Source organism: Sphingomonas sp. BK036 (assembly GCF_004216825.1).
In the GTDB taxonomy this organism is placed as follows: Bacteria; Pseudomonadota; Alphaproteobacteria; order Sphingomonadales; family Sphingomonadaceae; genus Sphingomonas.
Window position 1 is genome coordinate 511,886 of the sequence record NZ_SGXR01000006.1, and the last position, 57,340, is coordinate 569,225.

Genomic DNA, 57,340 nt, shown 5'->3' on the forward strand with positions numbered 1-57,340 from the left:
GTGATCGCCAATGACGACGATACCTACTCGGTGCGCGCGATGCAGGACGATGCGCTGATGCAGCCCGAAAGCCGCGAGCATTATCGCGCGCTCGTGGCGCAGGGCTGGACGGATGCGCTGCGCACGCAGTTTCCGAAGGGCGGCGTGTGGACGTTCTGGGACTACCAGGCAGGCGCGTGGCAGCGCGATGCAGGCTTCCGCATCGACCATCTGCTGCTCAGCCCGCAGGCTGCCGACCGGATGATCGATGCCGGCGTCGACAAGGCGTATCGCGGCCGCGAAAAGGCCAGCGATCATGCGCCGACCTGGGTCCGCTTGCGGTGAGGCGGGCGCTGATTGGCGTCGTGCTCGCCAGCCTGGGTTTCGCCGGTGCGGCCGCGGCGCAGGAGCGAGACTATTGCCCCGACCGGCCTGGCATCGATACGCCGGCCTGCACGATCGCACCGGGTCGGATCTCGGTCGAGACCTCGCTGGCCGACTGGACGCGTGACGACCAGCCCGGATCGCTCGAGGACAACATCCTGTTCGGCGACACGCTCGTCCGCGTCGGCGTCAGCGATACAATCGAAGCGCGGATCGGCTTCACGCCGTTCGGCCATGATCGGATGCGCGATTCGACCGGGGTCGAGTCGGTCGACGGGATCGGCGACGTTTCGCTGGGCATCAAGGCGAACCTCCTTCACCCCGACGGATCGGACCTGTCGGTATCGGTCCTGCCGTTCGTAACGCTGCCGGTTGGGCGGTCCTCGATCGGTGCGGGTGATTGGGGGGCGGGGTTTCTCGTCCCCGTAACCTACGAACTGTCGGATGCGGTGTCGCTCGACCTGACGCCCGAGATCGATGCGGCGGTCGACGAGGACGGCAATGGCCGGCATCTCGCCTATAGCGCGACCGCCGGCCTCTCGGTGAAGGTTTCCAAGGCGTTCACGCTGACCGGCGAGCTGCAGGCGCTGCGTGACGATGACCCCGATCAGCATGCGACGCAGGGCGTGGCGGCGCTGTCGCTGGCATGGATGGCGAACGACGATCTGCAGTTCGACATACTGGGTGCGGCCGGGCTGACCGCCGATACGCCCGATGCCCGGCTCTATGCCGGTATATCGCGGCGGTTCTAGATGCTCGTCGGCCTGCTCCTGCTGCAAGCGGTAGCAGGGCCGCCGCTCCCGCCCGAACTGCGCAGGCGCAGGCCGCGTGCGACGATGCCGTGCCCGGTCCAGGCCGATCCCGATGGCGATATCGTCGTCTGCGCGCGGCCGACCGACCAGCGGCTCGCGACGCTTGCCGAGCCGGTTCAGCCTCCGCGTTCCGATCCGCTGTCGTTCCGCCTGCCAGGCGGGGGCAGGGGGAACGTCCACGCGATCCGTACCGAGTTGCCCGGTGCGGTCGGACAGGGGGTAGCGGTGACGCTCAGGATTCCGTTCGGCAGGGGCAAGAAGGAGCGAAAATAACGCGACGCGGAAGTCCCACCGCCCCGGCGAAGGCCGGGGTCCAGCTGGGGGACGCGGGTAACGACCGACAGCCCCAAGTTACTTCCGCCGTCCCAACTGGACCCCGGCCTTCGCCGGGGGGGGGCGACCAATCCCGACGCATCCGATGTCACGCGTCGGCAGGCTCGATACTTTCGTTCTACAGCGTCCGTTCGTAGACCTGATAGACCTTGTTCACCCGGCTCTCGATCGTCTCGGCGATCGATCGCATCCCCTGGTTGTCGTCGAGGATCCAGCCGATCTCCGCGCGCTCGGCACCGTAATGCTCGACCGAGGCGCGGCGGATATATTCGATCATCATGAAGGCGAGCTGGCTTGCCATCCGCGAGGCCTGCAAGTCCTTGACCACGCCCATAAGCGGCACGCGCACCGTCCGCACCTTGGGTTTGCGGAGCCACCACAACAGCTTGGCCCAGCCGAACGGGAACAGGCTGCCCTTCAACGGCATGATCGCCTCGTTCAGATTGGGGAGCGTGATCATGAACGCGCAGGGCCGGCCGTCGACCTCGGCGATGCGGATCAGGTCGTTGAAGACGATCGGCTTCAGCTTGACGCCGACATCCTTGATCTCGGGCGGGGTGAGCGGCACGAAGCCCCAATTGTCCTTCCACGCATCGTTGAGGATCGACAGGATGATCGCCGCCTCCTCCTCGAACTTGGTCTTGTCGACGTTGCGGATGACGATGCGTGGGTTCTTCTCGCCCGACTTGATGATGCGCTGGACGATCGGCGGGAACTGCTTCGTGACGTCGACCTCATAGGTCATCAGCTGCTTGATCGGGCGATACTGCGCCCATTCGATCCAGCCGCGGTATTCGCGCTTGGCGTGCCCCATCATGATCGTCGGCGGATGATCATAGCCGTCGATCAACAGCCCCGGCTCTTCCCAGATCGACATGCTGATCGGGCCGATCGCACGCGTCATGCCCTGATCGCGCAGCCAGCCCTCCGCGCGCGCGAGCAGCGCCTGGAAGATGTCCTGGCGTTCGGCCTCCATCAGTCCCCATTGGCCGACGCCGGGGCCAAATCCCTGCTCGGCGGGCATCGTCAGCGCGAGCGTATCGATATGCGCGGAGATGCGACCGACCACGCGGCCATCCTCCTCGGCGAGGAACTGCTGCACCTTGGCATGGCTGAACCAGCCATTCTTCTCGGGCGTGATCAACCCGAGCGCCTCCGACTTCAGCGGCGGCACCCAATTGGGATCGTCGGCATACAGGCGGAACGGCAGATCGATGAAGATCTTGCGATCCTTCAGCGTCTCGACCGGTCGAATGTTGATGTTAGCCATGTGTCGTTCCCGATTACGCAGTCGAGCGTGTCTAGCCAGCACGGCGGATAAAGGCGAGAGTGACATGGGTCATCGTAAAATCCTGTCAGGGTGATCGTGTTTCCTTGGAGCGGTGGCAGCGGCACGGCCTGTAAATGCCACGCTGTGGCCACTATCTTCGGGCAATGGATATGCCCATGGACACCTCGCTCAGCCTCGCTCGCGGCACGGCCGCTCCCGTTCCAGCCACACCCGTCGCGGGTGCCGGGGTGGTGCGTATCGCCGACGACAAGGCGATGCTGCGCGCGGCCGCGGATCTGACCCGCGATCTCGTGAAGCCGCGGCCGTCGGTCTATTGGGGCGACCTGATCGCGTCGGTCGCACTCGGCTATGGCGCGCTCGTCGTGGCGGCGACGAGCGGTTCGACCGCGGTCGTGGTGGTCGCCGCGATCGTGTCGGTGCTCGGGCTGTACCGCGGGTTGAGCTTCATCCACGAAGTCAGCCACATGAAGCATGCATCGGTGCCGAACTTCCGGTTGGGCTGGAACATCCTCGTCGGCGTGCCGATGATGACGCCGTCGTTCATGTATGAGGGCGTCCACAACCTGCACCACGCCAAGACCCGCTATGGCACGGTCGAGGATCCCGAATATCTGCCGCTCGCGCTGATGAAGCCGTGGACATTGCCGCTGTTCATCGTCGTGTCCGCGCTGGCACCGATTGCGCTGCTGATCCGGTTTGCGATCCTGTCGCCGCTGTCGCTGCTGTCGCCCAAGCTGCGGACGATGGTGGTCGAGCGCTATTCGGCGCTGGCGATCAATCCGCAATTCCGTCGTCGTGCGCCGGAGGGCGAGGCAAAGGCCTATTGGAACCGCCTCGAAGTGGCCGCGAGCCTGTGGGCGATCACGCTGATCGGGATCACCGTGGCGGGCGTACTGCCGCTGCGTGCGTTCCTGACGATCCTTGGCGTGGCATCGGCGTTTGCGGTGCTCAATCAGGTTCGCACGCTGGTTGCGCATCTGTGGGAGAATGACGGCGAGCCGATGACGGTGACCGCCCAGTATCTCGACACGGTCAACGTGCCGCCGCCGGCGCTGCTGCCGGCGCTGTGGGCTCCGGTGGGCCTGCGCTATCATGCGCTGCATCACCTATTGCCGGGGCTGCCCTATCACGCGCTGGGCGAGGCGCATCGCCGGATCTCGGCGGAGTTGGATGCGATGTCGCCCTATCACAAGGCGAACTATCCCGGGTTGCCGGGGCTGGTCAGCAAGATCGCGCGCAGCACGATGGTCCGCCGCTAAAACTGGCCTCCCGCTGCGGCGGGAGGGCAACAGCCGGATTATTCCTCGGAGCGGATCAGCACCGCTTCGCCGATCAGGAAGAACAGCAGGAACGGCGCCCACGCGGCGAGGAACGGCGGGTAGGCGCCGAGATTGCCCATCGCCAGCGCGAAATTGTCCGCGACGAAGAACGCGAAGCCCAGCGCCATGCCGATCACCGCGCGGACGAACAGCTTGCCCGAGCGCGCGATACCGAAGGCCGCGACCGCGCCGAGCAATGGCATCAGCACCGACGACAGCGGCCCCGACAACTTGTGCCACAGTGAACCCTCGAGCGCCTTGGTGGGCCGGCCTGCGTCGGACAGGTCGGCGATCGCGGCCTTCAGTGCGCCGAACGATAGCCCGTCCGCATCGACGCTCGCCAGCGTGAACTGATCGGGGCGAACATCCTTGCCGATCACCACGGAGCCTAGCTTGGTATCGGCGCCGCGCGCGACGTCGAACCGGGTCGCAGGGCCGACCAGCCAGCCGCCGGCAGGGGCGCGCTTGCCATGATCGGCGCGCAGGATCGCGACGAGATTGCCGCCGGTGCGATCGTACAGCGTGATCCCGCCAAGCCGCGTCGCGTCACCGCGGCCGCGGATCTGCGCCACCTCGATCAGGTCGTCGCCGTCGCGCACCCATACATTGGCGCGGTCGCCGCGATCGATCGGCAGCTTGCCGTAATTCACCTTCTGCCACTGGTTGAGCGTCGCGGTCGCGCGCGCCACCACCCGGTCGTTGAAGACGAAGCTGATCACCGCGACGCCGAGGCTGGCGACCAGCAGCGGCGCGAGCACCTGGTGCGCGGACAGGCCCGAGCCCTTTAGCGCGACGATCTCGCTGTTCTGGTTCATCGTGATCAGCGTCAGGATCGTGCCCAGCAGCACCGAGAAGGGCAGGAAGCGCGACACGATCTGGGGTACGCGCAGCGACACGTACTGCCACACCTGCGCATCGCCATTGCCGGGAAAGGCGAGGATGTCGCCCGACTCGCTCAACAGGTCGAGCGCCTGGAGGACGAGCACGAGCGCCGCCAGCACGGCGAACGTCCGCAACAGGAACATCCGGCCCATGTAGATCGCGACCGTGCGCGACGGGAAGAAGCTGACGGTTTTCATGCGGCCTTGCTCTTGCGGAAGCCCGGAATGCGTTTCGTGATGGCCTTGAACGTCTTCGAGAAGACGCGTTCGAGCGCACCGATCGGCTGGCCGCCGGGGACATAGGCGATCGTGTAGTACATCCACAGGATCAACCCGGCGAAGATCGTGAACGGCACCCACAATGCGACGATCGGATCGATCCGGCCGAGTTCGCCGACATCGGCGGCGTACTGGTTCACCTTGTGATAGGTGACGATCATCACGATCGACAGGAACACGCCGAGCGCGGACGAGGATCGCTTGGGCGGTACGCCGAGCGCGAGCGCGAGCAGCGGCAGCAGGAACATTGTCGCAACTTCCGCGAGGCGGAAATGGAATTCGGAGCGGCTGCCGTCGCGCTGCTCCAGCGTCGCGCCGCGCTGGCCCTGCTTGGCGAGTTCGGGCAGCGTATATTCGAGATTGCGCCCGCCGCGGACCCGGAAGCTCTCGAACTTGGGCAGGTTGATCGGCAGATCGTGGCTGGTGAAGGTCAGCACGCGCGGCGTCTTGAACTCGGGCCGGTTGTGGACGAGCGTGCCGTTGGCGAGCCGGAAGATGATGACGTTGGGATCGTCGGTCGCCAGGAACTTGCCCTTCTCCGCGGTCACCCCCAGCCAGTCGCCATTCTGGCTCTGCGCATGGACGAAGATGCCCGACAGCTCGCGGCCCTTGTCCTTGCTCTCCTCGATCCGCAGCGTCATCTTGCTGCCGAGATTGGTGAACTCGCCGACCTTGATCGACGCGCCGAGCGCGCCCGTGCGCAGCTCGAACCGCAGCCCCTCGTAATAATAGCGTGCGATCGGCTGGACATAGCCGACGATCGCGAGGTTCAGCAGCGCCAGCGCGATCGTGTACATATAGGGCACGCGCAGCAGCCGGTTGTAGCTCATGCCGACGCCGCGCAGCACGTCGAGCTCGGACGAGGTCGACAGCCGGCGGAACGCGAGCAGGATGCCGAGCATCAGCCCGATCGGAATGCCGAGCCCCAGATATTCGGGCAGCAGGTTGGCGAGCATCCGCCAGACGACGCTGATCGGGCCGCCCTGCGTCGCGACGAAATTGAACAGCCCGAGCATGCGATCGAGCACGAACAGCATGACGGCGATCAGCAGCGTCGAAAACAGCGGCACCGCGATCAGCCGGGCCATGTAGCGGTCGATGGATTTCATGCGCGGATAGGGCTCGGTATGCTGGGTCGAAGGGGTATAGGGGGGCGTAGCCGAGGCGTCATCCCCAATCGCACCGCAATGGGTTGTACGTCGCCAAGCCCTTATTCCGCCGCGATCCGCTCGCGCGGCGCGGGGGAGGGGGCGCGTTCCGCCGCCAACGCCGCGAAGACCGCGCGTTCGAGCCCGTTGAGCGTGAAGGGTTTGCGCAACACGTCGTGCCCGCCGAACTGCGCGACGTTCACCTCGCCCGCAAAGCCGGTGACGAACAGGACGGCGATATGTGGATAAAGCGGGCTGAGCGCTGCGATCATCTCGGGGCCCGTCTGGCGCGGCATCAGCACGTCGGAGATGATGAGCCCGATCGACGGGTTGGCCGCGAGCAGGGCGGGCGCGGCGAGCGGATCGTCGCACGCGATGGCCCGGTGGCCGATCTCCTCCAGCGCGCCGATCGTCGCGGTCAGCACGCGCGGATCGTCCTCCACGACCAGGATGTCGAGCATTGCCGCCGCCGGTACGACCGGTGCGACGTTAGTCGACACCGGCAGTACGGACGCGGGCAACGCCACGGCTACGGCGTCGGCCGTGCGGGGGAGGTAGAGCGTGACCGCGGTGCCTTCGCCGGGTGCCGAGGCGATGGTTACCTCTCCCTCCAGCTGCTGCACCAGCGCGAAGATCTGGCTGAGCCCGAGACCCGTGCCCTTGCCGACGTCCTTGGTGGTAAAGAATGGCTCGAACACGCGCTCGGCAATGTCGGGCGTCATCCCGCAGCCATCGTCGACGACGCTGATCGTGACATATGCGCCCGCCGCGCACTGGCCGACCTGCCCCGCCGCCAGCGTCGCGGAGCCGGTGGCGATCGTCAGCGTGCCGCGGCCGTTCATCGCATCGCGCGCGTTGACCGCCAGGTTGAGCACCGCGTTCTCGAGCTGGACGCGGTCGGCGCGCACGGATCCGCCCCCCGTTTCCGACCGCGCGATCAGCGTGATGGCATCGCCAAGCGTGCGGTCGAGCAGGTCGGACATGCCCGCGACCAGTGCAGCGGCGTCGATCGATTCCGGCTTCAGCGAATCCTCGCGGCTGAAAGCGAGCAGGCGGCGGGTCAGCGCGGCCGCGCGGTTCGCGCCTTCGGTGGCGTTGTCGATGTGCCGGCGTGCGTCGGCCTGATCGGCACCGATGCTGCGCCGGGCAAGTTCCAGCCCGCCCAGCACGACCGCCAGCATGTTGTTGAAGTCGTGCGCGATGCCGCCGGTCAGCTGGCCGACCGCCTCCATTTTCTGGATCTGGCGCAGCTTGGCCTCCTGCGCGCGGAGTTCGGCAGTTGCGGCGGCGACCGCGGCGGTCAGCTCGGCGGCGCGCTCGCGTTCAAGCTCGGCGTCGGCCAGCGCGGTCGCGCGCTCGCCGACCGCGCGGATCGTGAACCAGCCGAGCAGGATCGCGCCGAGCACCAGCAGCACGCCGAACACCGCCAGCACGCGCGCAACCCGGCTCGACCGATCGACCGAGCCCAGCGCGCTCGCGGTCCGCTCGTCGAGCAGCGCGCGTTCGCGGGCGATCAGCGTGTCGAGCGTGGCGTTGATCTCAATGAGCGTCGGCGCCTTGCGCGCCTGGTAATAGCGCGCCAGCGCCTGGCCGTTCTTCCCGTAGCTCGTGTTCAGCGCGGTCAGCGACAGTTCGCGCCCGCGCGCATCATAGGCGGCGCGCAGCCGGTCGATCCGTTTCTGCTGCTCGGGGTTGTCGCCGGTGATCCGGTCGAGACGGTCGATCTGCGATCCGGCAAGCACCCATTCGTCGAAATAGAGCTGGCCGAGTTGCTTGTCGCCGCTGATCACGTAGCGGCCGAGCGACGCCTCCGACCGCGCGATCGTCCCCGACAGCGTCCGCGCGAGGATCATCACGTCATAGCTGTGCGCCTGCAGGTCGAGCGCCTGGTCGCGCTGGCGGTTGGCGCTGCCGAGCGTCACGATCATCGCAACGAGCACCGCCGCGCCAAGCAGTCCCATCACGACGAGCATGATAGTCCGCCAGGTCGCTCCGCCCCCCAGGGCTGCGGTCTGGGCCTCGCTGCGCATCACCGTCCCATCCTAGCGAGTCGTTGCCCCTGCGCAATGATGTCAATTTCCGGAGAGAGGGGATTGAGTCTTCCGAGCGAGCATCGGCTCAAAGCCGCCGTCATCCTGACGAAAGTCAGGACCCAGAGCCAAGCACCGCGGCGTTCGTGACCCTGGGTCCTGACTTTCGTCAGGATGACGAGGTTCGCGTACGAGACTCACCTCCCGATCGTCAGCTGGCCTTAGTCGATCACCCCGACGGCACGGCCCGCGGCCTCGAACATGCCGAGGATCGTCGCGACCTGCGCGTCGGTGTGCTCGGCGCAGAGCGAGCAGCGGAGCAGAAACGTGCCCGCGGGGGTGGCGGGCGGGCGCGCCATGTTCACGTACAGCCCGCCCTCGAGCAGCGACTGCCAGATCGCGATCGCCTGTTCCTGGTCGGTCAGGATGATCGCGATAATTGCCGAGTCGGACGTCTCGGTGCCGAGCTTGAAGCCCATCGCTTTCAGACCCGCATGCATCGCCCGCGCGTTCTTCCAGAGCTGCGCGCGCTTGTCATGCGCGGTCATCAGCTTGCGGATCGAGGTGGCGGCGGTGGCGACGACCGAGGGGGGGAGCGAGGCGGTGAAGATGTAGGGACGGCAGGCGAAGCGGACCATCTCGAACTTCGGATGGTTCGACACGACGAAGCCGCCGACCGTGCCGACCGACTTCGAAAACGTCCCGACGACGAAATCGACCTCGTCGGTCAGCCCCATTTCCTCGTACACGCCGCGGCCATTGGGGCCGAAGAAGCCCATCGAATGCGCCTCGTCGACCAACACCATGCAGCCATGCTTCTTGGCGACCGCGACCATCTCCTTCAGCGGCGCGATGTCGCCGAGCATCGAATAGACGCCCTCGAGCACCACCAGCTTGCCGGCTTCCTTGGGCAGGCGGCCGAGGCGCTTGTCGAGATCGGCGACGTCGTTGTGGCGGAAGCGGACGATCTCGGCATTGCCCTGCTTGCAGCCGTCGTAGATCGAGGCGTGGCTGTCGGCGTCGAGGATGACGTATTCGCCCTTGCCGGCGAGCGTCGAGATGATCCCGAGATTGGCCATGTAGCCGGTCGAGAACACGATCGCGCCGGTCACGTCGTAGAACTCGCGCAGGGCTTGCTCGACGTCGACATGGTCGTGGAACGTGCCGTTGAGCATCCGGCTGCCATTGGTGCCCGACCCGAACGCGTCGAGCGCGTCCTTGCCGGCCTGGATGACGTCGGGGTCGAACGTCATGCCCATGTAATTGTAGGTGCCGAGCAGGATCGTGTCCTTGCCGCGGATCACCGCCTCAGTCGGCGACTTTACCTCGTCCATGACGATCGTGAACGGGTTACGCACGCCGGACCGCACGAGCGCCTCGCGTTCGGCGATGAGGCCGTCGAACTTCGACATCAAGTCGCGTTCGGGGGCGACCTCGGCGACGTCGAGGGGGAGGGCGTGGGCGGTGGTGGCGGCTTCGGTCATGTTCGGTTCCAGATCAGGACGGTATCGCCCCCTGCCGTTCGCCCTGAGCGAAGTCGAAGGGCTTGTGTCTCAGGTGCTTCGACTTCGCTCAGCACGAACGGGTGGGGGGTATGGACTTGCTCAGGCGGCCTTCAGTTTCGCGACCGCGTCGACCAGCTGGCCGACCGTCTCGATCTCGGCCTGCATGTTCATCGTGATGATGATGTCGAATTCGTCCTCGATCGCGGCGACGAAATCCATGACGGTCAGGCTGTCCCACTCGAGGTCGCCCTGAAAGGTGGTCGCGTCGGTCAGGGCGACGCCCTTCTTGTTGAAGGGCTCGATCTGCGCGGTGACGGTGTCGTAGATCTGCTGGCGGTCGCTCATGATAATCCCTTCGGTGTCGCCACCATTCCTGACAGGAAATTGCGGCGGCTTTTCGGCGCTATAGCAGCCCTGCGGCGCGATACCATGCGGCGGTTTGCGCCAGCGCCTGTGGGGTCGGGACCGCGGGCGTCCAGAGCGCGGGCGGGGGTGGCGCGTGCGAGACCCAGTCGGGGTGGCAGAAATAGCTCACCCGGTCGCGCGTGAGCCGCGCCTTCTTGCCGCGGACGAGGCGATCCGCGGCGGATGCCAGCAGCATAAGAGCGCGCGGGGTCGGCATCACGCGGACGGGCTTGCCGACCGCGGTGCCGATCGCGCGCGCGAAATCGCGATTGTCCCAGCCGGTCGCGACGCCGTCATCGGGCTCCATGATCGACGGCGCGGCGGGGATCTCGGCGAGCGCGAGCAACAGCGTCGTCAGGTCCTCGACATAGAGCAGCGAGATGCGCGTGCCCACCGGCGGCACGGGAACGAAGCCCGACCTGGCGGCCTTGAACACGTCGAGCAGGTCATGGTCGCGCGGACCGAAGATCGCGGGCGGGCGGACGATTGTCCAGTCGAGCCCTGATGCTTCGACGCGCGTCTCCGCCTCGGCCTTCGACCAGCCATAGTTGGACAGCGCCGGCTCACGCGCGGCGAGCGACGAGACATGGACGAAGCGGCGGATGCCGGCGAGCCGGGTCGCCTTCAGGATCGCTTCGGTGCCCGCGATATTGCCCGCGGCGAAGGCGGCGCGGTTGGCCGCGTTGACCACGCCCGCGACGTGGATGACGACGTCCGCGCCCTCGACCAGCTTGCCCAGGCTCATCGGGCGATCGAGCGCGCCTTCGATCCAGGTGACGCCGGTCCGCTTGGCCTGCGGCTTGCGCGCGAGCGCGCGGATCGTGTGCCCGGTCTCGAGCGCATGGTCGATCAGGTGGCTGCCGACGAACCCCGTGCCGCCGGTGATGGCCAGAATCATGCGCGCGTTCCCGGGGTGGACAGGGCGCGGCCGATCACAGCAGCGCCAGATGGTTGCGGTGGACCAGCGCGGATCGTGGCGCATAGCCGAGGATCGCGGCATGATCGTCGCTGTGCCGGCCGAGAAGGCGCGCGGTGTCGGCAGCGTCGTATTCCGCCAGCCCGCGCGCGATCGTGCCCGCGGGCCCCTCGATCGTCACGAGATCGCCGCGAGTGAAACCGCCGTCGATCCGGATCGCGCCAGCTGCGAGCAGGCTGCGGCCCTGGCCGAGCGCGGCCGCGGCGCCCGCATCGACATGGATCGCACCTTTCGCGGTCAGTCCGCCCGCGAGCCAGGCTTTCCGCGCGGACGCGGTGCGTTCGGCGGTGAAGAGCGTGTGGCGGGCAGAGGTGGACAATGGATGGTCGATACGCCCGGACGCGATCGCGAGCGGAATGCCCGCACCGGTCGCGATCCGCGCGGCGGCGATCTTCGAGGCCATGCCGCCCGATCCCATTCCCGACCCCGATCCGTCGTCCGCCATGCCCGCGACCGCGTCGATCCGGGGGACGCTGGCGATATGCGTCGCGGACGGGTCGGTGTGCGGGTTGGCGGTGTAGAGCCCGTCGACGTCGGAGAGCAGGATCACGCCCTGCGCACCCGCCGCCTGCGCGACTCGCGCGGCGAGGCGGTCATTGTCGCCGAAGCGGATTTCCTCGGTCGCGACGCTGTCATTCTCGTTGATGACGGGGACGACCTTGAGCGACAGCAGGCGGTTCAGCGTCGCGGCGGCGTTGAGATAGCGGCGGCGGTCCTCGAGGTCGTCGAGCGTGACGAGCATCTGCGCGGCGTTGAGCCCCTGCGCGGCGAGCAATTCGGCCCAGACCTGGCTGAGCGCGATCTGGCCGGTCGCGGCGGCGGCCTGCGCGTCCTCGAGACTCGCGCGGCCACCCTTGGCGAGGCCGAGTCGGCGCGCGCCGAGCGCGATTGCGCCGGAGGACACGATCGCGATCTGCTGGCCCTCAGCGGTGCGCGCGGCGATGTCGGCGACGAGGCCCGTCAGCCAGTCGCGTCGGACGCTACCGTCGGGATCGACGAGCAGCGCCGAGCCGATCTTCACGATCAGCCGCGCGCAAGACGACGGTGGAAACATCACTGCTCCCTCTCCCCTGCGGGGAGAGGGTCGGGGTGAGGGGTAGCCAAGCAGTGCAACGCCTGGAACAGCCCCTCACCCAACCCTCTCCCCGAGGGGGAGAGGGCTAAGCGTTGGCCTACAGCGGCGACCATGCGACCGGGACTTCGCCCTCTTCGAGTTCCTTCGCCGCACCCGGTGCCGGGCCGATCGCGCCGATCAGCTTGTCGAGCACCGCTTCGATCCCGGCACCGCTCGCGCCCGAGATCGCCATGACCTCGGCGCCGCTGGCCTCCGCCAGCTCCGCCGACAACGCCGCGATCAGTTCGGCGTCAAGCATGTCGATCTTGTTGAGCGCGACGATGACGTTCTTGTCGGTCAGCCCCTCGCCGTAATTCTCCAGCTCGTCGCGCACGATCCGGTACGATTCGGCGACGTCGGCGTCGTTCGCATCGACGAGATGCAACAGCACGCGGCACCGCTCGATATGCCCGAGGAAGCGGTCGCCGATGCCGGCACCCTCGGCCGCACCCTGGATCAGCCCGGGAATATCCGCGACGACGAACTCGCGCTGCTTGTGGCGGACCACGCCGAGCTGCGGCCGTGTGGTCGTGAAGGCATATTCGCCGACCTTGGCCTGCGCGTTCGTCACCTGGTTGATGAAGGTCGACTTGCCCGCGTTGGGCAGCCCGACGAGACCCGCATCCGCGAGCAGCTTCAGCCGCAGCCAGACCCACGCCTCGCCATAGGGCCAGCCGGTGCCGTGCTGGCGCGGGGTGCGGTTGGTCGAGGTCTTGTAGCTGGCGTTACCGCGGCCGCCGTCGCCGCCGCGGAACAGCACCTCGCGCTGGCCGACTTGCGTGAAGTCGATCAGCACCTCTTCCTTGTCCTCCGACAGCACCTGCGTGCCGAGCGGGACGCGAATCACGAGGTCCTCGCCGCCCGCGCCGGTGCGGTTCGAGCCCGAGCCGCCCGAGCCGCGTGGCGCGCGAAAATGCTGCGTGTAGCGGAAGTCGATCAGCGTGTTCAGGCCGGCGATGCATTCGAACACGATGTCGCCGCCCTTGCCGCCATTGCCGCCATCGGGGCCGCCATATTCGATATATTTCTCGCGGCGGAAGCTGACGGCACCGGGGCCGCCCTCACCCGAACGGACGTAGATCTTGGCTTGGTCTAGAAAATGCATCGCCGCCCCATAGCGAAATTGGCGAAAATCGCCAGTGTCTGCGATTCGGGTTCCGATTCGGCAACGCTCAGGCCGATGGGCTGGCGGCGGCGTCCTTGCTCGCGAGCAGCGCGTCGAGCGCGAGTTCGCGCGCCCTGGTCGCAGGCAGGCCTAGCGCGCGGGCCATCGGCGCGCCCATCAAGGCGTCGCCGAGCGCCATCAGCACCAGCGTGAGCGTCTGGTCCTGGATCGGCTGGTCGCCGGGCATGTCGCCCTCCGCGAGTTCGTCGACCAGATCGTGGATCGCGGTGAGAATCGGGTCGAGCGCGTCGGTATTGCCCGACAGGATCATCCAGCTCGCCAGCGCGCCCGCGCCGCCCTTGCCGAACGCGTCGAACGTCATCTCGACGACTTCGCGCGGGTCGAGCTCGCCCGCGCGCACCCGCAGCACCGCGGCGCCGATCGTGCCGACGATGTCTGCCGCCATCCGCGTGATCAGCGCGGTCTGCAGCGCCTCCGCAGAGCCGAAATGGTGGAGCAGATTGGCATGCGTCCGCCCGATCCGGCCCGCCACAGCCTTCAAGGTGACGGCGCTGGGCCCGCTTTCGACGAGCAGCGCGCGCGCAGCCTCGACGGCGGCGTCACGTGATTCGGTGGGGGAGAGGCGCTTGCGCGGTGGTGACGTCACGGGACGGGAGCCTATTTACATCGCTGTAAGTAAAGAATGTTGATCCCTGTTTGGAGGTTTCCGTGGGGAAAGCAACCATGCCTGCCAATTCGGGATCCCCGCTTTTGCGGGCCAACGGGAGGTGGGGAAAGTCGCCCCCTCACCAGATGCACCACCCCGGCGGAGGCCGGGGCCCAGTTGGCGGGCGGTGCCGACGGAGGTCATTGCTCCGTTACTGCACCTTCCCAACTGGGCCCTGGCCTTCGCCGGGGTGGTGTCGCACTCTTAGGGAAAAGGCGCGCGGTTCACGCCGCCATCGGCATCGGCGCGCATCGATCGTCATCGAGATCAAGTTCGAACATGACCGCGGGCGCCTCACCCCCGCGCCCGCGCGAGGTCCGGGGCTCGATCCGACCCGTGGGTCGGAACCCGAGCTTCGCCAGCACGCGCCCCGAGGCCGGGTTGTCGACGAAGTGGAACGCATCCAGCCGGCGCAAGCCCAGCGCGTGGCGGGCCATCGCCACCACCGCCTCGCCAGCCTCGGTCGCATAGCCGCGACCCCAGGCGTCAGGCGCCAGCCAATAGCCGAGTTCATGGCCCGCCTCCGCCGCCCGGATCGCGATCCCGCCGACGAGTCGCGGCGTGCCGGCGTCCATCGTCTCGATCAGGAAATGGGGGTCGTGCGCGCCGCGCGGCTGCGCCAGAAACGCCTCGGCATCGTCCAGCGTATAGGGCCAGGGCGCACGCGCCAGCTTGGCGATGACCGACTCGTGGCCGATCGCCCGCGCCAATGCGGGCGCATCTTCCGGCCAGCCTGGCCGCAACGTCAGTCTCTTGGTGCGCGCGAACACGGCTCTCTCCTTCACGCATCGCGCCTGACGCCCTGCCATGTCCGAATGACAGGGCAGCGACAGACGAGGGGGAGGGAGCAATAAAAAAGGGAGCCGGGGTGACCCGTCTCCCTTGTTCAGGTTCGCTTTCGCGACCCGGGTCACCCTGGTGGGCAACCCGGATGGTTACCCTATGTTATTCGGCTGCTGCTGCCATGTCGGCAACGTCGTTCGCTGCCAGCTCGACCGAGCAGAACTTGCGACCAAGTTTGCCCTGGCTGAACACGACGCGGCCGTCGACCAGCGCGAACAGCGTGTGATCCGTGCCGATGCCGACATTGGTGCCCGGGTAGAACTTCGTCCCGCGCTGACGCACGAGGATGTTGCCGGCGACGCACGCCTGGCCACCGAACTTCTTTACGCCGAGACGACGACCGGCCGAATCGCGACCGTTGCGCGAAGAGCCGCCTGCTTTCTTATGTGCCATCTGAAGCTACTCCTTATGCCTGAGCGGCCGGGGCGGTTTCGCCCTCGTTGCTCTTTGCAGTGTGGCCGCCGACCGACACGATCTTCAGGATCGTGTGCTGCTGGCGATGGCCGTTCTTGCGACGATAGTTGTGACGACGACGCTTCTTGAAGACGATGACCTTGTCCGCCTTCGCCTGCGCGATGATCTCTGCGGCGACGGTGAAACCCTCGACCGAGCGCAGCTCCGAGCCTTCGCCCGCCAGCAGCACATCGCCCAGCGTCACCGACGCCCCTGCATCGCCCTCGATCTTTTCGACGACGATCTTATCTCCGGCGGCGACGCGATACTGCTTGCCGCCCGTGCGCACGACTGCGAACATGGCCCTTGTCACTTTCCAAATACATGTGCCCCACGAACGCAAGGTCCGCCGGGAGAAGCCGGGCAGCTAAGCGAGGGGGGGGGCGTTGTCAACCGTGAAGGGGCGGCGACGGGGTGTTTAAGGGTGCAGGTCGTCCGCCTGCCGTCGCATCGTCAGCATCCCGGTGCGGAATTATTTCCCCGCACGGACGGCGGACCAGGCCCGACTCGCGCGTCGGATCTGGAACCGGCTTTTGCCAGCGGTCCGATTCGCCTCAGTGCCGGTGAACCTGCCGCAGCGCGTACCGGCCGTCCGCATAGTCGCTGAACAGGCCCGAGATCGCCGGATGGTCGACCGGCTCGTCGCTATCGTCGGGCACCAGGTTCTGCTGGCTGACATAGGCGACGTAGCTCGACTCCATGTTTTCGGCGAGGAGATGGTAGAAGGGCTGGTCCTTCGACGGCCGGATATCCTCGGGGATCGCCGCATACCATTCGTCGCTGTTCGCAAACACCGGATCGACGTCGAAGATAACCCCGCGGAAATCGAACAGCCGGTGGCGCACCACGTCGCCGATCGAGAAATTCGCGTGCGAGATCGGCGGCGCGACCACCTCGACGGGGACGAGCGGGCTGGTGATGTCGTGGGCGATACTGTCGTGTCGGGGCATATCCGCCAATTTAGGGTCTGTTTTGCGCCGCACAAGGAAAACGCGCCGAGCGGTGTGCGTGGGGCCAAAATCCGCTTGCGTCCCCAGGATCACTTCATTAGAGGCCGCGCTTCGACCGATCGGAGGCGCTGTTCGCAGAGCTTCGGATGACCTGCGGAGAGGTGGCAGAGTGGTCGAACGTACCGCACTCGAAATGCGGCGTACCCGCGAGGGTACCGTGGGTTCGAATCCCACCCTCTCCGCCAACTTCCCGTAGCAACCGGTCTCATCCCGTCCCGCAAGGGGGCGGATCTGCTCTCGTTTCGCGCCGACCGGACGATGCGCCCGGGCCCCAGAGAAGAGCTATGCGTAACCGATGCCCGAAGGCGTCATGCCAGTGTCAGCGGGGCATGGGCCGCGCATCTGGTGGCGGGCTGCCGATCTGCGCGGGGATCGCATCCCAATGTTCTGCAAGCTTGCCGCCCGCGATGCGGAACATGTTGAAGAGGAATACCGGGCGGATGCGGCCCGATGCGTCGGGAACGTCACGGCTGGTGACCAGGATGACGCGATCACCGTCGGCCATCAGCGCAACGCGCTTGGCGGGCTGGTTCATGCCGGGAGGCTGCGGGCCGGCGGGGACGGCTTCGGCATTACGGATAAACGCCTCGCGCGCAGTGCCCGGTGCCGACTCGCCCTCGCGATGCTGGATGTAAACGGGGCTGAGATAGCGTTCGGCGATGTGTCGAGCCTGTTGGGCCATGGTCCCGGCCGCGTTGGCGGCGTCGAGCGCGCGGTAGAAGTCCACGACGAGGTTCTCGTTGACGATCTCGGCGGGGGTATTCGTCGCGGCGGTTGCAGGCGCGCTGAGTGCCACGCCCGCCAGAAGTGGCAGCCACGCCAACCGGATGCCGGCACGTTTCTTGGCAACCACCATTCCATCATCTCCTTTTGCGAATGACGCGCGCGTCCGCCGCCGTTTCGTGGCGGTCTAGAATTTCGTGCTGAGAACGAGGCCGTATGTGCGCGGATCGGACAATTCGCGGGTTGCCGCGATCAGGCCCTGTCCGGTCGCGTTCACGCCCGCCAGGTTGACCCCGGCATTGATGTTGTACCGATTATTGCTGACGTTCCGGATATAGGCCGACAGCGACAGCCGGTTATCGCTCGATCGCCATGTGGCGGTAACGTCCTCGACGAATTGCGATCCCGTGCGCGCGGCGGTCAGCGCGCCGTCCACCAGATTCTGCCTGAGTGGGGCCGAGTAAAAGGCGCTGAGGAACCGAACGTCGCCATGCAGCGTGATGCTCGACCCATCCGACAAGTCGAAGTCGTGATCGTAATTGACTTGAGTCCGGAAGGGGATGACGTTCGGAATGTCTTTCCGCGAGAAATAATAGTCGAAGGTCCTGGTGCTGCCGGGAACCGCTTGTTCGCGCCTGTCGACGAAATACGCCTTGGTGTAGCTCGAGTTTATTCCGATGCGATCGCGCGGCGTCGGCTGGAAGGAGATCTCCAGTTCGCCGCCATAAGCGCGGGCGGGGGCGGAGATGGCGGTGAAGGCGGTCAGCCCGATGATCTCGCTGATGTTGATGTTGCCGACCTGATAGCCGCCATAGACATAGTAGAAGGCGGATCCGTTGACCTGAAGCCGGTTGCCGAAAAATCGGTTCTTCGATCCCACCTCATACGACGTCAGCGTCTCGGTCTTGAACTCGACCGCGGTCGGGGCGCCCGTCCTGCCGGTCGTCACGCTGAGATCGCCCGGTGAGAAGCCGGACGACGTGAGCGCGTAGAGCAGGTTGCGCGGGCTCAGGTCATGCTCGAGCCGCACCTTGTACGTGACGTTGCGATACGTCCGTTTCCCCTCCTGACCCGACAGTGTCTGGGTCTGCAGGATCTCCGGATAGCCATAGGTCGTCGAACCGAGCGGGCCGCCGCAGCACAGGTTGAGATTGGCGGTATAGGTCTGGTCGACCGCGACCTTGGTGTAATCGTAGCGCAGCCCGGCATTCAGCCGCGTGGTGTCGGCCAGGGCGTATGTGGCCTCTCCGAACACGCCGGCCGCGGTCGTTTTCTTGGCGACGTCGGAATTGTACAACAGCGCGCCGGAATAGCCGTCGGTCGCCTTCACGATGCTCCGCAGGTCGTTCTGATAATATAGCGCGCCGATCTGCCATTTCAGCTTGCCGCCCTGCTGCGACGCGAGCCGAAGCTCGTGCGTCATGAACTCGTCCTTGGGCGTGGAAATGTCCTGATCGACGGCCAGGCCGATGGCCGGCACGCGGCCGTAATTCAACGCGGTCGACGTCCATGTGCGGAATGCCGGGATATACACCAGATTGGCGCCGCCAAGGTCGAGATTGAATTCCGCCCAATATTGGCGGAACTTGTTGGTGCCCGGCCCGACATCGCCATAAACCTTGTTGTAGGTCCCGTCGGCCTGCAAATTCATCGAATTGCCGGAGCTGTAGATCTTGTTGTTCTGGCCGGCGACGCCGAGCAGGACCGAAAAGGTGCTGGTCGGCGCGATCAGCATTTTTGCGCGGAAATCGGTGCTCCGCATCGCGCCGCCGCGATAGCCGAGCTCGCCCTTGTCGACGTCATGCGTGTCATATCCGTCGCGGCTGTAGTAATTGCCCGAAACGCGCAGCGCGATGACGTCGGACACGAGGGGGACGTTCACCGCGCCATAATAATGCTCGAGATCATAGTTGCCGGCCTCTGCGGCGATGTTGCCCTCGACGATGCCGAGCGCCGGGTCGCGCGTCTTGATCACGACGACACCGGTGGTCGCGCTGCGGCCGTACAGCGTGCCTTGCGGACCGCGCAGGATCTCGACGCGGTCGATATCGTACGAACTGCCGACGCCATTGTAGATGCCGTCGACATAGATCGCGGCGGACGTCGCGATCGATGTCGCGGATCCACCGACGCCAGAATTGGAGGGAATGCCGCGAATGGTGAGCCCGGCGGCGGGCGAGTCATTGCCCGACGACGATCCCGCCATGCCGGTCGGCGTCGCCGCGGCGCCGCCGCTGACACCGGGCACATCCTCCAGTATGGCACTGAGCGCAAACTTGCCCGCGGCCAGAAGATCCGATCCCGAGCGTACGCTGACCGAGGCGGCAGCGCGTTGCAGCGTCTCGGACTGGCGCTGCGCGGTGACGACGATGTCGGGCAGCTCGCTCGACGATTGCGTGTCCGGCGTAGTTGCCGCAGTCGTCTGGGCCGCGACCGGCGTGGTCTGTGCGCTGGCCGCTCCGGTCCCGCCGAAGAGTGCGGCCTGACTCGCCGCCATCAGCAGCAAAACCTTCCTGTTCATAGCATCCACCCTCTGTTTTTGTTTTTAATCGGCCGTTTCGACGACGAGCCCGGCATCGGTTACGCCGCTCGGATCGCCGACCTGTTCTTCGCAATTATATTCCTTGAAGACCGGTAGATTGGGATGCCACGCGAACCGCCTGACGATGTTCCAGGGGTTGGTGTAATATTGCGGGTCTTCGATGGTCGTTATGATCTCGAGGAAGGGCTTACCGTCGCCAAGGTTCACCTTGCGGATGCGCTGGACCAGGCGACCATTGGGCGAGAGCGGCGTTCCGTCGACATCGAGCCAAAGCGCTTTTTTGAAACCGGTGCTTTCCACGACAAGCGTGTCGCCTTCCCAATGACCGATCGAGCGCCCCATGAAGTCGGTGCCGTCGGGAAGCGGCGAAGTCTTCGGGTCGAGGGATATGTTCCATCGACCATGATATTCCTCGAAGATGAACGCGACCCAGGTCTTGCCCTGCACGATCTGGAAGGGGAAATTGAGATCGCGCTGCCATTGCGGGCCTGGCGGCAGGCATTTGGCGGATGCGTTGATGAACGGCTTTCCGGCCTCGGCGGATCGGACTCGGCGGGCGATGACAGTGGCGCCGGCCATCGTCACAGGCGGCTCCGCCCCGTACATGTCCTTCTGGATGCGCACTTCGAGCGGTTGATCGTGATACCAGACGCCCTGGAAGTCGCGGGGATCCGCGGGCGATGCGGGGTCGTCGGCCGTCACCGGCGGCTGCGGGAAAAGCCCGGCCTTCATCGGCGGCGGCAGCGCGGCCAGGATCTTCTGCGCCTCCGTCAGCGGCGGGAGCGGCGGCGGAGCCAACCCCGCCCCGGGACCGCGGCCCGGGGGTGAAGGGGCGGGGGCGTTGCCTAACGGAGGTCCACCGGGCGGCGGCGCTGCCATCTGAGCAACGGCGACACTTGCGCTGAGGCCGAGGATGCCGGCCGTCAGCGCCATCATGCGGGCGCGGGATGAATGCTTGCGGTAAGCGGTCATGCTGGATGCTCCGAGTTCGTTCGCGCTGCTCATTTCCCACGCATGGCGCGCGCAGCGGTGTCGCGACGGTCGAGGCAGACATGCTCCGGGAAGAACGGCGTGGCGGGCTGCCGCGTATAGGTGACCACGCCGCCCCAGGGTTTTGCGTAATAGACCGGGTCGTCGATCGTGATCCGGTCTTCCAGCGTGTCGGCGCCGACCAGTCGGATACGCTCGGTGACCTTCATGTCGCTGCTGTGCGGCATGATATCGTCGATCAGCGTGCGATCGCTTACGTCGACCGTTTGGGCGACCAGCGTGCCGCCCTCCCACCGCCCGGTGGTCTGGCCGGTCATCTGCGGCGCGAGCAATGGTTCGGTCGGCCGCCCGCGCATGTCGATCTGACGCAGGGCGCGGTTCCATTCGAAGTCGAACGTGACGACGCCCAGCCGCTGCCAGATCCTGAACCGCATCGGCATCAGCATCAGCCGCGGAACGCCCGGGCTCGAACAGCGCGACATTGTGATGTCGTAATCGTCGTACTTGCGTTGCGATCTGAGGCGCTTGTTTTCCGCAAGAGCCTTGCGTCCTTCGGCGGTCAGCACGACCGGTGTCGATGGTCTGAGGCTGTTGGATGGTTCCGCTATCTTCCAGACGCCCTCAAAATCGGGGTCCGTCGTCGCCTGACCCTGCGCCGGTGTGCAGATAGTCAGCAGGGCCGTGCCCGCCATGCCGGTCGTCACAAACCAATTGCGTATAGCGAGACTATTCGTTCGAAAAACCCGCTGCCTGATGCGCGTTAAGATCATGGCTACCCCTCACTAGGTGGCAACCATAAGGGCATATAAAACCGAATTGGCTTAGATGACTCATCTGGGCGAGGTGAGCCCATATTTACAAGTTTATCGACTGCCTTTTAGTGTTCGTCGCGGCAAGTATGACTAAAAGCATGATTTTCTATTGGTCGGGTTGTCCGGGCAGTTCGGTACGAATGGCTCCATAGGGGACGGCTGCCAGCCAAGTCCCGATCTCGGATTGGCAGCATCACACCCTTCGCAAGCTACCGCGACGAGGACCAAATGCACCGTGGTACGCTGACGAACCAATCGCCGCGTTCAACCCGTTCGATCAATCGCTGATCGTCCAGCCAAGTTTTGGATCCCGTCCGCGCACGGGCTGGGCTGCCTTGAGCGCCTGGTCGAACCGCGCATCGGCCTCGACCTCGGCGGAGGGGGGCGAACTGCTGGGCGGCACGTATTTGAAGACCGGAGGCGCCACGATCGCGGTGGGCGCGGGCAAAGGCAGGGCAGCGCCGGCGACAGGGTCGACCGCACGCCCGGATGGCCGGAGGTTCGCGCCCCGAATATAGGTTCCGCCATCGACGATCGTCGTCATGATGCTGCGCGCGATGCCGCCGGGTACCAGCGACGCGACACCCCCCGTTCCATAGCCCGACAGATACACCTCCCGACCGAACGCGTCGTGGCTTGCCAAGATCGGGACCCCTGGCTGAGACCCGTCCGTGCCGCCGAGGATGCGCAGGATCTCGAGCACGTCGGCCGTGTAGCAACTTGTCATCTTCCTGGACCGGCAGCCGATCGGCGGCCCCGCGTCGTGGCTCGGTCGGGCATAGACCGTCGCCATGTTCAGTCCGGGCGACCTGGATTCGCTGCCCCCCAGCAGGAACAGATAACGGTAGCCCAGGTCATGGGCACGCTCGGCGGCGCGGTACAGCGCCATGTCGATCGCATCGCCGCGAGCGTGGATCGCGGCGTCGATGCGCCATGATCCGTCCTTTTCGGTTCTGTCCTTGTAGCCGATCTCGAAGCCGATCCCACGTCGCTTCATCGGGCCATAATAGGGCGCATCATCGCCGCGGGCCCAGGCCGGCTGCGCGATCGCGAGTAGGAGGACGCAAGACCAGAGGCGCTTCATCGCGGATCCTTGAAGTAGAACGCGCCGCCGTACCGCGCGATCGTTAAGCTCCGGTTTCGTCCACTATGCCTCGTCCGTCGAGATAGGCTTGCGGGCCGCCATCTGGACCGGCTTGCCGATGACGGGGCGGCCGTCCGGCCAGCGCCGCGCGATGCACCGATCCTTGGCAACCCTTGCGATCGTGACGGCATCGCCCTGATTGCCGCCGAGGACATGATACGCCGCATCATCCTCGCCGACGTAGAAGCCGACATGACCGCCGCCCGGACGTTCGAATACCAGCACCGCGCCGGGCGCCAGGCGTTCGGGGCGAAGCGCCTGACCCCATGTCGCCCACGACGTCGCGCGCACGGCGATCGCTACCGGCGCGATCCCGTCCTCCTGCAGGCAATAGGCGACGAACACGCCGCACCACGGCACGCTGTCGGCGTTGTAGACCATGCCCAGCACTTTCGTGCCAAGCCGCTTCGCCCAGCCGAGAATGGTCGCGCTGTTTGCGGATCCGTCAGCCTCTTTGGTGCCCAATTTTGACCTGGCTGCCTTCAGCCATGTCGGCTCTTTAGCCATAATATTTGCTCTCAGAATTACTGATTTGACACCGTGCGGCAGCCATCGGGTTTGTCGGTAGGAGCGCGACGCGACGCGTTGGACGATCTACTCGCTGCGTCGCGCTGCACCGATTTCGCGCAAGTGCCGCTTTTGGACGGAAATAGTACCATTTTATTCAGTTTGTTAATCCAATTCCGCTTTTAAGGCCGGAGCTGGCGATCGCGCTCGCTACGGGAGGAATCAATGAAGATCGTTGCCATGGGAGCCGTTGTCGCGGCTGCCTTCGTATCCACGTCGGCCTCGGCGCAAGACATCGTCCAGACGTTCAACGGGCCGCGCATAGAGTTGCGCGCCGGTTGGGATAACCCCGATATTCGCGCGACCTTGCAGGACGGGCGCAACAGCGTCAGCCAATCGGCCGACAAGAGCGGCGTGTCTTACGGTGGCGAAGTCGGTTACGATTTCAGCCCCGACAACAAGATGGTCATCGGTGCCTATGCTGGCCTCGAGGGTTCCACGGTCAAGGCCTGCGGTGAACTGTACGGTGCGGATCGGCTTTGCGTGCGCGCGGGGCGCAACATTACGGCAGGCGCTCGCGTAGGCGTCGTCCTGGACCAGAAGTTCCTGATCTATGGCAAGGGCGGATATTCGAATGGCCGCGTATCGGTCGATTACCGCGACTATGAATTCATTCTTCCCGACGAGAATGTCGGCCGTACGTTCGACGGCTTCCACGTGGGCGGTGGTATCGAAGCCTCGGTCGGCAGCGGCGTCTATGGTCGGCTGGAATATGTCTACACCAACTATGGTCGTGTCTCGGCGGAAACCGACGTGCTGACCGCGAGCCTGAAGCCGACCCGGCAGCAGATCGTCTATGCGATGGGCGTTCGCTTCTGATGTGACCGTGACCAGTATGGCGTCGGGGTTGCCGACGTCATGCTGGTCCTGCGGTAAGCCCAGGCGCGGTCAGCCGGCCGCGATCGACGGGACCATGCTCTCGAAACGGGTCGCGCCCGCACTGGAGTGCGCGAGCGTCAGATCGCCATTGTGGCCGCGCAGGATCTGCCGCGCGAGGGCCAGTCCTACGCCGGACCCCTCCTTCTTGGTGGTGAAGAAGGGGCGGAAGATGTCGCTCTGGTTGCCGACCGGAATGCCTGGCCCGTTATCCGTCATCGTGACCAGCGTTTGCCCGACCTGCGCGCGGATCGACAGGGTGACGCTCGGGGCGGGCGTGGCGTGCAACGCTTCGGCGGCGTTCTGCAGGACCGCCCAGAACGCCGCGGTCAGCTGATCCGGGTCGGCGTGCATATGCGCGGGTGCCTCGCGCAGGTCCGTGCTGAACGCGATCGTCGGCCAGCGGGTGACGAACAGCGCCTCGAGATCGCTCACGAACGGCGGCACGGATATACGGCCCGGGGCGGGTGCCGGGAGCTTGGCGAGCGCGCGATAGCTTTCCCCGAAGCGGTGGAGACTGGCGGCGCGACGCGCGACCGTCAGAATCGCATCGCGTACCTGGGGCAGCGCGGGGTCCGGATCGTCGAGCATCGCGACCGCGGTCTCGGCGAGCGAGGCGATCGGGGTCAGCGCGTTGACGATTTCATGGCTGAGCACCTGGACGAGATCGCGCAGCGCCGCGGCCTCGGCCCCTTTCAGCTCGGCATCGATATCGATCAGCGCGCCGATCCGCGTCATCCGCCCTGCGAGGGCAAGGTCGCTGGTGGCCAGCGCGAAACTGCGGACATGCGCGTCGCGGCCGATGTCGATCGTGGCGGTGCGGCCGGGGCGGGTGTCGGAGAGCGCTGCGACAAGGCCCTCGGGCGGATCGACGACCCTGTCGTTTGCGCCGAGCAGATGCCGCGCGGCACGGTTGACGACGTGCAGGCGACCATCGTCGAGCGCGACCAGCGGGGCGGGGGACAGGTCGAGATAGGCGGTGAGGCGCCGCCGCTCCTCCTCGCCGGGGGAAACGGGGGCAGGGGGGGGGGGCACCGCGCGCTGCGGGCGGGTGTCGACCAGGTCGAGCGCGGCGGTCCACACCGCGATCAGCGCGGCGAGCACCGCCGTCGCATAGAGGCCGCGCGTGCCGGCAACCGCGCCGGCGGCACCGACCACGGCGACGACCAACGTGCGGAGCATGCGGCGAACCCGGTCAGAGGCCATGGCGCGCCATTCGTCGATAGAGTGCAGCGCGCGTCAGCCCGAGGTCGGCGGCGGCGCGGCTCACGTTGAAGGCGTGGCGGTTGAGCGCCGCGGCGATCAGCGTTTCCTCGTTGCGTGCCAGCGACAGATCCGGCGCGAGCGGCTGCGGCGCGGTCACGTCGGGCGAGCGCAGGACGTCGCCTGCGGTGTAGATATCGCCGTTGCCGAGCAGCACCGCGCGCTCCATCGCCTGCCGCAAGCCGCGGATATTGTCCGGCCAGCGATCCACCGCGATTCCCTGTGCGGCATCGTCACCGAGCGGCCGGTTGGGCTTGCCGTGGCGATAGGCGAAGAGCGCGAGGAAATGCCGCGCGAGCAGCAGCACGTCGTCACCGCGCTCGACAAGCGGCGGCAGCGCGATCGGGATCGTGCCGATCCGGTCGAGCAGATCCTCGCTTATCGCCGTGCGCAGCCCTTCGCCGTCGCGGCGCGTGGTTGCCACCGTGCGGACGGTGCCGAGGCTGCGCAGCAGATCGGCGTGCAGCGTGCGCGGGAGCCGGTCGATATGATCGATCACCAGCGTCCCGCCCGCCGCATCGGCGGCGCAACCGGCGATGCTTGCCGCGTCTGCCGCCTCGGCATCCAGCGTGACGAGTGGCCCGTGCGACTGCGCCGAGGCCTGATGGATCAGCTGTGCCAGCAGCGTCTTGCCCGTACCCGCGGCGCCGTGGACGAGGATCGGCGCGGTGGTGGGCGCGATCCGTCCGATCATGTCGCGCGCGCGGGCGATCGCCGCGCTGTCGCCGAGCAGGACGCCGCCCGACACCGGCGGGATTGCCGCGGTTTCCAGCCTCGCGCGGCGCAGCGCCACGCCGCGTTCGACCGTCGTCAGCAGGCGTTCGTTGTGCCACGGCTTGATGACAAAATCGGCCGCCCCGCTGCGCATCGCGCGCACGGCGACGGCGATCCCGCTATGCCCGGTGACGACGATCACGACTGCGCGCGCATCCGCCGCGATCAGCCGGTCGAGCATCGCGAAACCCTCGTCGCCGCTCGTCCGCCCGCGCGCGAAATTCAGGTCGAGCAGGATGACGTCGACCGGCTCGCCTGCCAGCAGGACCCATGCCGAGTCCGGGTCGGCCGCGGTCGACACGCGCATCCCGTGCCGCTCGAGCAACAGCCGTGCCGCCTTGGCGATGTCGGGATCGTCGTCGATGACGAGGATGTGCGATTCGGTTGACATGCCCGCCATAGTGTCCGGAAACGGACAGTCGGTACAGTTATGGTGTTCGTTCATCCAAACTGATCACGAACTCTCGAACAATACCAGTATCTTAGGGTATCGTCCGACGGTCGCGTACACTGTCCGTATGACGGAAACCCTGGCCGGAACCGGCGCCGCGATGGATCGGCGCATCGAGCGCCCGCACGCGAAGCGGCGCAAGCGCATCGTGCGCGCCGCGATCCTGTTCGCGATCGTCGTCGTAGCCGCGATGCTGTGGTTGCTGATGCCGGGCGCCAATGCGCTGACCGTCGATGCCGCGGCGATCCGCACCGGAGAGGTCACGCGCGCGCCCTTCCGCGATTTCGTGCCGCTGCGGGCCGAGGTGGCGCCGCTGCGCACCGTGTTCGTGACCGCGATCTCGGGCGGGCAGGTCGCCGAGATCGCGTCGAGCGACGGCGTGATGGTCGCCGCGGGCACGCCACTCGCGCGGCTGTCGAATCCTTCGCTCGAACTCGATGTCGCCAGCCGGTCTGCCGATATCGCCGGACAGTTGAGTGCGATCAGCGGACAGCGGCTGTCGGTGCAGACCGCGCGCCAGACCAGCGGCCGCGACGTCGCGGACGCGCGCAACGCGCTGTCCAAGGCGCAGACGTTGCTCGCGCAGAAACAGGTGCTGTTCGAGAAGGGGATCATCACGCGCGCCGCGATCGATCCGGTACGCCAGGACGTGACGTTCCAGGCGGCGCGCGTCGCCGCGCTCGATACCGGCATGGCGCAGGCGGGGGCGACGCTCGCGGATCAGTCCGCGGGGATCGCCGCGACCGCACGGCAGTTGCGCGAAAGCCTCGCGATGGTGCGCGCGAGCCTGTCCGCGCTCGTGCTGCGCGCGCCGGTCGCAGGCCGGCTGACCGCGTTCACGCTGCAGCCGGGACAGACGCTCAAGAGCGGCGATCCGGTCGGGCAGATCGATTCGGAGGGACAGTGGAAGCTGACCGCCGACGTCGATCAATATTATCTGGGGCGTGTCCGCACCGGGCTCGCCGCGACCGCCGATCTCGACGGGCGGAGCTACCCGATGGCGGTGCTCAAGGTCCTGCCGCAGGTAACTGAGGGCCGGTTTCGTATCGAACTGGCGTTTCGCGGCGCGGCGCCGACCGGGCTCAATCGCGGCCAGACGCTCGACGTGCGGCTCGTGCTCGGTGCGGATCGACCCGCGGTGGTCGCGCCGTCGGGCGGCTGGCTCGACGCGGGCGGGACCACCGTGTTCGTGCTCGACGGCGACGCCAGAGCGGTGCGCCGCGCGATCGTCACCGGCCGGCGTAATCCCGATCAGGTCGAGATCGTCTCCGGCCTCGCGCCCGGCGAGCGGATCGTGACGACCGCGCTCAACACCTACGCCCCCTTCCAGACGCTTCTCATCCGATAGGACCGATCATGATCCATCTTCAGGACCTCAGCCGCACCTATGCCTCCGACGAGATCGAGACGACCGCGCTCGGCGGGATCGACCTGGCGGTCGAGGCGGGCGAATTCGTCGCGATCATGGGACCGTCGGGATGCGGCAAGTCGACCTTGCTCAACATCATCGGCACGATCGATCGGCCGACCGATGGCCGCTACCTGTTCGAGGGCGCCGACATCGCGCGCGCGCCCGAGGCTGACCTGGCCAAGCTGCGCCGTGATCGGCTCGGGTTCGTGTTCCAGAGCTTCAACCTGATCGACGAACTGACGATCGCGGAGAATGTCGCGCTTGGCCTCGCCTATCGATCGATGCCCGCGCGGGAGAAGAAGGACCGCGTGGCGGCGGCGATGGACCGCGTCGGCATCGCGCACCGCCAGCGCCACCATCCGCACCAGCTGTCCGGCGGGCAGCAGCAGCGCGCGGCGATCGCGCGTGCGATCGTCGGCGAACCGCGGCTGATCCTGGCAGACGAACCGACGGGCAATTTGGATACCGAGAACGGCGCGCAGGTGATGGACATCCTCGGCCAGCTGAACGCGGAGGGCGCGACGATCGTGATGGTCACGCACAGCCCGTCGCATGCCGATATCGCCAAGCGCACGGTGCACATGCTCGACGGTCGTATCCTGTCGTCCGCGCGGCGCGTGGCATGATCCGCCGGTCGCTCGGGACGCTGGTGTTGCTGCTGCTGGTCATCGTCCTCGTCCGCCATCTCGCCGCGACCAAAGCCGCGCGCGACGCCTGAAGGAACCGCCCGTGTCCGTTCTCACCAGCCTCTATCGGTCGCTGACGCGCCACCGCCTGTTCGCCGCACTCAACATCGGCGGCCTCGCGCTGGGAATCGCGACGTTCCTCGTGCTGTTCCTGTTCGTGCAATTCGAGACCGGGTTCGACCGCGTGCTGCCTGACCAGGACAAGCTCTGGGTGCTCGAGCAGCGTTATGCGATGCCCGGCTATCCTGCCGACACCAGCTCCGACACGCTGGGCAGCGAACTGACGATCCTGAAGGCCGATTATCCGCAACTGGTCGGCACGCGCTATTCCGCTGTCGCGGCGACCGTTCGGCAAGGGGCGCAGGCGACCGCCGAGGATCTGGCCGCGGTCGATCCGAACTTCTTCGACCTGATGCGCTATCCCGCGGTCGAGGGCGACCCGACCGCCACGCTCGCCGATCCCAACGGGCTCGTCGTCACGCAGGCCGCCGCGCGCAAATATTTCGGCAGCCAGTCGGCGATCGGCCAGACGCTGCAGCTGTCGATCGATGGCCAGACCTATCCCTATCGGATCGGCGCCGTGCTGCGCGACATGCCCGACACCGTGACCTTCAAGAGCGAGATGTTCGCGCAACTCGTCCGTGCGCGGTTCGGCAACGAATGGTGGGATCACTGGGGCAGCGCATCGCTGACGACGATCCTGCACTTTCCCGATGTCGCGGCGGCACGCGTGTTCGAGGCGCGATTGCCCTCGTTCCTCGACGCGCACGCCTATGCGAGCGGCAACATCAAGAAGGGCGAGTATTTCCAGTCGCTGCGCCCGATGACCGCGATGCACCTGTACACCCCCGGCGACCGCGCGATCGTGACGACGCTAGGCGCGGTCGGGCTGCTGACGTTGCTCATCGCGATCGTCAATTACGTCAACCTGGCGACTGCGCGGGCGGGGCTCCGCGCGCGCGAGGTGGCGATGCGCAAGGTGCTCGGCGGCACGCGCCGGTCGCTCATGCGACAGTTTCTGGGCGAGGCGCTCGCTACGGTCGCGGTGGCCGCGTTGATCGGGCTGGCGCTCGCCGAGATCGCCTTGCCGTTCGTCAACACGCTCGGCGGGACCAAGCTCGCGATCAGGTATCTCGGGGCAGACGGCATCCTGCCCCTGCTTTTGGCGCTCATCTTGGGGATTGCGCTCGTCGCCGGGCTGTATCCCGCCTTCGTGCTGTCGAGCTTCCGCCCTGCCGCGGTGCTCGCGTCGACGCGCGCGCCGGGCGGTGGTCGCGCCGGGGCACGGCTGCGCGGCGGACTGGTCGTAATCCAGTTCGCCATCGCGATCGCCTTCGCCATCGCGACCGCGACGATGCTGGCGCAGACCGCGCATATGCGCGACGCCGATCTCGGGTTCCGGCGCGACGGGCTGATGATCGTGCGGTCGCTGATGACGGGCGGGATCGATGCGCCGCAACGCGCGGCGATCCTGCGCGCCCTGGCGGCGGTGCCGGGCGTGACCGGTGTCACGGTCGGCAACAACGCGCCGGGCGACCAGAGTACGACGAACTTCTCGGGCTATACGCGGCCGGGCGGCTCCAGCGTGAAGACGTCGGTCATGGATGTCGATACGGGCCGCGACTATTTCAGGGTCTATGGCGCGCGGCTGATCGCCGGTCGCCTGTTCGATGCCGCGCATGCCGACGATCGCGCGCTGCTGACGCTCGAGCAGCGCAAGCGGACCGGGCCCAATATCGTGATCAACCGCAAGGCGGCGACCGCCCTAGGGTTCACCTCGCCCGCCGCAGCGCTGGGGCAGACAATCAGCGACGGCAGCCGGCCGTCGACGATCATCGGCGTGGTCGATGACGTGCGGTTCCGCAGTCCGCGCGATCCGGTCGATCCGGTCGCCTATAGCTACAACAGCATCGACATCCTCTCGCCCTATGCCGCGGTGCGCTATGCCGGCGATCCCGAGGCGATGGCGACCGCGATGGAGGCGGCGTGGAAGCGAGTCGTGCCCGGCGTTCCGTTCGAGGCGCGCTCGGTCGAGGACAATCTGTTCCGGCGCTATTACAAGGCGGATGCGCAGCGCTCGCGGTTGTTCACGATCGGGGCGGTCCTGGCGATCGCGATCGGCTGTATCGGGCTCTACGGCCTCGCCGCGTTCGACACGACCCGGCGCGTCAAGGAGATCGGCATCCGCAAGACGCTCGGGGCGTCGACCGCGGATGTGCTCACGCTGCTGATCGGGCAGTTCATGCGGCCGGTGATCCTGGCCAACGTCCTCGCCTGGCCGCTCGCCTATGTCGCGATGCAACGCTGGCTGGCCGGGTTCGACGACCGGATCGCGCTGTCACCGGTCTTCTTCCTGGCCGCCTCGCTCGCCGCGGTGCTGATCGCGAGCGCCACCGTCCTCGGCCAGGCGTGGCGCGTCTCGCGCGCCGAGCCCGCGCGCGCGCTGCGCTACGAATAGGATCATCATTATGCACGCTGCATTGCCGACCCTGTACCGGTCGCTCGCCCGGCATCGTCTGTACGCCATCCTAAACATCGGCGGGCTCGCGCTGGGCGTTGCCGTGTTCCTGGTGCTCTTCCTCTTCGTGCGGTTCGAGACGGGCTATGACCGCGTGCTGCCGGGGTGGGAGCGGGTGTGGAAGGTGGAGCGCAGCATCCAGTTTCCGGGCAATCCGCGGTTTCAGATCCCCTCGTCGCCCGAGCTGCTCGCGCAGCTCAGGGCCGCGTTTCCCGGGCTCGTCGGCGTCCGGATGACACCGTACGACACCGCCACGGTGTTGACCGGGCAGAGCAGCGCCACGGCCAGGCTGGCGCTGGTGGATCCGGGCTATTTCCGGATCTTTCCGTCTCCGGTCCTGGAGGGCGATATCGCGAGCACGCTCGCACGGCCCGATGGCATCGTCGTCACCCGCATGGTCGCGGAGACCTATTTCGGCAGGGCCAGCGCGCTGGGCCGTACGTTGACGGTCGCGCGCGACGGTAAGCCCGCGGTCTACCGGATCGGTGCGGTGATCGCGAACCTGCCCGCGAACACGACCTATGTCAGCGATATGTTCGCGGCGATGCCCGCGCGGCCCGCCGCCGACGAACAATCCGCCGGCTACGGCGTGACGACCTTCCTGTCGTTGCCCGATGCCGCGAGCGCGGATCGGATCGCCACCTTCATCCGTCGCCACCCCGATCCGGGCTTCAACGCGGACAGCATCAAGTTCCTGACCGAGGACATCACGCCGCTTGCCGACCTGCACCTCGCGGACAGGCGCAGCCGCACGGTCGTGACCGTTCTCGGCACCGTGGGCGCGGTCGCGTTGCTGCTGGCGATGCTCAACTATGTGAACCTGGCGACTGCGCGGGCAGGGATGCGCTTACGCGAGATCGCGATGCGCAAGGTGCTCGGGGCGACGCGCGGCACGCTGGTCGTCCAGCTGCTCGGCGAAGCGCTGGTCGCCGTGACGCTGTCGGCGCTGGTCGGTCTGACGCTGGCGGAGATCGCGCTGCCGTTCGTCAACGCGATCGGCGGGACGGGTCTAACGCTCGTCTATTGGGGGGCGCGATCGATCCTGCCGCCGCTTGCCGCGCTGGTCGTGCTCGTGACGCTGCTCGCAGGCTTCTATCCCGCCTTCGTGATTTCGCGGTTCCAGGCCGCCGCGGTGCTCGCCGCAGCACAGACTCCAGGGGGTGACCGCACCGGGGCCCGCGTCCGCAAGGCGTTGGTCGTGCTCCAGTTCGCGATCGCGACCAGTTTGATGATCGGCACCGCGGTGCTCGTCGCGCAGGCCCGCCACATCCAGAATGCCGATATCGGCTTCGGCCGCGACGGCCTCATCATCGTCAACGGGTTTGGCGACCGCGCGCTCGATCCGGCGCAGAGGACCGAACTCGCGGCCGCGATCCGCGCTATCCCAGGCGTGGCGGCCGTGACGACGAGCGGCATCGTGCCAGGCGGCGGGAGCTTCGCGATCGGCAAGATGCACCGCGCCGGGGCGACCGGCGAACCCCCGATGATCGTCCAGGGCACGGTCGGAGACGCCTTTTTCGAAACCTACCGCGCGAGACTGATCGCGGGGCGGCTGTTCGATCCCGCCCGCTTCGCACTCGACATCGGCAATGGCGAGAAGGATCCGCCCGCGCGACGGCCAAATGTGATCCTCAACCGCACCGCGGTCCGGAGGCTGGGGTTCGCACGTCCCGCGGACGCGATCGATCAGGTGGTGGGGCGCGATGCCGGGGCGGTTCGGATCGTCGGTGTCGTCGACGACATGCGGTTCGGCACGCCGCGCGATCCGGTCGATGCCCTGGCCTATAGCTACCGGCCCGACGGCGGCTATCGCTCGGTTCAGGTCGTCCGGACCGCGGGCGATTCCGCGCCGGCGCTCGCGCGCATCGAAACGCTGTGGCACCGGATCGCGCCGGCGGTGCCCCCGGCCGCGGTGACGGTCGATCAGAAACTCTACGAATCCTTTTATCGCCAGGACGTCCAGCGATCGCGGTTGTTCATGATCGGCGCGGTGCTCGCGGTCGCGATCGGTTGCATCGGGCTCTATGGCCTTGCGGCGTTCGATACCGCGCGACGCGTGAAGGAGATCGGCATCCGCAAGACGCTCGGCGCCTCGACGACCGACGTGCTGCGGCTGCTCATCGGGCAGTTTCTCAAACCCGTGCTGATCGCGACGATGATCGCGGTGCCGCTGGCCTATTACGCGATGGAGCATTGGCTCGCCGGGTTCGACGACCGGGTCGCGCTGTCGCCCTGGCTGTTCGTCGGTGCCGTCGTCCTCGCCGCGAGCATCGCGGTAGCGACGATCCTGGGCCAGACGCTCCGCGTCGCGCGGAGCGAACCCGCACGGGCGCTGCGATATCAATGAGCCGCTCGCTTTAACTGTTCGGGACCGCTTCCGTTCGCCGACGCGTTACTCGCGATCAGCCTATAACGATCGACGGGAGTTTCACATGCAGCGGTACAAAGCAGCGATTGCCGGAGGGCTAGTGGCTGGCCTGGTCACGACGGCGGTGATGGTGGCGGGTCGCAAGACCGGCGTGCTCACGAAGACGCTCGATCGCGATGCGGTCGACTGGATCGACGACGTGACGGGATCACGGGCGGTGATCGGCGACGCGGGCACCAGCGCGGTCGAGTTCGCCAACCATCTCGGCGCATCGGCCGCGTTCGCCGCGGCGCTGCCCGCGATCCAGCGCGCTGCGCCGTCGCTGTCACCCGCCACGATCGGCATACTGTACGGCACGGCATTGTACGTCGTGAATATCGCCGGGATCGCGCCGGTCCTCGGCATCACCGACGGGGAAATCAACGCCGGACCGCGCAAGGCGGCAGAGCGCTGGGCGATCCACGTCCTCCAGGCCGTCGTCACCGCGCTGGTCGCGGAGCGCCTGGCCGCCGGGTCGGAAGCGGACTAACCGTTTCACTCGGGGGCGCAGCGAGGGCGCAGGGCCTTGCAGCCAAAGCGCCGTTCGCCACGCCTTAATACGGGAAGCCTGACTCTTCCATTTCAGCGTAGGCACCGAAATCATGCCGGGTTGCGACACGATAGGGCGTAGCGGCGGGGATCATGAAATCGAAACTTCACATGCGCGTCCTGCTGCCGGGTCTTCTGCTGATCCTTGGGGCGTGCAGCGACCATAAGCGATCGAACAGCTTCGACGCCAAGCCGAGCGAGAACAAGGCTACGCCCTATAGCGGCGTGCCTGGGGAAGAGCAGAAGACATAACAGGCGGGGCCGGGTTACGAGAATGTCTGTGCCGTGTGCGTCGATCGCGTGCGGGACGGCAGATGGCGCGCGCGTAGCAGACGAGATTGCACGGAGTGCCCCGTCATGCAGGCGCGGCATCTCTCCGGAAGATGTAGTGCGTCGATAGTAATGATCGTCGCGACGTGTTCTGTAAGCGACAGATGCGACGGCGTAGCCACCAATGTGAGCGGTGCCGCGAAGTATAGAAACGGTGATGAACTCTACCGGACAAGCAAACGCCCGGATCGTTGCCGATCCGGGCGCCTGCGTGACGATCGCTCGTCAGCCCCCATTTTTGTGCTTCCGCTCTGCACCTTCGGTGCGGCGTAAAAGCAGTCCCCGAACCACGGCCGTTGCCTGTGTCTCAGCAAGGTTTTTGCTAGTTATGTCAGCGGGCTTTGTCACGATATTTGCGAGTGCGGCGGCACGATTGGATACGCGCTGTGGCGATTGCGCAACATACCAATCTAGCCATCGGGTGCGGTCATACCCATGGCGGCGGTCCACGCGGGCGCAGTTGCCTCGCGCGGGGCCGCGTCCTAGAGCCGCAGAACTGTTTCCCTAACGATCGAACCCGGCTGCCCATGATCCTGTCCCGCTATGAACGGATGATAGCCCGCCGCTATCTGCTGCCGGGCAAGGGCGAGGCGTTCATCTTCCTCGTCGCCTCGATCAGCCTGGTCGCGGTGATGCTCGGCGTCGCCGCGCTCGTCATCGTGATGAGCGTCATGAACGGCTTCCGCGCCGAGCTGTTCGACAAGATCGTCGGGCTCAACGGGCATGCGGTGGTGCAGGGCGTCGGCGGCAAGTTGCCGGACTGGCGCGATATCGTCGCGCAGGCGCGTGCGACGCCGGGCGTGACCAGCGCGGTGCCGCTGATCGAGCAGCCGCTCGCCGCCACCTATAACGGGCGTGCAGAGGCGGTGCTGGTCCGCGGGATGCGAGTCGACGACATCCGGCGCAATTCGACGATCCAGGGCAAGGTCCTGATGGGCTCACTGTCCTCGATCACGCAAGGCTCCGGCCGGATCGCGATCGGCTCGCGGCTCGCCGAATCGCTCGGCGCGCAGGTCGGGTCGGAAATCTCGCTGTTCAGCCCGCAGGGGCAGACGACGCCGTTCGGCACGGTCCCGCGGATCGTCAGCTACACCGTCGGCGCGATCTTCGAGATCGGCGTCTATGATTACGACAAGGCGTATATCATCATGCCGATCGAGGATGCGCAGACGCTGCTCCTGATGGGCGATGCGGCGGGCATGGTCGAGTTGAAGACGGTGAACGCGGACAAGGTCGGCGAGATCCTCAAGCCGCTGGCGGACAAGATCGGCGGCCGCGCGATCATCCAGGACTGGCGGACGATGAACGCGCAGCTGTTCGAGGCGCTCGCGGTCGAGCGGGTCGCGATGTTCACCGTGCTGTCGATCATCATCCTGGTCGCGGTGTTCAACATCCTGTCGTCGCTGATCATGCTGGTCCGCGCGAAGACCCGCGACATCGCGATCCTGCGCACCATGGGGGCGACGCGCGGCGGATTGATGCGGATCTTCATCGTCGTCGGCACCACGATCGGCGCGCTCGGCACGGTCGCGGGGCTCGCGCTCGGCTTCGTCTTCCTGTTCTACCGGCAGGGCGTGGTGAACTTCGTCCAGCTCGTCACCGGGCAGGATCTGTGGGATCCGTCGATCCGCTATCTGACCGAATTGCCGTCGAAGACCGACCCGGTCGAGATCATCGTGATCGCACTGATGGCACTGATCTTCAGCTTCCTCGCGACGCTCTATCCGGCCTGGAAAGCGGCGAGTACCGACCCCGTGCAGGTGCTGCGTTATGAATAATGGCCTTCCGATCGATCGTCGCAGCGAGCAGGCCTATGGCTATGTCCTGGAGACGAGCGGGCTGACCAAGAGCTTCACGCAGGGTGGTGCGACGATCGACGTGCTGCGCGGCGTGGACCTCGCGATCGCGCCGGGCGAGATCGTCGCGCTGCTGGGCCCCTCTGGGTCGGGCAAGTCGACGCTGTTGCAGGCGGTCGGGCTGCTTGAAGGTGGCTTCCAGGGATCGATCAAGATCGCGGGCACCGAGGCGTCGAAGCTCAACGCGCATGAGCGCACGGTGGTGCGCCGCGACAGCCTGGGCTTCGTGTACCAGTTCCATCACCTCCTCCCCGATTTCAACGCGACCGAGAACGTTGTCCTGCCGCAGCTCGTCCACGGCGCGACGCGCGCCGAGGCGGATGCGCGGTCGGCGGAGCTGCTGACCCAGCTCGGCCTCGGTCACCGCCTCACGCACCGCCCGAGCCAGCTCTCGGGGGGCGAGCAGCAGCGCGTCGCGGTGGCGCGTGCGCTCGCCAACAAGCCGGCGCTGGTGCTCGCGGACGAACCGACGGGCAATCTCGACGAGCATACCGCGGACATCGTCTTTGCCGAGTTCGTCCGGCTGGTCCGCGAACAGGGCACCGCGGCGTTGGTCGCGACGCATAACGAGCGGCTCGCCGCACGGATGGACCGCGTGTTCCGGCTCCACGAGGGGCGGCTGGCATGAGCTGGGACGCGACGCCGACTCTGGTCGGGCGTCACGTTACGCTCCGCCCGCTGGTCGCCGAGGACAAGGACGCGCTCGTCGCCGCCGCGTCCGCGGACGATCTGTGGGACCTGTTCTACGCCAATGTCGCGATGATGAAGGCGCCCGACCGCTGGTTCGCCGCCGCGTTCCGCGAGCAGGAGTTCGGCCGCGCGCGAGCCTTCGCGGTGGTCGCAGGCGACACCGTCGTCGGCTCGACCCGCTTCATGCGGATGAACGCCGGTAACAAGCGGCTCGAAATCGGTGGCACCTTCTACGCCACCCTGGTGCAGCGCACCGGCGTCAACACCGAGGCGAAGCTGATGCTGCTGACCCATGCGTTCGAGACGCTCGGCTGCGAATGCGTCCAGATCCGCACCGATAGCCTCAACAAGCGATCGCAGGCTGCGATCGAGCGGCTCGGCGCGAAACGCGACGGCGTGCTGCGCGGGCATCAGGTGATGGCGGACGGCCGCTTGCGCGATACGGTGGTCTACAGCATCCTCGCGCATGAATGGCCCGGCGTGCGTCAGAACCTGACGTACCTGCTCGCGCGCCACGGGAGTGCTGCATGACCGCGATCACCGATTTCACCGTCAAGGCCGCCGACGGCACCGCGGCATCGCTAGAGGCGTATCGCGGCAAGGTACTGCTGATCGTCAACACCGCGTCCAAATGCGGGTTCACGCCGCAGTACGAGGGGCTCGAGGCGCTCCATCGCGACTATGCCGCGCGCGGGTTCGAGGTGCTCGGCTTCCCGTGCAACCAGTTCGGCGGGCAGGAGCCGGGCGATGCCGCGGAGATCGCGAATTTCTGTTCGCTGACCTACGACGTGACGTTTCCGGTGTTCGCGAAGGTCGACGTCAATGGTGGGGCGGCGGATCCGTTGTTCGAGCGGTTGAAGGCGGATGCGCCGGGTGTGCTCGGGTCGAAGGCGATCAAGTGGAACTTCACGAAGTTTTTGGTCGATCGGGAGGGGAGGGTCGTCGATCGTTACGCGCCGACGACCAAGCCTGCGGATATTCGGGCGGATATCGAAAAGCTGCTTTAGCACTGCTGCTACCACCGGCACATCGGCTACCACCCCGGCCCTTCCTACCACCCCGGCGAAGGCCGGGGCCCAAATGGAAAGGTCGCAGTAACGACGCGTAGGCCTTAGTTAGGAACGCCCCCCAATTGGGCCCCGGCCTTCGCCGGGGTGGTGGCGGTGGTGGCGGTGGCGGTGGACGGCACCCTCACCAAAAGGATGTTCCCCCGCGAAGGCGGGGGCCCAGACTGGACTCCCGCCTTCGCGGGAGAACAATGTTAACCGAAAACGCGAGCGCGCCCGTCTTGCGTGCCGGCGCCGTCCTCAACCCACACGCTCGTCATCCTGGGCTCGACCCAGGATCCAGAGCCACGCGGTCCGTCGCCCGTGGCTCTGGATCCTGGGTCGAGCCCAGGATGACGGTGGCAGGGCGAACGGCCCCCGCGCCCCCGGCAACTCCCGCCTCGGTTCGTCGCGTCGCCGCGTGCATAGCCCCCCAACGCGACTGGTCGAATCACGCCCAAGCGCCTACCTGCTAGCGATGCATTCCGGTTACGTCCCGCTCCGCGTCTTTTCCTGCTACACCATGCTCGACGGCGCCATTGATCCGAAGGCGATCGCCAAGCAGGCGCGCGCGCTGGGCTTTCCCGCTGCCGCGCTGACCGACCGCAACGGGCTGTATGCGGCGATGGCTTATTCGGACGCCGCCAAGAAGGATGGCGTGCAGCCGATCATCGGTGTGATGCTCGGGCTGAGCCGCCCCGACATGCCCGACGGCGTCGCCACGCCCTTCGACTGGATCGCGCTCTACGCGCAGAACACCACCGGCTATGACAACCTCTGCGCGCTCGTCTCGATGGCGCATCTCGACCGCCCGATCGAGATGCCCGCGCATGTCGATTTCGCAGCCCTCGAACGCCACACCGACGGGCTGATCGCGCTGACCGCGGGCGGCGAGGGTGGTCTCGCGCGGCTGTTCGCGGAAGGCCAGCCCGACCGCGCGCGCGCCTATCTCGATCGCCTTCAAGGGCTGTTCGGCGACCGGCTGTACATCGAGCTGTCACGCCGCGGCGATGCGACCGAGATCGCTGCCGAGGAGGCGCTGATCGACATCGCCTATGAGCGCAACCTGCCGCTGGTCGCGACCAACCCGTGCTGCTTCACCGAAAGCGCGTTCGGCGACGCGCACGACGCCATGCTCTGCATCGCGCATTCGACCTATGTCGAGACCGAGGACCGCATCCGCAGCTGCCCCGAAGCGTGGATGAAGCCCGCGCCGGTGATGCACGAGATGTTCGCCGACCTGCCCGAGGCGATCGCCAACACGCTCGTCGTTGCGCAGCGCTGCGCGGTGATGGCGCCGTACCGCAAGCCGATCCTGCCGAGCCTCGCCGGTGATATCGAGGGCGAGGCCAAGCTGCTCCGCGACGATGCCGAGGCCGGGCTCGAAAAGCGTCTGGCGCGCATCACCGAGCTCCACGGGGAAGGCGAGGACGGCTGGCGCGAGGTGTATCGCAAGCGCCTTGCGTTCGAGGTCGACGTGATCGTGCAGATGGGCTTTCCGGGGTACTTCCTGATCGTCGCCGACTTCATCAAATGGGCGAAGGATCACGACATTCCGGTCGGCCCGGGCCGTGGCTCGGGCGCAGGCTCGGTCGTCGCCTGGGCGCTGACGATCACCGATCTCGATCCGATCAAGCTGGGGCTGCTGTTCGAGCGCTTCCTGAACCCGGAACGCGTGTCGATGCCCGATTTCGACATCGATTTCTGCGAAACCCGCCGCGTCGAGGTGATCCGCTACGTCCAGGAGAAATATGGCCGCGATCAGGTCGCGCAGATCATCACCTTCGGTAAGCTGAAGGCACGCGCGGTGCTGAAGGATACCGGCCGCGTGCTGCAGATGAGCTATGGCCAGATCGACCGGCTCGCAAAGCTCGTCCCCAACCACCCGACCGATCCCTGGACGCTCGAGCGCGCGCTGAACGGCGTCGGCGAGCTGGCCAAGGAATATGCCAACGACAATGGCGTGCGAAAGCTGCTCGATCTGGCGATGAAGCTGGAGGGGCTGCCGCGCCACTCGTCGACGCACGCCGCGGGCGTGGTGATCGGCGACCGGCCGCTCGCGCAGCTCGTGCCGCTCTACCGCGATCCGCGCTCGGACATGCCCGTCACGCAGTTCGACATGAAATATGTCGAGGGCGCTGGACTCGTGAAGTTCGACTTTCTCGGGCTGAAGACGCTGTCGGTGCTCCAGAAGGGCGTGCAGCTTCTCGCCAAGCGCGGCGTCAAGGTCGATCTCGACGCGCTCGAATGGGATGACGCGGGCGTTTATGCGCTGCTCCAGAAGGGCGACACGGTCGGCGTGTTCCAGCTCGAATCGGAGGGCATGCGCCGCACGCTGTCCGCGGTCCGCCCGTCCAATTTCGGCGACATCATCGCGCTCGTGTCGCTGTACCGACCGGGCCCGATGGATAATATCCCGTCGTTCGGAAGGCGTAAGAACGGCACCGAGACGATCGAATATCCGCACCCGGCGCTCGAAACGATCCTGTCGGAGACCTACGGGATCTTCGTCTACCAGGAACAGGTCATGCAGGCCGCGCAGATCCTCGCGGGCTTCTCGCTCGGCGGCGCCGATCTGCTGCGCCGCGCGATGGGCAAGAAGATCAAGGCCGAGATGGACGCGCAGCGCGCGATCTTCGTCGAGGGCTGCGCCAAGGTGAACAACATCCCGAAGGCCAAGGCCAACGAGCTGTTCGACTTGATCGACAAGTTCGCAGGGTACGGCTTCAACAAGAGCCACGCAGCCGCCTATGCGCTGCTCGCCTACCAGACCGCGTGGCTGAAGGCGCATTACCCGCACGAATTCTTCGCCGCCTCGATGTGCTACGACCTGCATCAGACCGACAAGCTGGCGATCTTCACCGACGACATGCGTCGTCTGGGGATCACGTCGCTGCCGCCGTGCATCAATGCGAGCCAGGCCGAGTTCGACGTTGAGGCGCATGAGGACGGGCTCGCCGTCCGCTATGCGCTCGGTGCGCTCAAGAGCGTCGGCGAGGGCGCGATGGAGAAGCTCGTCGTCGAGCGCGTCGAGAACGGTCCGTTCGCCGGGCTCGACCAGCTCGCCAAACGCGTTGACCCGCGCCTGCTCAACAAGCGCCAACTCGAGACGCTCGCCGCCGCGGGCGCGTTCGACGGGCTCGACCCCAACCGCGCCGGGATCCATGCCACCGCCGAGACGATCCTCGCGATCGCCGCGCGCACGCATGAACAGAAGACCAGCGGGCAGGGCGGCCTCTTCGGCGATGCCGAGCCCGCGGGCGACGCGATCAAGCTGCCGCCGTCGGTGCGCTGGACGCTCAGCCAGCGGATGGATCAGGAGAAGGAGGCGTTCGGCTTCTATTTCTCCGCGCATCCGGTCGATCGCCACCGCCACATCGCCAATAGCCACGGCGCGCGCGCCTATACCGCGCTGTCCGAGCTCAATATCCCCGACGACGGCAGCCGCGCCGGCGCGACGATGGCGGTGCTGGTCGAGGACGCGCGCTACCGCACGTCCGCGCGCGGCAAGCGCTTCATGATGGCGCAGTGTTCGGATGCGAGCGGCCAGTTCATGGCGACGTGCTTCGACGAGCAGGTCTCGAGGGATCTGGAGGAAGCCGCCAAGGCCGGCGGCTGCGGGCTCATCACCGTCGAACTCGATCGCAAGCCCGGCGAGGACACGCCGCGCGTCAGCATCAAGCGGATCCAGCCATTCGAGGGGCTCGCCAACCTCGCGCGGTTCCAGGTCGTCGTGACGATCTCCGACATGTCCGCGTTCGCCGGGCTGGCCGTGTTGCTCGCGGACCATCGCGGTGCGCGCGGCGAGGTTCGCGTCCGCGCGCAACTGCCCGATGGCGAGCTGTGCGTCTTGCTCGGCCGCGACTTCCTGCTCGACGGCGAACTTGCGGAGCACATCGAGTCGTTGCACGGTGTGACCAAGGTGGAGCTGAAGACCTCTGAAACGAGGCTCGCTCTGGTCGGATAACAGCTTGGGAGAGCGAGAATGCTGGGTGGAATGCAGGATTTCGAGCTTCGTGTTCCCCGGCTGATCGACCATGCGGCGCGCGAACACGGGGCGAGGGAACTCGTCAGCTACTGGGCCGATGGTCGCGAGACGCGCACGACCTGGTCCGGCATTGCCCGCGACGCGCGCAAGCTCGCGCAGGCGCTCGAAAAGCTCGGCGTCGCGGCCGGCGACCGCGTCGCGACGCTGGCGATGAACCATGCGCACCACCTCGTCGCCTGGTACGGCACGATCGGGATGGGCGGCGTGATCCACACGATCAACCCGCGGCTGTTCGACGAGCAGCTCGTCTACATCGCCAACCACGCCGAAGACCGCGTGATGCTCTACGACAAGGCGTTCCAGCCACTTGTCGACCGGCTGCGCGGGCAATGGACCATCGTTCGCCATTATATCTGCTTCGACGATCTCGGCCCCGACGGTTTCCAGGCGCGGCTCGACGCGGAGGACGGCGATTATGATTGGGTCGAAGGGCCCGAGCGCGATCCGTGCATGCTCTGCTACACCAGCGGTACCACGGGCAATCCCAAGGGCGTGCTCTACACGCACCGCTCGACGATGATCCACGCGATGGCCGAGGTCGCACCCTGGGTGTTCGATCTCTCGCCAAGCGCGGTCGTGCTGCCGGTCGTGCCGATGTTCCACGCCGCCGCGTGGGGGCTGCCGTTCGCCTGCGCGCTGTCGGGGGCGAAAGTGGTCTATTCGGCGGTGAACGATCCCGCGGTGCTGTGCCGGCTGATGAACCAGGAGCGCGTGACGCATTCGGCGGGTGTGCCGACCGTCTGGCTCGCGATGTTCGGCCATATGGATGCGACGGGCGAGGCGCCCGCGCATCTGAAGCTGGTGACGATCGGCGGCTCGGCGGCGCCGCGCGCGATGATCGACCGGATCATGCGGATGGGCGCCGATGTGAAGCACCTCTGGGGCATGACCGAGACCTCGCCGATTGGCACAGCCGGCTTCGCGCCGCCGCACTGGGACGACATGACGCATGACGAGAAGCTCGATCTCGTCGGCAAGCAGGGCAGTGTGCCGTTCGGGATCGAACTGCGCATCGTCGACGACGCGGGGACCGTCCTCCCGCGCGACGGGTCGATCGCGGGCAAGCTCCAGGTCCGCGGGCCGTGGGTCGTCCAGCGCTATTTCGGCGCGGACCAGGATGCGGTCGATGCGGAGGGCTGGTTCGACACCGGCGACGTCGCGATGCTCCACGGCGACGGCACGATGCAGATCACCGACCGTTCGAAGGACGTCATCAAGTCCGGCGGCGAATGGATCAGCTCGGTCGATCTCGAAAACGCCGCGGTCGGGTGTCCGGGGGTCGCCGAAGCCGCGGCGATCGGCGTGTATCATCCCAAATGGGACGAGCGGCCGCTGCTGATCGTGGTGCGCAAGCCCGGGAGCGAGGTTGGCGAGCAGGCGATCCTTGCGCATCTGGCGGGGCATGTTGCCAAATGGTGGCTGCCCGACGCGATCGTGTTCGTCGACGAGTTGCCGCATACGGCGACGGGGAAACTGCTCAAGACGGCGCTGCGCGACCGGTTCAAGGATTATGCGCTGGTGGCGGTGTAGGGCGACGACGCGGGGCGGCGGCGGCGGCGGGACTCGCCACGCGACTGAGGTTTGATACACCAGAGTCGACCACAGCACCCCCCGTCATCCCAGCGAAAGCTGGGATCTTCGCGTGGCGTGCGCTGCGGCCCGAACCGGGAGATCCCAGCTTTCGCTGGGATGAGGTGGTGGCTGGCGCGTGGGGTAGCTGGGGCGGGGTGCGGTGCGCGTGCGGTTCTCGCTTCCTTGTTCTCCCGCGAAGGCGGGAGCCCAGTCTGGGTCCCCGCCTTCGCGGGGATACACACTTGTTTGGGGCTGGCTGGATACGCTTCCACCCCAGATCATTTCGCACTTGCACAATGTCTGCGATGCAGCGAGCTTGTCAGAATGACAGTCGACCCCCCGATCCTGCGTACCGGTGCGAACGAGGCGAACGCCGTCACGCTGCCCGCACGGCCGGAGGCGCTGCGTCTCGATCCCGCCGAAACCGCAGTGATCGTCATCGACATGCAGAACGCCTATGCGTCGCCCGGCGGCTATGTCGACACGGCTGGCTTCGACATCGCCGGCTCGGCCGCTACGATCGCGCAGATCGCCAAGGTCCTCGCCACCGCGCGCGCCGCCGCGATGCCGGTGGTTTTCCTCCAGAACGGCTGGGACGCGGACTATGTCGAGGCGGGCGGCCCCGGCTCGCCCAACTGGCACAAGTCCAACGCGCTCAAGACGATGCGCGCGCGCCCCGAGCTGCACGGCCGCTTCCTCGCGCGCGGCGGGTGGGATTACGAGATCGTCGACGCGCTGAAACCCCAGCCCGGCGACATCCGCGTCCACAAGACGCGCTACTCGGCCTTCTTTAATTCGCAGCTCGACAGCATCCTGCGGTCGCGCGGCATCCGCAACCTCGTCTTCGTCGGCATCGCCACCAATGTCTGCGTCGAGAGCACGCTGCGCGACGGCTTCCACCTCGAATATTTCGGCGTGATGCTGGAGGATGCGACGCATCACCTCGGGCCGCCCGAGATGCAGGCGGCCACCGTCTACAATGTCGAGAAATTCTTCGGCTGGGTCAGCACCGTCGGCGATTTCTGCGGTTCGTTCGGGCAGTTGTCGAAGTGATCGTTTCTCGCTTGTTCCCTCGCGAACGCGGGGGCCCAGGAATCACGAACGCTGTCGCCTGCGACCCTGGACCCCCGCCTTCGCGGGGGAACGGCTTGGCCATGATGAGCACGTAGAAGGAAAACACATGCCGTTCGACGCCATCAACCCGCCGCAGTTCCCGACGCCGATCGCGCCCTATTCGGCGGCGGCGAAGGCCGGCAACACGGTTTACGTCTCGGGGGTGCTGGCGCTGGGCGAGGGCGGCGTCGTGCTCCATGTCGGTGACGCCGCGGCGCAGACCCGCGCGGTGCTGGAGACGATCAAGACCACGCTCGAGGCCGCGGGCGCGACGATGGCGGATATCGCCTTCAACCACATCTTCCTGAAGGACCTCGCCGACTACGCCGCGTTCAACCGCGTGTATGCGGAGTATTTCCCCGGCCCCAAGCCCGCACGCTACTGCATCAAGACCGAACTGGTGAAACCCGACTGCCTCGTCGAGATCGCCAGCATCGCCCACCTCGCCTGATGCCGTACGCGAACGGGATCCACTGGGAGTCGCATGGACAGCCGGACGGCCCGGTGATCCTGTTGTCGAGCGGTCTCGGCGGATCGGGCAGCTATTGGCAGCCCAATCTCGCCGCGCTCGCCGCCCGCCACCGCGTCATCACCTATGATCACCGTGGCACCGGCCGCTCGGATCGCCATGTCGCGGGCGACCTCACCGTGGAGGCGATGGCCGCAGACGTTGTCGCGCTGATGGACGCGATCGGGCTCGATCGCTGCACCTTCATCGGCCACGCGCTCGGCGGGCATATCGGGCTGGCGCTCGCACTCTCGGCGCCCGCGCGGCTCGACCGGCTCGTCGTGATCAACGGCTGGGCCAAGCTCGATCTCCACACCGCGCGCTGTTTCGACGCGCGGCTCGCACTGCTGCGAAACAGCGGCCCCCGCGCCTATCTCCACGCGCAGCCGCTGTTCCTCTACCCGCCGCAATGGATCGCCGATCACCACGACGCGCTCCAGGACGAGGAGGAGGTGCTGCTCGCGCACTTCCCCGGTGCGGACATGATCGAGCGTCGTGTCGCGGCGGTGCGGCGCTTCAACATCGCCGGCCGCCTCGACGAGATTCGCGTGCCGACGCTGCTGGTCGCGTCCGACGACGACATGCTGGTGCCGCCGTCCGCCTCCGAAAAGCTCGCCGCTGGCATCCCCGGCGCGCTGCTCGCGCGGATGGCGGTCGGCGCGCACGCCTGCAACGTGACGCGCGCGGCGCATTTCAACATGTGGCTGCTCGACTGGCTCGACGGCGAATAGGAGCGGCATATGCAGGTCGGCGTCTTCGTTCCCATCAACAACAATGGCTGGCTGATCAGCGAGAATGCGCCGCAGTACAAACCGAGCTTCGACCTCAACAAGGCGATCGCGCAGGCGGCCGAGAAGCACGGTCTCGATTTCCTGTTGTCGATGATCAAGCTGCGCGGCTTTGGCGGCAAGACCGAGTTCTGGGATTACGGGCTGGAGAGCTTCACGCTGATGGCCGGGCTCGCCGCGGTCACCGAGCGGATCAAGATTTTCGCGACCTGCCCGACTCTGCTGATCCCGCCCGCTTATGCCGCGCGGATGTGCAACACGATCGATTCGATCAGCCATGGCCGGTTCGGACTGAACCTCATCACCGGCTGGCAGCCGCCCGAATATACGCAGATGGGGATGTGGCCCGGCGACGAACATTTCCGCAACCGCTACACGATGCTCGACGAATATGCGCACATCCTGCGCGAGCTGTGGGACGAGGGGACGTCCGACTTTAAGGGCGACTATTACCAGATGACCGACTGCCGCGTCTGGCCCAGGCCGACCGGCGACATGAAGATCATCTGCGCCGGATCGTCCGACGACGGCCTCGCCTTCTCCGCCAAATGGGCGGACTATGCGTTCTGCCTGGGCAAGGGCGTCAACACGCCCACGGCGTTCGCGGTCAACAACGAACGCCTCGCGGTCGCGACCGCGAAGACCGGGCGCGACGTACAGGTCTTCGTCCTGATCATGATCATCGCCGCCGAAACCGACGACGAAGCGATGGCCAAGTGGCAGCACTACAACGCCGGCGTCGATGTCGAGGCGATCGCGTGGCTGATGGATCAGGGCGCGAAGGACACGCACAACACGGACACCAACGTCCGCCAGCTCGCCGCCCCCGAAGGCGCGGTGAACATCAACATGGGCACGCTGGTCGGCTCGTACGAAAGCGTCGCGCGGATGCTCGACGAGATGGCCGCGGTGCCGAACACCGGGGGCGTGTTGCTCACCTTCGACGATTTTTTGGAGGGGGTGGAGGCGTTCGGGACGCGGATCCAGCCGCTGATGACGAGCCGGGCGAGCGTGGCCTAAACCGCGCGGCGCTGCGGCAGAGCGGTGCGTTGCCCATCGCTAAGGTTTCTCCCTCGCGGATAGAGGGATGAGTTAGGCAGCCACCACCACTCTACCACCCCGGCGAAGGCCGGGGCCCAGTTGGGGGACGGCAGTAAGGAGAGGCCGACCTCCATTACAGAAACCTCTCCAACTGGGCCCCGGCCTTCGCCGGGGTGGTGCGGGGGTTGGCATGGCTGAGCTCGCCGCCCGTCTTGGGGGATGGCACTTCAGCAATCCACAAACCCTGTTTCCCCGCGAAGGCGGGAACCCAGACTGGACTCCCGCCTTCGCGGGAGAACAACCGGCTGACAGGAAGCTTTAAACCGAGCGCGGCGTGCGCTTGGCCTTCCTGATACGCGGCTCGACCAGCATGTCCGCGGCCTTCTTGATCTCCTGCCGCAGCTCGTCGCGCTTTTCATGGATCGAGGCGATCACCGGCCCCATCGCCACGCCGAGATCGACCAGCACCGCCTCGGCCAGCTGCAGCGAACTCTCCAGCGTTTCCGGCACCGCATCGGTCACGCCAGCGCGGTAGAGTTCGGCGGCATGCGCGGTATCGCGGGCGCGCGCGACGATCGGCAGGTCGGGCGCCAACGCACGCACCCGCCGCGCGAGCCGCACCGTCAGCACCGGATCGTCCATCGTCAGGATCAATGCCTTGGCGGTGTGCAGCTTCAACCGATCGACCAGTTCCGCGCGCGAAACGTCGCCGAACAGCACCGGGTGTCCCTGTCGCCGCGCGGCTTCGACCGAATCGATATCCGCCTCGACCGCGACATATTTCTGCCCGTGGACCGCGAGCATGTCCGCCACCATGTTCCCGACCCGGCCGAAGCCGATCACGACCGTGCCCGGCCCCTCGTCGTCGATCTCGATATCGCCCGTATCCGCGACCGAGCGGCTCTCCAGATGGCGCGAGACGGTGCGGCCAAGCTTGGCGAGCAACGGCGTGATCGTCAGCCCGATCGCGGTGACGGTCTGCCAGAAGGTCGCGGTCGAGGGCAGGATCAGCTGCGCCTGCGCGGCGGTGGCGAGCACGATCAGCGTCGTCTCGGACGGGCTGCCCATCAGCAGGCCGGTCTCGGCCGCCACGCCGCGCCGCGAATTGGCGACGCGCAGGAACAGGAACGTCACGATCGCCTTGACCGCGACGACGCCCGTCACCGCGAGCAGCAGCGACGGCCAGTTCTGCGCGATCAGCCGCAGGTCGAGGCTCATGCCGACCGAGATCAGGAACACGCCGAGCGCGAGGCCCTTGAACGGCGCGGTGATCACCTCGACCTCGCTGTGATATTCGGTTTCCGCGATCAGCAGCCCTGCGAGCAGCGCGCCGACGATCGGCGACAGCCCGGCGGCGGTGGTCGCGACGCTGGCGACGATGACGACCAGCAGCGACGCTGCAAGGAACAGCTCGGGGCTTTTGGTCCGCGCGGCCTGTCCGAACAGCCGCGGCAGGACGACCCGCCCGCCGACATACATCGCGACCACCGTCAGGCCCCCGCGCAACGCCACGCCGGCGATATCCGCCCAGCCATCCGCGCTCGCGGTCGGCGCGAGCGCGCCGAGCACGAAGATGATCGGGACGAGCGCTAGGTCCTCGAACAACAGCATCGCAAATGCGCCGCGCCCGACTGCGCCGGTGGTGCCGACGAGCGGCAGGACCAGCGCCGTCGACGACAGCGCGAGCGCGAACCCCAGCCCGATCGCGCCCGCCCATCCCTGGCCGATGAAGTGGAGCGCCACGCCGATGATCAGCGCCGAGCCGATCAGTTCGGCGGCACCGGTGCCGAACACCAGCCGCTTCATCGACCATAGCCGCTTGAACGAGAGTTCGAGCCCGATCGAGAACAGCAGCAGGATGATCCCGAACTCGGCGAACGGCTCGATCGATTCGGGGTTCGAGATGGTGAGGTAATAGAGCCACGGCGCGACGCCGGTCAGCGCCCCAAGCCCGGCGGGGCCGACGAGCAATCCGACCAGGATGAACCCAATGACCGGGCTCACCTTGAATCGCGCAAATGCAGGGATCACCAGCCCGGCAGCACCGAGAATGACGAGCGCATCGCTGAAGCTGTGGTTGTCGAGCCGTAATGCCATGCCTGCAACCTTAGGGGAGGCGTGGCGGAATTGTCACCCGTGGTGTTGCATGGGTGGCATGTGGTGCTCAGACCCCCTTCCTCAGCATGACGGGAAGGGGGCAGTGGTCGAAGAAAAACCCCGCTCCCGTCATCGGGGAGCGGGGAAATTCAGTTACGCCCAGTTGGCCATTTCAGCTTCGAGGTTCGAGCGGACCTGCTCGAAGAACTGCTCGGTCGTCATCCAGGGCTGGTCCGGCCCGATCAGGATCGCGAGATCCTTGGTCATGTGGCCATTCTCGACCGTCTGGACGCAGACGCGCTCGAGCGTCTCGGCGAACTTCGTGACGTCGGGCGTATCGTCGAACTTGCCGCGATACTTCAGGCCGCCGGTCCACGCGAAGATCGACGCGATCGGGTTGGTCGAGGTCGCCTTGCCCTGCTCGTGCATGCGGAAGTGACGCGTGACGGTGCCGTGCGCGGCTTCGGCCTCGACGGTCTTGCCATCCGGGGTCAGCAGGATCGAGGTCATGAGACCCAGCGACCCGAAGCCCTGTGCGACCTGGTCCGACTGGACGTCGCCATCATAGTTCTTGCAGGCCCAAACGAACTCGCCGTTCCACTTCAGCGCCGATGCGACCATGTCGTCGATCAGGCGATGTTCGTAGACGATGCCCGCTTCCTTGAACTTGTCCTTGAACTCGGCCTCGAACACCTCGGCGAACAGATCCTTGAAGCGGCCGTCATAGGCCTTGAGGATCGTGTTCTTGGTCGACAGGTACACAGGCCACTTCAGGTTGAGGCCGTAATGCATCGACGCGCGGGCGAAATCCCGGATCGAGTCGTCGAGATTGTACATCGCCATCGCGACGCCTGCCGACGGGAACTGGAACACCTCGCGGTCGATCGTCGCGCCGTCATCGCCTTCGAACACCAGGCGCAGCTTGCCGGGGCCGGGGACGAGGAAATCGGTCGCGCGATACTGGTCGCCGAACGCATGACGGCCGACGACGATCGGGTGAGTCCAGCCCGGGATCAGGCGGGGAACGTTCTTGATGACGATCGGCTCGCGGAAGATCGTCCCGCCCAGGATGTTGCGGATCGTGCCGTTCGGCGACTTCCACATCTTCTTCAGGCCGAATTCGGTCACGCGCTGCTCGTCGGGCGTGATCGTCGCGCACTTCACCGCGACGCCGTGCTTCTGCGTGGCGAGCGCGCTGTCGATCGTGACCTGGTCGTCGGTGGCGTCGCGATGCTCGACGCCGAGATCGTAATAATCGAGCTGGATGTCGAGATACGGCTTGATCAGGCGCTCACGGATCCATTCCCAGATGATCCGCGTCATCTCGTCGCCGTCGATCTCCACGATCGGATTCTTAACCTTGATCTTCGCCATGTGCGCGTCCTTCGGGGGAGGGGTTTGAGGAGCGTCTAGGGGAGCGCGTCGCGGCGATCAACCGTTGGCCAACCACCCGGCAACCGTTGGCCCTCTAAGGAAAAGCCGGTTCATCGTTGTATCGCGCGTCGTGCACGGATAGACCCGCGCGTTATGGCATCGCTCGACAAGCCGCCCGTCACGACCTCCACGGTCAAATGGCGATTTCCCGCAGTCCATCCGGAAGGCCACAAATACGTCGCGATCGCGACCGGCATCACGCTGCTGCTGACGATGGTCAGCCACGTGTTGTTCTGGCCGATGGTCGGCGTGGTGATCTGGGTCGCGACGTTCTTCCGCGATCCCGTCCGCACGACACCGCAGGGCGAGGGACTGGTCGTCGCACCGGCCGACGGGCTGATCACGATGATCCAGCGCGTTCCCATCCCGCGCGAACTCGCCGGCGAGAATGGCCTCGGCGATGCGCCGCTGGTGCGCGTCTCGATCTTCATGTCGGTGTTCGACGTGCACATCAACCGCACGCCGATCGCGGGGACGATCCGGCAGGTCGTGTATATCTCGGGCAAGTTTCTCAACGCCGATCTCGACAAGGCGAGCGAAGAGAATGAGCGCCAGCATTTCGTGGTCGAGGACCGCACCGGGATGCGGATCGGCTTCACGCAAATCGCCGGCCTCGTCGCGCGTCGCATCTTGGGCTTCGTGAAGGCGGGCGACATGGTCGCAGCCGGCCAGCGCATCGGCCTGATCCGCTTCGGCAGCCGGGTCGACGTGTATCTGCCCGATCATGTCGTGCCGCAGGTATGCCTCGGCCAGCGCAGCATCGCGGGCGAGACCGTCCTGGGTCGCGTCGGTGGCGTACCCGTCGGGGGTATCGCGCAGTGATGGATCGCGACGACATCGACGACGGCTCGGCCGATTCGATCGAAGGACGTGGGCGTGGCCGCTTCGGCCGCACGCGCCGTGCGCCGCGTGGGCTTCCCTTGCGCGCGGTGGCGCCGAATGCGGTAACCGCGCTCGCGCTATGCTCGGGTCTCAGCGGCGTGCGATTCGCGATCGGCGGGCAATGGGAGAGCGCCGTTGCGATGATCATGGTCGCGGGCGTACTCGACGGTCTCGACGGCCGGATCGCGCGCATGCTGCATGGTGAAAGCCGGTTCGGTGCCGAGCTCGATTCGCTATCGGACGCGATCTCGTTCGGCGTCGCGCCGGCTCTGATCGTCTATCTCTGGTCGCTTGCCGCGCTGCCGCGAGTGGGCTGGATCTGCGCGCTGATCTTTGCGGTATTCTGCGCGCTGCGCCTTGCGCGGTTCAACGCCAAGATCGACGAAAGTCACCAGCCGCACAAATCGGCCGGTTTCCTGACCGGCGTGCCAGCGCCAGCCGGTGCCGGCCTTGCTCTGATGCCGATGTTCTTCTGGTTCTGGACCGACGAGGCGCGCTTCGCATCGCCCTATTTCGTCGCGCCATGGGTCGCGTTCATCGCGCTGCTGATGGTGTCGAGCGTCGCGACCTATTCCTGGGGTTCGCTCAAGCTGCGTAGCAATGTCCGGTTCGAAGCGCTCGCGCTCGTCGTCCTGCTCGGTGCCGCGATGGTGAGCGCGCCATGGCATACGCTCAGCATCATCTGCGTGCTGTACCTGATATCGATGCCGTTCAGCATCGCCAGCTACGCCAAGATCAGGCGGCAGCGTTCCAGCGGCGCGCGGACGACGGAGCCGTCGTCGACGCCCAGCGCCTGACGGCGATCCGGCGCTCGGCGACGGCGAGCGTCCGGAGCGGCTGGAAGGCGGGTTCGACATTGCCCAGCGCGAGCCGGATGATACGATCCCATTGCAGCGCGATCGACGATACGATCATCAGGCCTGCGACCGCGAATGCACCTGCAAAAACCATGAAGCTCAGAACCAACATCACGTCCGCCTTCCTATGAGTTGCGAACAAATTCCTAATATCCGCAAACACTTGGTCAGAAACATCGTTCCACTCGTCGCATTTCGAATCTCGCCCTGCCGGGGTGAATCCGCGCCGAGTCGAACATCTGTTCCCCTCTGAGCCCTTTATGTTCTCATTGCGTTCCATGAGTCAAGCTGCCGATGTGCAATTGCCTTTCGCGATAAGCCACGCTAAGGGGCGCGCCTCTAACCCCGCATGGGAGGCATCATAGCCCGGTGCGTCACGGTCATTCGGCCAGGACGTCATCCGCTTCCCAGAGGCACAACCGGAAGGATATATCCCTATGGCGGCACCAGTCGTCTCCATGCAGCAGCTCATCGAAACGGGCGCGCATTTCGGCCACCAGACTCATCGGTGGAACCCCAAGATGAAGCCTTACATCTTCGGTGATCGTAACGGCGTCCACATCCTCGACCTCTCGCAGACCGTGCCGCTGTTCGCACGCGCGCTCGAGTTCGTCTCGTCGGCGGTTGCCGGCGGTGGCAAGGTCCTGTTCGTCGGCACCAAGCGCCAGGCGCAGGAGCCCGTCGCGGACGCAGCACGTCGCTCGGGCCAGCACTTCGTCAACCATCGCTGGCTGGGCGGCATGCTTACCAACTGGAAGACCATCTCGGGTTCGATCAAGCGTCTCAAGACGCTCGAGGAAATGCTGTCGGGCGACACCGTCGGCCTGACCAAGAAGGAAGTCCTTCAGCTCACCCGCGAGAAGGACAAGCTCGAGCTTTCGCTCGGCGGCATCCGCGACATGGGCGGCATCCCCGACGTGATGTTCGTGATCGACGCGAACAAGGAAGAGCTGGCGATCAAGGAAGCCAACACGCTGGGTATTCCCGTCGTCGCGATCCTCGATTCGAACGTGTCGCCGGACGGCATCGCCTTCCCGGTTCCCGCGAACGACGACGCTGCCCGCGCCATCCGCCTGTACTGCGAGGCGATCGCGATCGCCGCGACGCGTGGCGGCCAGGAGCAGCAGCGCCGCACCGGTGCTGACGTCGGCGCGATGATCGAGCCGCCGAAGGAAGAGGCCATGGCCGAGCCGACCGTCGAGGCAACCGCCGACACGACGCAGGCTGCGGCGAATGCCGATACCGCTGCCGAGTTCGCAGCCGAGGGTGAGCGCCAGATCGACGCGTAAGCGTCGTCGTCGAACCGTCATGCGGGCGGGGTAGGGCATCAGCTCTGCCTCGCCCGCAACTACATTCAGACCTAAACAAGGATGAGAGACATGGCCGATATCACGGCAGCAATGGTCAAGGATCTGCGCGAAAAGAGCGGCGCGGGCATGATGGATTGCAAGAAGGCGCTCAGCGAGAACGCCGGCGACATGGATCAGGCGATGGATTGGCTGCGGACCAAGGGTCTCGCCGCCGCTGCCAAGAAGTCCAGCCGCACCGCGGCCGAGGGCCTGGTCGGCGTCGCCGTCTCGGGCACCAAGGGTGCAGCGGTCGAAGTCAACTCGGAGACCGATTTCGTCGCCAAGAACGACCAGTTCCAGTCGTTCGTCCGTGACGTGACTCAGATCGCGCTCGCGAAGGGCGGCGACATCGAGTCGCTCAAGTCGCAGGCGATGCCATCGGGCAAGACCGTCGAGGAAGTCCTGACGAACAACGTCGCGACGATCGGCGAGAACCAGTCGCTGCGCCGCTCGCGCACGCTGGAAGTCAGCAAGGGCGCGGTCGTGCCCTACATCCACAACGCCGCCGCTCCCGGCCTCGGCAAGATCGGCGTGCTCGTCGCGCTCGAATCGGAGGCTTCGGACGAGGTTCTCCAGGCGCTTGGCAAGCAGCTCGCGATGCACATCGCAGCGGCCTTCCCGAAGGCACTGAACGAAGCCGACCTGGACGAAGCCGAGATCGAGCGCGAGCGCGCGATCGCGACCGAGAAGGCCGCCGAATCGGGCAAGCCTGCCGACATCATCGCCAAGATGGTCGAGGGCGGCATCGCCAAGTACCGCAAGGAGCATGCGCTGGTCAGCCAGCTGTTCGTGATGGACGGCAAGACCAAGATCTCCGACGTCGTCGCCAAGGCCGGCAAGGATGCGGGCGCCGAGATCAAGCTGGTGGACTATGTCCGCTTCCAGCTCGGCGAAGGCATCGAGAAGGAGCAGTCCGACTTCGCAGCCGAGGTTGCCGCAGCGTCGGGCGTTCCGCAGGCGTAAGCTGACTTTTTCCCTCGCCCCTACGGGGAGAGGGAAGGGGCCCGCGGCCACTTGGCCGTGGGAGGGGTGAGGGGAGTGGCGAGGTCTCGAACCTCACGCCCCCTCATCCGGCCCTGCCGGGCCACCTTCGCCCCGAGGGGAGAAGGATAAGGGGGTGCCATTCCACCCGGTCCGTCATCCCCGCGCAGGCGGGGATCTATATCCTCTGCGGGCGATGATCGATCGCGACGGCAGCCACTCTGGGTTCCCGCTTCCGCAGGAACCACGATACCAGTCCCGCGCGTACTCACGCGACCGATGATTTTCCGTCGCTTTGCCGTGGAGAGACGGTGCAGGCCTCGCGCAGCGCTTCCCATCGTGGCGCTCGCCGCCTAAGGTCCGCGCCGCCCCGCCAATCACAATTCGAGATTTATGACGCCTCCGCGCTTCAAACGTATTTTGCTGAAACTGTCGGGCGAGGTCCTGATGGGATCGTCCGGCCTGTCGATCGACACCGCCGTCACCGCGCGCGTCGCGGGCGAGATCGCCGATGTCAAAGCCAAGGGCTATGAGATCTGCATCGTCGTCGGCGGCGGGAACATCTTCCGCGGCATGGCCGGTGCCGCCCGCGGCATGGACCGCGCGACCGGCGATTACATGGGCATGCTCGCGACCGTGATGAACGCGCTCGCGGTGCAGAACGCGCTCGAGCAGATCGGCATCGACACGCGCGTCCAGTCGGCGATCCCGATGGCCAGCGTCTGCGAGCCGTTCATCCGCCGTCGCGCCGAGCGCCACCTCGAAAAGGGTCGCGTCGTGATCTTCGCGGCGGGCGTCGGCAGCCCCTATTTCACCACCGATTCGGGCGCCGCGCTGCGTGCTGCCGAGATGAAGTGCGATGCGCTGTTCAAGGGCACCTCGGTCGACGGCGTCTACAACGCCGACCCGAAGACCCACCCCGACGCGGTGCGCTACGAGACGGTGTCGTACAGCCGCGTGCTGTCCGACGACCTCAAGGTCATGGACGCCAGCGCGATCGCGCTGTGTCGCGACAACAATATCCCGATCGTCGTCTTCAACATCCGCGAACCCGGCAATCTCGCCGCGGTGCTGGCGGGTGATGGCGTATCGACGGTCGTTCAGAACGAGCAGGAGAGTTAAGATGGCAGCGTATGACAAGAGCGACCTGGAACGCCGCATGGCGGGTGCCGTCGAAGCGCTGAAGCATGATCTGGCGGGTCTGCGCACGGGTCGCGCGTCGACCGCGTTGCTCGATCCGGTGATGGTCACGGTGTACGGCTCGTCGATGCCGCTCAACCAAGTCGCGACCGTGTCCGCGCCCGAGCCGCGGATGCTGTCGGTACAGGTCTGGGACAAGTCGAACGTCGGTCCGACCGACAAGGCGATCCGTTCGGCCGGCCTCGGGCTCAACCCGATCGTCGACGGCCAGACGCTGCGTCTGCCGATCCCGGACCTGACCGAGGAGCGCCGCAAGGAGCTCGCCAAGCTCGCCGGCCAATATGCCGAAAAGGCGCGCATCGCAGTCCGCAACGTGCGTCGCGACGGCATGGATTCGCTGAAGGTCGACGAGAAGAAGGGCGTGTTCGGCGAGGACGAGCGCAAGCGTCACGAAACCGAAGTCCAGAAGCTGACCGACAGCATCATCGCCGAGCTCGATGCGACCGCGACCGCCAAGGAAAAGGAAATCCTGGGCAAGTGAGGCCTTTGGCCTCTTCGACTGCGCCGTTGGCTGCCGTCCCTTCGGGCGGGGCGGTGCCGCGTCATGTCGCGATCATCATGGACGGCAATGGCCGCTGGGCGAAGAAGCGGTTCCTGCCGCGCTTCGCCGGGCACAAGGCCGGGGTCGAGGCGGTGCGCAAGGTGACTCGCGCCGCGCGGGCCATGGGGATCGAGGCGCTGACGCTGTACGCGTTCTCGTCCGAGAACTGGCGTCGCCCGGTCGAGGAGGTCAGCGACCTGATGGGGTTGCTCCGGCATTTCATCCGGAGCGACCTCGACGAACTCGCGCGCGAGAATGTCCGGCTGCGCGTGATTGGTGACTATCACAGCTTTTCGGCGGATCTCGTCGCGATGGTCGACGATGCGATCGCGCGCACCGCGAGCAATACCGGCCCGATCCTCGCGATCGCGCTCAACTACGGCGCGCATGCCGAACTGGTGACCGCCTCGCGGCGTCTGGCCGAGCGCGCGCGCGACGGTTTGCTCGATCCCGCCGACATCGATGCGGCAGCGATCGAGGCCGAACTCGACACGCATGACCTGCCGCCGCTTGATCTGATGATCCGGACGTCGGGCGAGCAGCGTCTGTCGAACTTCCTGCTGTGGCAGGCGGCCTATGCCGAACTGCTGTTCGTCGACACGCTATGGCCCGATTTCGACGCCGCCGCGCTTGCCGATGCGGTTGCCGCGTTCGGCCAGCGCCAGCGCCGCTACGGTGGCCTGTGAATCTCACCGATCCC

Annotated in this window: 53 protein-coding genes and 1 tRNA gene (1 of these 54 only partly in view); 29 read left to right on the forward strand and 25 right to left on the reverse strand. The window is 66.4% G+C overall.

Annotation, left to right across the window (positions count from 1 at the left end; genetic code table 11):
- The 3 genes in view from xth to EV283_RS15610 are tightly spaced (each overlapping or abutting the next) and all read left to right on the forward strand, a layout consistent with a single transcriptional unit that may run on beyond the window.
- Window positions 1-324, forward strand: the 3' portion of a protein-coding gene (gene xth / locus EV283_RS15600; RefSeq protein WP_130326839.1) for an exodeoxyribonuclease III. The gene continues 447 nt to the left of window position 1, outside the view; 324 of the gene's 771 nt are visible here — the last part of the coding sequence; its start codon lies beyond the left edge, outside the window; its stop codon occupies window positions 322-324.
- Window positions 321-1,115, forward strand: coding sequence for a transporter (locus tag EV283_RS15605; RefSeq protein WP_207223150.1), 795 nt, complete (start codon window positions 321-323; stop codon window positions 1,113-1,115). The genes xth and EV283_RS15605 overlap by 4 nt, the downstream gene beginning before the upstream one ends.
- Window positions 1,116-1,448: a hypothetical protein gene (locus EV283_RS15610; RefSeq protein WP_130326841.1), complete on the forward strand. Its 333-nt coding sequence runs from the start codon at window positions 1,116-1,118 to the stop codon at window positions 1,446-1,448.
- A gap of 178 nt (window positions 1,449-1,626) precedes the next feature.
- Here the strand turns inward: EV283_RS15610 and EV283_RS15615 are convergent, their stop codons facing one another.
- Window positions 1,627-2,778, reverse strand: coding sequence for an N-acetyltransferase (locus EV283_RS15615; RefSeq protein WP_130326843.1), 1,152 nt, complete (start codon window positions 2,776-2,778; stop codon window positions 1,627-1,629).
- Window positions 2,779-2,942: 164 nt separating this feature from the next.
- On the opposite strand from EV283_RS15615, the gene EV283_RS15620 reads away from it, so the two are divergent.
- Window positions 2,943-4,058 carry a fatty acid desaturase gene (locus tag EV283_RS15620; protein ID WP_242616001.1) on the forward strand — a complete coding sequence of 372 codons (1,116 nt, stop codon included), beginning with the start codon at window positions 2,943-2,945 and terminating at the stop codon, window positions 4,056-4,058.
- A 38-nt stretch (window positions 4,059-4,096) separates the two neighbouring features.
- Here EV283_RS15620 and lptG read toward each other — a convergent pair whose 3' ends face one another.
- From lptG to hspQ, 13 genes are all read right to left on the reverse strand, one after another.
- On the reverse strand, window positions 4,097-5,197 hold the full coding sequence (lptG, locus tag EV283_RS15625) for an LPS export ABC transporter permease LptG (protein ID WP_130326845.1): 1,101 nt from the start codon (window positions 5,195-5,197) through the stop codon (window positions 4,097-4,099).
- A complete protein-coding gene (gene lptF / locus EV283_RS15630) occupies window positions 5,194-6,387 on the reverse strand; it encodes an LPS export ABC transporter permease LptF (RefSeq protein ID WP_207223151.1) in 1,194 nt (397 codons plus the stop codon). The genes lptG and lptF overlap by 4 nt, the downstream gene beginning before the upstream one ends.
- 101 nt (window positions 6,388-6,488) lie before the next feature.
- Complete coding sequence (locus tag EV283_RS15635; protein ID WP_130326847.1) at window positions 6,489-8,456, reverse strand: ATP-binding protein; 1,968 nt, start codon at window positions 8,454-8,456, stop codon at window positions 6,489-6,491.
- Between the two features lie 221 nt (window positions 8,457-8,677).
- A complete protein-coding gene (locus EV283_RS15640) occupies window positions 8,678-9,940 on the reverse strand; it encodes an aminotransferase class I/II-fold pyridoxal phosphate-dependent enzyme (RefSeq protein ID WP_130326849.1) in 1,263 nt (420 codons plus the stop codon).
- A 120-nt stretch (window positions 9,941-10,060) separates the two neighbouring features.
- Entirely contained in the window at window positions 10,061-10,306 is a 246-nt protein-coding gene (locus tag EV283_RS15645) for an acyl carrier protein (RefSeq protein WP_055880859.1), read from the reverse strand.
- A 58-nt stretch (window positions 10,307-10,364) separates the two neighbouring features.
- Complete coding sequence (locus tag EV283_RS15650; RefSeq protein ID WP_130326851.1) at window positions 10,365-11,264, reverse strand: NAD(P)-dependent oxidoreductase; 900 nt, start codon at window positions 11,262-11,264, stop codon at window positions 10,365-10,367.
- Between the two features lie 34 nt (window positions 11,265-11,298).
- The gene (proB, locus tag EV283_RS15655; protein WP_130326853.1) at window positions 11,299-12,396 is read right to left on the reverse strand and encodes a glutamate 5-kinase; all 1,098 of its coding nucleotides are present in this window, start codon (window positions 12,394-12,396) and stop codon (window positions 11,299-11,301) included.
- Between the two features lie 118 nt (window positions 12,397-12,514).
- Window positions 12,515-13,561, reverse strand: coding sequence for a GTPase ObgE (obgE, locus tag EV283_RS15660; RefSeq protein ID WP_130326855.1), 1,047 nt, complete (start codon window positions 13,559-13,561; stop codon window positions 12,515-12,517).
- A gap of 67 nt (window positions 13,562-13,628) precedes the next feature.
- A complete protein-coding gene (locus EV283_RS15665) occupies window positions 13,629-14,228 on the reverse strand; it encodes a TetR/AcrR family transcriptional regulator (RefSeq protein WP_130326857.1) in 600 nt (199 codons plus the stop codon).
- 284 nt (window positions 14,229-14,512) lie between these two features.
- Window positions 14,513-15,058, reverse strand: coding sequence for a GNAT family protein (locus tag EV283_RS15670; RefSeq protein WP_242616002.1), 546 nt, complete (start codon window positions 15,056-15,058; stop codon window positions 14,513-14,515).
- 175 nt (window positions 15,059-15,233) lie between these two features.
- Entirely contained in the window at window positions 15,234-15,524 is a 291-nt protein-coding gene (gene rpmA, locus EV283_RS15675) for a 50S ribosomal protein L27 (protein ID WP_056417044.1), read from the reverse strand.
- 13 nt (window positions 15,525-15,537) lie between these two features.
- The gene (gene rplU / locus EV283_RS15680; RefSeq protein ID WP_056417047.1) at window positions 15,538-15,885 is read right to left on the reverse strand and encodes a 50S ribosomal protein L21; all 348 of its coding nucleotides are present in this window, start codon (window positions 15,883-15,885) and stop codon (window positions 15,538-15,540) included.
- 253 nt (window positions 15,886-16,138) lie between these two features.
- Window positions 16,139-16,534: a heat shock protein HspQ gene (gene hspQ, locus EV283_RS15685; protein WP_056417366.1), complete on the reverse strand. Its 396-nt coding sequence runs from the start codon at window positions 16,532-16,534 to the stop codon at window positions 16,139-16,141.
- A gap of 155 nt (window positions 16,535-16,689) precedes the next feature.
- Between hspQ and EV283_RS15690 the strand changes: the two genes are divergently transcribed.
- Window positions 16,690-16,779, forward strand: a tRNA-Ser gene (locus tag EV283_RS15690).
- 134 nt (window positions 16,780-16,913) lie between these two features.
- Here the strand turns inward: EV283_RS15690 and EV283_RS15695 are convergent.
- From EV283_RS15695 to EV283_RS15720, 6 genes are all read right to left on the reverse strand, one after another.
- Window positions 16,914-17,450: a hypothetical protein gene (locus tag EV283_RS15695; RefSeq protein WP_130326859.1), complete on the reverse strand. Its 537-nt coding sequence runs from the start codon at window positions 17,448-17,450 to the stop codon at window positions 16,914-16,916.
- 54 nt (window positions 17,451-17,504) lie between these two features.
- Entirely contained in the window at window positions 17,505-19,838 is a 2,334-nt protein-coding gene (locus EV283_RS15700) for a TonB-dependent receptor (RefSeq protein WP_130326861.1), read from the reverse strand.
- Between the two features lie 24 nt (window positions 19,839-19,862).
- A complete protein-coding gene (locus tag EV283_RS15705) occupies window positions 19,863-20,864 on the reverse strand; it encodes a hypothetical protein (protein WP_242616003.1) in 1,002 nt (333 codons plus the stop codon).
- On the reverse strand, window positions 20,861-21,541 hold the full coding sequence (locus EV283_RS15710) for a hypothetical protein (RefSeq protein ID WP_130327010.1): 681 nt from the start codon (window positions 21,539-21,541) through the stop codon (window positions 20,861-20,863). Before EV283_RS15710 ends, EV283_RS15705 begins: the two co-directional genes overlap by 4 nt.
- 397 nt (window positions 21,542-21,938) lie before the next feature.
- Complete coding sequence (locus EV283_RS15715; RefSeq protein WP_130326863.1) at window positions 21,939-22,745, reverse strand: hypothetical protein; 807 nt, start codon at window positions 22,743-22,745, stop codon at window positions 21,939-21,941.
- A 63-nt stretch (window positions 22,746-22,808) separates the two neighbouring features.
- Window positions 22,809-23,312, reverse strand: coding sequence for a TIGR02594 family protein (locus EV283_RS15720; RefSeq protein ID WP_130326865.1), 504 nt, complete (start codon window positions 23,310-23,312; stop codon window positions 22,809-22,811).
- 225 nt (window positions 23,313-23,537) lie between these two features.
- Between EV283_RS15720 and EV283_RS15725 the strand changes: the two genes are divergently transcribed.
- Window positions 23,538-24,191 (forward strand): outer membrane beta-barrel protein, encoded by a 654-nt coding sequence (locus EV283_RS15725; RefSeq protein WP_130326867.1) that lies wholly within the window; start codon window positions 23,538-23,540, stop codon window positions 24,189-24,191.
- A gap of 69 nt (window positions 24,192-24,260) precedes the next feature.
- Here EV283_RS15725 and EV283_RS15730 read toward each other — a convergent pair whose 3' ends face one another.
- Entirely contained in the window at window positions 24,261-25,430 is a 1,170-nt protein-coding gene (locus EV283_RS15730; RefSeq protein ID WP_242616004.1) for an ATP-binding protein, read from the reverse strand.
- Window positions 25,431-25,443: 13 nt separating this feature from the next.
- Window positions 25,444-26,676, reverse strand: coding sequence for a response regulator (locus EV283_RS15735; RefSeq protein WP_130326871.1), 1,233 nt, complete (start codon window positions 26,674-26,676; stop codon window positions 25,444-25,446).
- 127 nt (window positions 26,677-26,803) lie between these two features.
- On the opposite strand from EV283_RS15735, the gene EV283_RS15740 reads away from it, so the two are divergent.
- The 16 genes from EV283_RS15740 to rutA all read left to right on the forward strand — a co-directional run bounded on the left by EV283_RS15740 (window position 26,804) and on the right by rutA (window position 47,278).
- The gene (locus tag EV283_RS15740; protein ID WP_242616005.1) at window positions 26,804-28,084 is read left to right on the forward strand and encodes an HlyD family efflux transporter periplasmic adaptor subunit; all 1,281 of its coding nucleotides are present in this window, start codon (window positions 26,804-26,806) and stop codon (window positions 28,082-28,084) included.
- 8 nt (window positions 28,085-28,092) lie between these two features.
- On the forward strand, window positions 28,093-28,773 hold the full coding sequence (locus EV283_RS15745) for an ABC transporter ATP-binding protein (RefSeq protein WP_130326873.1): 681 nt from the start codon (window positions 28,093-28,095) through the stop codon (window positions 28,771-28,773).
- A gap of 103 nt (window positions 28,774-28,876) precedes the next feature.
- Window positions 28,877-31,291: an ABC transporter permease gene (locus tag EV283_RS15750; protein ID WP_130326875.1), complete on the forward strand. Its 2,415-nt coding sequence runs from the start codon at window positions 28,877-28,879 to the stop codon at window positions 31,289-31,291.
- Window positions 31,292-31,301: 10 nt separating this feature from the next.
- Window positions 31,302-33,698 carry an ABC transporter permease gene (locus tag EV283_RS15755; protein WP_130326877.1) on the forward strand — a complete coding sequence of 799 codons (2,397 nt, stop codon included), beginning with the start codon at window positions 31,302-31,304 and terminating at the stop codon, window positions 33,696-33,698.
- Between the two features lie 85 nt (window positions 33,699-33,783).
- Window positions 33,784-34,248, forward strand: a complete 465-nt coding sequence (locus tag EV283_RS15760) for a hypothetical protein (protein WP_130326879.1) — start codon at window positions 33,784-33,786, stop codon at window positions 34,246-34,248.
- 152 nt (window positions 34,249-34,400) lie between these two features.
- Complete coding sequence (locus EV283_RS19225; RefSeq protein WP_165391803.1) at window positions 34,401-34,559, forward strand: hypothetical protein; 159 nt, start codon at window positions 34,401-34,403, stop codon at window positions 34,557-34,559.
- 605 nt (window positions 34,560-35,164) lie between these two features.
- Complete coding sequence (locus EV283_RS15765) at window positions 35,165-36,415, forward strand: lipoprotein-releasing ABC transporter permease subunit (RefSeq protein ID WP_130326881.1); 1,251 nt, start codon at window positions 35,165-35,167, stop codon at window positions 36,413-36,415.
- The gene (locus EV283_RS15770; RefSeq protein WP_056417089.1) at window positions 36,408-37,121 is read left to right on the forward strand and encodes an ABC transporter ATP-binding protein; all 714 of its coding nucleotides are present in this window, start codon (window positions 36,408-36,410) and stop codon (window positions 37,119-37,121) included. Before EV283_RS15765 ends, EV283_RS15770 begins: the two co-directional genes overlap by 8 nt.
- Window positions 37,118-37,714 (forward strand): GNAT family protein, encoded by a 597-nt coding sequence (locus EV283_RS15775; RefSeq protein WP_130326883.1) that lies wholly within the window; start codon window positions 37,118-37,120, stop codon window positions 37,712-37,714. Before EV283_RS15770 ends, EV283_RS15775 begins: the two co-directional genes overlap by 4 nt.
- Complete coding sequence (locus EV283_RS15780) at window positions 37,711-38,190, forward strand: glutathione peroxidase (protein WP_130326885.1); 480 nt, start codon at window positions 37,711-37,713, stop codon at window positions 38,188-38,190. Before EV283_RS15775 ends, EV283_RS15780 begins: the two co-directional genes overlap by 4 nt.
- 517 nt (window positions 38,191-38,707) lie before the next feature.
- The gene (gene dnaE, locus EV283_RS15785) at window positions 38,708-42,196 is read left to right on the forward strand and encodes a DNA polymerase III subunit alpha (protein ID WP_130326887.1); all 3,489 of its coding nucleotides are present in this window, start codon (window positions 38,708-38,710) and stop codon (window positions 42,194-42,196) included.
- 18 nt (window positions 42,197-42,214) lie between these two features.
- Complete coding sequence (locus tag EV283_RS15790; RefSeq protein WP_130326889.1) at window positions 42,215-43,807, forward strand: long-chain fatty acid--CoA ligase; 1,593 nt, start codon at window positions 42,215-42,217, stop codon at window positions 43,805-43,807.
- Window positions 43,808-44,173: 366 nt separating this feature from the next.
- On the forward strand, window positions 44,174-44,902 hold the full coding sequence (rutB, locus tag EV283_RS15795; RefSeq protein WP_130326891.1) for a pyrimidine utilization protein B: 729 nt from the start codon (window positions 44,174-44,176) through the stop codon (window positions 44,900-44,902).
- A 127-nt stretch (window positions 44,903-45,029) separates the two neighbouring features.
- Window positions 45,030-45,413, forward strand: coding sequence for a pyrimidine utilization protein C (rutC, locus tag EV283_RS15800; RefSeq protein WP_130326893.1), 384 nt, complete (start codon window positions 45,030-45,032; stop codon window positions 45,411-45,413).
- Window positions 45,413-46,201, forward strand: coding sequence for a pyrimidine utilization protein D (rutD, locus tag EV283_RS15805; protein ID WP_130326895.1), 789 nt, complete (start codon window positions 45,413-45,415; stop codon window positions 46,199-46,201). Before rutC ends, rutD begins: the two co-directional genes overlap by 1 nt.
- Window positions 46,202-46,210: 9 nt before the next feature.
- The gene (rutA, locus tag EV283_RS15810) at window positions 46,211-47,278 is read left to right on the forward strand and encodes a pyrimidine utilization protein A (RefSeq protein ID WP_130326897.1); all 1,068 of its coding nucleotides are present in this window, start codon (window positions 46,211-46,213) and stop codon (window positions 47,276-47,278) included.
- 339 nt (window positions 47,279-47,617) lie between these two features.
- Here the strand turns inward: rutA and EV283_RS15815 are convergent, their stop codons facing one another.
- Together EV283_RS15815 and EV283_RS15820 are read right to left on the reverse strand one after the other, a co-directional pair.
- Entirely contained in the window at window positions 47,618-49,396 is a 1,779-nt protein-coding gene (locus EV283_RS15815; RefSeq protein ID WP_130326899.1) for a cation:proton antiporter, read from the reverse strand.
- Between the two features lie 153 nt (window positions 49,397-49,549).
- Window positions 49,550-50,770 carry an NADP-dependent isocitrate dehydrogenase gene (locus EV283_RS15820; protein WP_130326901.1) on the reverse strand — a complete coding sequence of 407 codons (1,221 nt, stop codon included), beginning with the start codon at window positions 50,768-50,770 and terminating at the stop codon, window positions 49,550-49,552.
- 153 nt (window positions 50,771-50,923) lie between these two features.
- Between EV283_RS15820 and EV283_RS15825 the strand changes: the two genes are divergently transcribed.
- Both EV283_RS15825 and EV283_RS15830 read left to right on the forward strand, forming a co-directional pair.
- Entirely contained in the window at window positions 50,924-51,652 is a 729-nt protein-coding gene (locus EV283_RS15825; RefSeq protein ID WP_130326903.1) for a phosphatidylserine decarboxylase, read from the forward strand.
- Window positions 51,652-52,509, forward strand: coding sequence for a phosphatidylcholine/phosphatidylserine synthase (locus EV283_RS15830; protein ID WP_130326905.1), 858 nt, complete (start codon window positions 51,652-51,654; stop codon window positions 52,507-52,509). The genes EV283_RS15825 and EV283_RS15830 overlap by 1 nt, the downstream gene beginning before the upstream one ends.
- On the opposite strand, the gene EV283_RS15835 is transcribed toward EV283_RS15830, so the two are convergent.
- Window positions 52,448-52,681 (reverse strand): hypothetical protein, encoded by a 234-nt coding sequence (locus tag EV283_RS15835; protein WP_242616006.1) that lies wholly within the window; start codon window positions 52,679-52,681, stop codon window positions 52,448-52,450. The two genes, EV283_RS15830 and EV283_RS15835, sit on opposite strands and share 62 nt — an antisense overlap.
- Before the next feature lie 325 nt (window positions 52,682-53,006).
- On the opposite strand from EV283_RS15835, the gene rpsB reads away from it, so the two are divergent.
- From rpsB to EV283_RS15860, 5 genes are all read left to right on the forward strand, one after another.
- The gene (rpsB, locus tag EV283_RS15840) at window positions 53,007-53,858 is read left to right on the forward strand and encodes a 30S ribosomal protein S2 (protein WP_056417133.1); all 852 of its coding nucleotides are present in this window, start codon (window positions 53,007-53,009) and stop codon (window positions 53,856-53,858) included.
- Between the two features lie 90 nt (window positions 53,859-53,948).
- Entirely contained in the window at window positions 53,949-54,881 is a 933-nt protein-coding gene (gene tsf / locus EV283_RS15845) for a translation elongation factor Ts (protein ID WP_130326909.1), read from the forward strand.
- 411 nt (window positions 54,882-55,292) lie between these two features.
- Window positions 55,293-56,021: a UMP kinase gene (pyrH, locus tag EV283_RS15850; protein WP_130326911.1), complete on the forward strand. Its 729-nt coding sequence runs from the start codon at window positions 55,293-55,295 to the stop codon at window positions 56,019-56,021.
- 1 nt (window position 56,022) lies between these two features.
- Entirely contained in the window at window positions 56,023-56,580 is a 558-nt protein-coding gene (gene frr, locus EV283_RS15855; protein ID WP_056417139.1) for a ribosome recycling factor, read from the forward strand.
- Window positions 56,581-56,606: 26 nt separating this feature from the next.
- Window positions 56,607-57,326, forward strand: a complete 720-nt coding sequence (locus EV283_RS15860) for an isoprenyl transferase (RefSeq protein WP_130326913.1) — start codon at window positions 56,607-56,609, stop codon at window positions 57,324-57,326.
- Window positions 57,327-57,340 lie beyond the last annotated feature (14 nt).

Bases quoted from the DNA above. Each gene is read 5' to 3' on its own strand.
- dnaE (WP_130326887.1), top strand. From the start codon at position 38,708: ATGCATTCCGGTTACGTCCCGCTCCGCGTCTTTTCCTGCTACACCATG.
- EV283_RS15610 (WP_130326841.1), top strand. From the start codon at position 1,116: ATGCTCGTCGGCCTGCTCCTGCTGCAAGCGGTAGCAGGGCCGCCGCTC.
- rutC (WP_130326893.1), top strand. From the start codon at position 45,030: ATGCCGTTCGACGCCATCAACCCGCCGCAGTTCCCGACGCCGATCGCG.
- frr (WP_056417139.1), top strand. From the start codon at position 56,023: ATGGCAGCGTATGACAAGAGCGACCTGGAACGCCGCATGGCGGGTGCC.
- EV283_RS15760 (WP_130326879.1), top strand. From the start codon at position 33,784: ATGCAGCGGTACAAAGCAGCGATTGCCGGAGGGCTAGTGGCTGGCCTG.
- rpsB (WP_056417133.1), top strand. From the start codon at position 53,007: ATGGCGGCACCAGTCGTCTCCATGCAGCAGCTCATCGAAACGGGCGCG.
- EV283_RS19225 (WP_165391803.1), top strand. From the start codon at position 34,401: ATGAAATCGAAACTTCACATGCGCGTCCTGCTGCCGGGTCTTCTGCTG.
- obgE (WP_130326855.1), bottom strand. From the start codon at position 13,561: ATGCATTTTCTAGACCAAGCCAAGATCTACGTCCGTTCGGGTGAGGGC.
- EV283_RS15650 (WP_130326851.1), bottom strand. From the start codon at position 11,264: ATGATTCTGGCCATCACCGGCGGCACGGGGTTCGTCGGCAGCCACCTG.
- hspQ (WP_056417366.1), bottom strand. From the start codon at position 16,534: ATGCCCCGACACGACAGTATCGCCCACGACATCACCAGCCCGCTCGTC.
- EV283_RS15695 (WP_130326859.1), bottom strand. From the start codon at position 17,450: ATGGTGGTTGCCAAGAAACGTGCCGGCATCCGGTTGGCGTGGCTGCCA.
- lptG (WP_130326845.1), bottom strand. From the start codon at position 5,197: ATGAAAACCGTCAGCTTCTTCCCGTCGCGCACGGTCGCGATCTACATG.
- EV283_RS15705 (WP_242616003.1), bottom strand. From the start codon at position 20,864: ATGAGCAGCGCGAACGAACTCGGAGCATCCAGCATGACCGCTTACCGC.
- pyrH (WP_130326911.1), top strand. From the start codon at position 55,293: ATGACGCCTCCGCGCTTCAAACGTATTTTGCTGAAACTGTCGGGCGAG.
- EV283_RS15715 (WP_130326863.1), bottom strand. From the start codon at position 22,745: ATGAAGCGCCTCTGGTCTTGCGTCCTCCTACTCGCGATCGCGCAGCCG.
- tsf (WP_130326909.1), top strand. From the start codon at position 53,949: ATGGCCGATATCACGGCAGCAATGGTCAAGGATCTGCGCGAAAAGAGC.
- EV283_RS15645 (WP_055880859.1), bottom strand. From the start codon at position 10,306: ATGAGCGACCGCCAGCAGATCTACGACACCGTCACCGCGCAGATCGAG.
- EV283_RS15620 (WP_242616001.1), top strand. From the start codon at position 2,943: ATGGATATGCCCATGGACACCTCGCTCAGCCTCGCTCGCGGCACGGCC.
- EV283_RS15835 (WP_242616006.1), bottom strand. From the start codon at position 52,681: ATGTTGGTTCTGAGCTTCATGGTTTTTGCAGGTGCATTCGCGGTCGCA.
- proB (WP_130326853.1), bottom strand. From the start codon at position 12,396: ATGTTTCCACCGTCGTCTTGCGCGCGGCTGATCGTGAAGATCGGCTCG.
- rplU (WP_056417047.1), bottom strand. From the start codon at position 15,885: ATGTTCGCAGTCGTGCGCACGGGCGGCAAGCAGTATCGCGTCGCCGCC.
- EV283_RS15820 (WP_130326901.1), bottom strand. From the start codon at position 50,770: ATGGCGAAGATCAAGGTTAAGAATCCGATCGTGGAGATCGACGGCGAC.
- EV283_RS15735 (WP_130326871.1), bottom strand. From the start codon at position 26,676: ATGTCAACCGAATCGCACATCCTCGTCATCGACGACGATCCCGACATC.
- EV283_RS15720 (WP_130326865.1), bottom strand. From the start codon at position 23,312: ATGGCTAAAGAGCCGACATGGCTGAAGGCAGCCAGGTCAAAATTGGGC.
- EV283_RS15745 (WP_130326873.1), top strand. From the start codon at position 28,093: ATGATCCATCTTCAGGACCTCAGCCGCACCTATGCCTCCGACGAGATC.
- EV283_RS15815 (WP_130326899.1), bottom strand. From the start codon at position 49,396: ATGGCATTACGGCTCGACAACCACAGCTTCAGCGATGCGCTCGTCATT.
- EV283_RS15825 (WP_130326903.1), top strand. From the start codon at position 50,924: ATGGCATCGCTCGACAAGCCGCCCGTCACGACCTCCACGGTCAAATGG.
- EV283_RS15700 (WP_130326861.1), bottom strand. From the start codon at position 19,838: ATGAACAGGAAGGTTTTGCTGCTGATGGCGGCGAGTCAGGCCGCACTC.
- EV283_RS15775 (WP_130326883.1), top strand. From the start codon at position 37,118: ATGAGCTGGGACGCGACGCCGACTCTGGTCGGGCGTCACGTTACGCTC.
- EV283_RS15790 (WP_130326889.1), top strand. From the start codon at position 42,215: ATGCTGGGTGGAATGCAGGATTTCGAGCTTCGTGTTCCCCGGCTGATC.
- EV283_RS15755 (WP_130326877.1), top strand. From the start codon at position 31,302: ATGCACGCTGCATTGCCGACCCTGTACCGGTCGCTCGCCCGGCATCGT.
- EV283_RS15830 (WP_130326905.1), top strand. From the start codon at position 51,652: ATGGATCGCGACGACATCGACGACGGCTCGGCCGATTCGATCGAAGGA.
- rutD (WP_130326895.1), top strand. From the start codon at position 45,413: ATGCCGTACGCGAACGGGATCCACTGGGAGTCGCATGGACAGCCGGAC.
- EV283_RS15725 (WP_130326867.1), top strand. From the start codon at position 23,538: ATGAAGATCGTTGCCATGGGAGCCGTTGTCGCGGCTGCCTTCGTATCC.
- EV283_RS15780 (WP_130326885.1), top strand. From the start codon at position 37,711: ATGACCGCGATCACCGATTTCACCGTCAAGGCCGCCGACGGCACCGCG.
- EV283_RS15740 (WP_242616005.1), top strand. From the start codon at position 26,804: ATGACGGAAACCCTGGCCGGAACCGGCGCCGCGATGGATCGGCGCATC.
- lptF (WP_207223151.1), bottom strand. From the start codon at position 6,387: ATGAAATCCATCGACCGCTACATGGCCCGGCTGATCGCGGTGCCGCTG.
- EV283_RS15710 (WP_130327010.1), bottom strand. From the start codon at position 21,541: ATGGCGGGCACGGCCCTGCTGACTATCTGCACACCGGCGCAGGGTCAG.
- EV283_RS15640 (WP_130326849.1), bottom strand. From the start codon at position 9,940: ATGACCGAAGCCGCCACCACCGCCCACGCCCTCCCCCTCGACGTCGCC.
- rutA (WP_130326897.1), top strand. From the start codon at position 46,211: ATGCAGGTCGGCGTCTTCGTTCCCATCAACAACAATGGCTGGCTGATC.
- EV283_RS15765 (WP_130326881.1), top strand. From the start codon at position 35,165: ATGATCCTGTCCCGCTATGAACGGATGATAGCCCGCCGCTATCTGCTG.
- EV283_RS15730 (WP_242616004.1), bottom strand. From the start codon at position 25,430: ATGCTCCGCACGTTGGTCGTCGCCGTGGTCGGTGCCGCCGGCGCGGTT.
- EV283_RS15770 (WP_056417089.1), top strand. From the start codon at position 36,408: ATGAATAATGGCCTTCCGATCGATCGTCGCAGCGAGCAGGCCTATGGC.
- rutB (WP_130326891.1), top strand. From the start codon at position 44,174: ATGACAGTCGACCCCCCGATCCTGCGTACCGGTGCGAACGAGGCGAAC.
- rpmA (WP_056417044.1), bottom strand. From the start codon at position 15,524: ATGGCACATAAGAAAGCAGGCGGCTCTTCGCGCAACGGTCGCGATTCG.
- EV283_RS15635 (WP_130326847.1), bottom strand. From the start codon at position 8,456: ATGCGCAGCGAGGCCCAGACCGCAGCCCTGGGGGGCGGAGCGACCTGG.
- EV283_RS15615 (WP_130326843.1), bottom strand. From the start codon at position 2,778: ATGGCTAACATCAACATTCGACCGGTCGAGACGCTGAAGGATCGCAAG.